Below are 55887 nucleotides of genomic sequence, written 5' to 3'. Positions count from 1 at the left end.
GCCCGTCATCACGGCCTGGTCCACGCCCGGCGTGGCCTTCCTGGCCACCGTCATGCCGCACACGCCGTATGCCGAGGTGATCGGCGCCTACATGGCGTCCGCGCTCGCCTTCATCGTGCTGGGCATGTCCGGCGCCTTCGAGCGCCTCGTGCGGCTGATTCCCGGCGGTATTGCCGCCGGCTTGCTGGCCGGTATCCTGCTGCAGTTTGGCGTGAACGCCTTCGGCGGCGCCAGCGCCGACCCGCTGCTGGTGGTGGTATTGCTGCTGTCGTACGCCGTGCTGCGCCGCTTTACGGCCCGCTACGCCGTGGTCGGCATCATGCTGATCGGCCTGGTCCTGCTGCTGGCGCAGGGGCGCATCGATGCGCAGGGCATCGAGCTGGCCCTGGCCGCGCCCGTGCTGCAGATGCCGCGCTTTTCCGTGGCGTCGCTGCTGGGCGTGGCGCTGCCGCTGTTCCTGATCACGCTGACGGGCCAGTACATGCCGGGCATGCTGGTGCTGCGCAATGACGGTTACCAGCTCAGCGCCAATCCCATCCTGACGGCGACGGGACTCGGCTCGCTGCTCATGGCGCCGTTCGGCGCGCACGCCTTCAACGTGGCCGCCATCACGGCCGCCATCTGCACGGGCAAGGATGCGCATGTGGAGCCGTCGAAACGCTATGTCGCGGGGCTGGCCTGCGGCGTGCTGTATATCCTCGTGGGCATCTTTGGCGTGACCCTGGCCAGCCTGTTCATGGTCTTGCCGCGCAGTTTTATTACGGCGCTGGCGGGCCTGGCCCTGCTCGGTGCCATCGGCAACAGCCTGGCACAGGCGATGGCGGACGTGCGCACGCGCGAGACTGCCCTGATCACGTTTCTTGCCACGGCGGCGAACGTGACCCTGCTGGGCGTGGGCGGCGCCCTGTGGGGGCTGGCGGCGGGCCTGGCGGCGCATGGACTGATGCATGGCTGGCGCAAGGCGGCATAGCGAGACAGGTTGCCCATTTTGCCAGCCGCCGCATACAATTGCTGCGCCCGTGCCCGTTGGCACCGTCCTTTTCCCGATGTGAACGATGGCCGACTTGTCTTCCCTGGCGCCGTATTTGCTGGCGATCACGCCCGCCTTCCTCGTCTGCGCCGCCTTGCTGCTGGCCTTGCCACGTACTGCGCCACGCGCGGTGCCGCTGCTGCGCGTGCTCGTGCACATCCTGTTTTTCGTGCTGGCGCGCGACGCGATGACGGCGCACGGCTACTGGCAGGTGGCGGCGGGCGGCTTGCGCTTCACGGCGCCGCCGCCGGTCTTGCTGGCGCTGGGCGCGCTATCGCTGGGGCTGGTGGCAAGTACTTGCTGGCTGGAAAGTGAGGCGCGCCGCCAGGTCCGCTGGGTCGGCCTGCGGCCAGCCCTGTCCGTATTGCTGGGCGTGGCGGGTGCGTGCGTGATCGTTGCGCTGGCAACGGGCTTGAAAGCCGTGTTCGGCCTGCCGTCGCTGGCGCCCGTGGCGCCGTCCGCGCTGCCCTTGCTGCTGGGTTTTGCGCTGGCGGCCAACTGTTATGAAGAATTGCTGTTCCGCGGCTTGCTGCAGCAGCAATTGCGCGCCTGGCTGCCGGCGTGGCGCGCGGCGCTCGTGTCGGGCCTGCTGTTCGGCCTGTGCCACGCTTTTCTCGCCACCACCGTCACGCAGGTGGGCGCGCCCATCCTCGTCTTTACCGTGATCGAGGGCGTGGTGGCGGGGCTGGTATATTGCCGTGCCGGCTTGCTGGGCGCAGCGCTGGCGCACGGCCTGGCGATTTTTGCGCTGGCGGCCGGCTGGGTGTAAATGTTTATTAATCAATAATGAAAAGCGAGAAAGCGATGCCTGTCAGTTCCTACCTGAATACCCGCCCCGTGCTGGGCGCCAGCGTCTACCTGCATGACACGGCGCAAGTGATCGGCGATGTGCAGATCGGCGACGACTGTTCCATCTGGTGCAACAGCGTGCTGCGCGGCGACGTCAACCGCATCGTCATCGGCGAAGGCAGCAACATCCAGGACTTTTCCATGGGCCATGTGTCGCACAAGAATGCGGCCAAGCCTGATGGTTCACCCTTGACCATCGGCAAGTACGTGACCATAGGCCATTCCGTGATCTTGCACGGCTGCACGATTGGCGACGAATGCCTGATCGGCATGGGCAGCATCGTCATGGATGACGTGGTGGTGGAAAAGCACGTGATGCTGGGCGCGGGCAGCCTGGTGTCACCCGGCAAGGTCCTGGAAAGCGGCCATCTGTACGTGGGCCGCCCCGCCGCCAAGGTGCGCGCGCTGACGCAAGCGGAGATCGCCTACCTGCGCTATTCGGCCGAGCACTATGTGCGCGTCAAGAACAATTACCTGGCCGGTGGCGACGACGCCTGATCGTCGGGGGCGCCGATGCGGCGCAGTTCCGGCCGCGGCGCCAGGTCTTGCGGCAGGCGCAGGGCGGACACCAGGCCCAGGCGCTGTAACTGCAGCAGCGCCCACCAGCCCGGGTCCCATTCGCCCGGCAGCAGGCCCAGCCTGGCCGAGCCGGGATAGGCGTGGTGGTTGTTGTGCCAGCATTCGCCCATGGTCAGCAGCGACGTCAGGCGGATGTTTCTCCCTTGCACGGCGGCCCCGTCGACATGAAAATGCATGCGCCCATGGTTGTGGGCGAAGTAGCCGATCAGCCAGTGGCCGAGCACGCCGGCGCTGACCCTGGCGCAGACGCCCCAGCAGACAAAACCCCAGCCGCCCCAGACGAAGCACAGCACGGCCCACGGCAGTTGCTGCAGCATCCAGGTTGATTCCAGGAAACGATAGAAGCGGTCGCGCGCGATGCGCGGCTCGATGGCGATGTGCGGCGGGTGGTCGAGGTCCAGGCGGCAAAACAGTTGCCACCAGGCATCGCGCCAGAAGCCGGCGCCGTGGCGCAGGTAGGGGTGGCAGTCGGACAGGCGCTGGGCGTAGTCGCGCAGCTCGTGCTGGCGCAGCAGGCCCAGCGGGCCGCTGAGGCCCACCAGCACGCCCAGATACACGAGCAGGTATTCCAGCCATTGCGGGCATTCAAAGCTGTTGTGGATCAGCTTGCGGTGGCTGCCCAGCGAATGGCCGAACAGCAGGACGATGGCCGTGCCGGCCGCAAACAGCAGCAGGCCGCTCCAGCTGAAGAAGAACAGGGCGCCGCTGACGGCGCCGGCCAGCATGAGCGTCAGCCACAGCGATGGCAAAGGCGCATGGCGTACTGAACCATTGAGCACGCTGTCGGCGTGCGTGGCGCGGGCGCGGTGGCTGGCCAGGCCGGCCGTCGGCATCAGGCCTTGGGGGCCGACGACGGTTGCGTGTACTTGTCGAAGTTGGTGATGTAGTCGTTGAAGTTGTCGGTCAGCATGCGCTTGTACTGTTCCGTAAAGAAGGCCACGGCGCCTTCCTTTTCTTGTTGCATTTTTGCTACGTCATTGCTCTTGCTGGCGACGAGGAAGGCGTTGAAGCGGGCGGCCGCGTACAACAGCGAGGTGGCCACTTCATTGCCGCCGCTGTGCATGCATTGTTCATTGGCCAGGGCGATGACCTGGTCGGCGCGTTCCCAGAATTCCGGGCCCGGTGCTGGTTTGGTGGTTGGTGTGGTCATAAAATCCCTCATGAAAGTGCGCGCCAGTCTACACAGCGTGCCGCGGGCTGTCCAGCCGCGCGCCTGTCAGGATGCTTGCCGGATTTGTTCCACGAGCATGGCCAGCGGCTGGCGGATGTCGAGCACGATGCCGGCTTCGTCCGGCAGCAAAGGCTGCAGGGTGGCCAGCTGGCTGTCGAGCAGGCTGGGCGGCATGAAATGGCCGGGCCGCTGCATGCGGCGCGCCAGCAACTCGCGCGGCCCGTCCAGGTGGGCAAAGCGCAGGGCCGGGTCGCCTTCGCGCAGCAGGTCGCGGTAGGCGCGCTTCAGGGCCGAGCAGGAGACGACCAGGCCGCCGCCCTGGGCGCGGGCCGTGGCGATGCGCTCGCGCAAGGCGGCCAGCCAGCCGGCCCGGTCGGCATCGTCAAGCGGGATGCCGGCCGCCATCTTGGCCACGTTTTCCGGGGGATGCACGTCGTCGCCTTCCACGTACGGCACGTGCAAGGCAGCGGCCAGCAGGCTGCCGACGGCGCTCTTGCCGCAGCCGGACACGCCCATCACGACCCAGCGCACGGCGGGCGCCCCCACGTTCACGGTGCCGAGACGATGACGGTGACGCGGCGGTTTTCCGCCTGGCCCGCCTTGGTGGCGTTCGAGGCGACGGGCTTGCTCATGCCCAGGCCCTTGACGACGATATTGCCACGTGGAATGCCGGCCACGCCCATGGCATCGGCCACCACGTTGGCGCGCGCCAGCGACAGCTTGTTGTTCAGCACTTCGGCGCCTTCGTTGTCCGTATGGCCTTCCACGCGCATGTGCGTGATGCCCACTTTCAGCAGGGCGGCGCTGATTTTCTGGATGGCGGCCCGGCTTGGCGCCGTCAGGCTGGAAGCGCCGAAATCGAACAGCAGCTTGTCGGTAAAGCTCAGTTCCCAGCCGTCATCCGTTTGCACGAAGCCTTGCTCCGTCAGGGTGGCGATCTGGTCGGCATTGAACGGCGCTTTCTTTTCAGGCGCGCTCTGGCAGGCGGCCAGCAGGCCCAGCATCAGGATGACGGGGCCGAGAAAGCCGAGGCGTAGTTGCTTGTAGAGGAATTGCATGGTGTAGCTCCTTGCGGTCAGGGGTGAAGGTGTGTCTGCGGTAATCGCGCCACCTGGCGCGTGCCGCGCTGCGCCTGCTTGGCGCGGTACATGGCCTCGTCCGCCGCGCCCACCAGCGACACGGCGTCGATGGCGTGATCGGGGAAGACGGCCACGCCGATGGTCAGCGAACTGACGATACTGTTGCCGGTAGGTAATTCAATGGCCTGCGCCATGGCGGCGATGATGTTGTCGGCGATGTGCATGGCATCGCTGCTGTTGCGCAGGGGCTTGAGCAGGATGGCGAATTCGTCGCCGCCCAGGCGCGCCACCAGGTCGCCTTCGCGCAATTGCTGCTTGATGCGCGCGGCAATCGTCACCAGCACGCGGTCGCCCGAGGCATGGCCGAAGGTATCGTTGATGTACTTGAAACGGTCGCTGTCGAGGAACAGGACGGCAACTTTTCCATTGCCGATCCGCGCTTCGAGGATGGCGCGCTCCAGCTCAGCTTCCATGAAGGCGCGGTTCGACAGGCCCGTCAGGCTGTCGTGGTTGGCGCGGTGCGACAGCGAGGCGTTTTCCATCTGCAGATGGCTTTGCCACGCTTCGAGCTCGTCGAGCAGGGCGTTGAAGTCGTCATTGATCTGGTTGAGCTCGGCGATCCCGGCGGCCGGCACGCGCAACTCGAACGAACGGTCGCGGCGCACGCGGTGGGCCGTTTCGGCCAGGTGGCGCAGCGGCGCCGTGATATCCGTTTCCATGCGGCGCGACAGGCGCACGGCGACGATCAGGCTCAGCGCCAGACACGCCAGCAGGCAGGAAAGACCGCTCAGCAGGAAGGGCAGCAGGCTGCGGCTATGCGGCACCAGCTTGATGCTGCCGATTACATTGTCATCATGCGTGATGGGGAAAGTCAGGGAATCGGGCAGCATCCAGCCCGTCAAGGTGCGTTCGATGACGTAGCGGGTGCCGTGCTCGCCCCGCTCCCAGCGGGCCAGCACCTGGCCATCCTTGCTGTTGACTTGCGCCTGGTCGATATCTTCATTGATGCCGATCAAGGCCATTGCTTCCTTGGCGGCCATGGGGTCGCCGAAGACGACGGCCGCTTCCACCGTATAGCTCATCGAACGGGCCACCAGGCGCAGATTCTGCTCCGAATACACGCGCAGGGCCAGCAGCGCCACGGCCGTCAGGGTCAGGCCGGCCGCCAGCACGGCGACCAGCGACACGCTCAGGTGGGCGCGCCGCAGCACGCTGTCGAGCGTGGGCCGGGGTTTGCCGGCCGCTTTGACGTCGATCCGGCGGCTCATGGCTGCGGTCCCTTGCGACGTGCAATCTGCAAGGCGTTCGGATGCACGCGCAGGCCGCTGCGGGCGATGGCGTCGAGGTTGACGTCAAAGCCGATCTGCGCGTCGGCAAGGCGCAGGCAGAACATGGTGCCCACGGTGCAGCCCGTGCCCGGTTCGGCGACCGACAGGATGGGTTTGCCGATGATCTGCGCCAGCAGGTGTTCGCGTTCGCCGTCGGGCAGGCTGCCCATGTAGACGACGTCGCATTCGCTGGCGGCCAGGCCCGCCGGCTGCAGCTTGACGCGGATGCGCTGGCCCGTGCTGGAGCCGGGCGTATCGACTATGGCCGCGCCGTAGCGGGGCGCGCCGACCATGCAGACGCGCACTTCGGGGCGCGCCATGGGCCAGCGTACATAACTGATGATGCCGAACAGGACCTGGGACACTTCGGCCGGCCGCCTGGCGTCCATTGCCGCGCCCGCTTGCGCCCATGCCGCGGCCGGCACCTGCAGGAGCAAGGCGAACGCCAGCAGCACGGCAGTGAACTGGGCAGGCGGCGCGATGCGCTGCCGGTGGCAGGGGGAAGAGGGCACGGCGTCGAGTGTCTTTATTCAGGTCGGGTAGCTGCTCAAATGGCGATTCTTCAATGCAGACTGTACGGAACTGCATGGAGAAAGTAAATCACAGCGCTACATATAACCTTGCATTATAAACACTAATGTTAAAACTTGCATTCTTTGCCATGAAGATTACTCTTCAACATTGCTAAAAATAGCAGAGATTGTCTCTATTCTTCCAATGTCGCTTCCAGCAAGTCGATTTCACGCAACAGGCGCAAGTGAATGGAGTCGTCCAGTTCGCCTGATATGCGTCGGCGGAACAGTTCGTCGCGCTCGGCGTTGAGGGCTTCCAGGCGCAGGGCCCGCTCGGCCTTGGCCAGTTCCTGCATGCGCGCAGCCTCGTCGTTGCTGCTTTCGCCATACGCGAGGCGGCGCCGGTAGGCTTCGATCAGGCGGTTGGCCGCTTCCGTGACGACTTGCTGCTTGTCATCCTTGTCGATGCCTTCGCACACTTTTTCCAGCCGCGCGATGGCCGCCTCGGCCGCGGCGGCGCGCGCATTGCGTTCTTCCGTCGAGCGGCGCGCGGGCGGCGCGAACACCAGGCCCTTGGTCAGCAGGGGCAGGGTCACGCTGGCCAGCAGCAGCGACAGTAAAATCACGCCCATGGCGAGGAAGATGACGAGGTCGCGCGCGGGGAAACGATTCCCGTCAGGCAAGAACATCGGCAGGGTCAGGATGCCGGCCAGGGTCAGCGCCCCGCGCACGCCCGCGAACGAGGCCACCAGCAGCAGGCGCAGGCTGGGGCGCGCCAGCAGCGCCGCCTCCTTCGGTTCGCCGGCCACCTTCTTGTGGTGCTTGAACAGGGTCAGCTTCATCGAGATGAAGACCCAGATGAAGCGCATGAAGGTCAGTCCCACCGTGATGGCGATGACGAACAGCGGCAGCTTCCAGGCGCTGCCGGCGCCCACTTCGGCGGACGCGGCCGGCAGGCCGGCGACGGTGGCGGGCAGCTGCGCGCCCAGCATGACGAAGATGGCGCCGTTCAGGACCAGTTGCACGGTGTCCCACACGGCCTTGCGCTGGGTGCGCGTGGCCGCCAGCGGACGGCCGATCAGGTCGGCGTAATGCATGGACACGCCCGCCGTGGCGGCGGCCAGGATGCCCGAGCCGTGGATCTGCTCGGCACCGAGGTAGGCGGCAAACGGGATCAGGATGCTGATCAGGATCTGCAGGCCCGGCTCTTCGCCGACCTTGCTTACCAGCCATTTATTCGCCAGGCCCACGCCCCAGGAGATGCCCAGGCCGATGACGATGCCGCCGCCTGCTTCCTGCAGAAAACTGAGCGAGGCGGCGCCGAGGGAAAAGCCGCCCGTCATCATGGCGCCCACGGCAAACGTGAAGCAGACCAGGCCCGAGGCGTCGTTCAGCAGGGACTCGCCTTCGAGGATGTGCATCAGGCGCGGCGGAATCGGGTTGCCGGCCGCGATGGCCGACACGGCCACGGGGTCCGTCGGCGACAGGATGGCGCCCAGCGCGAAGGCGACGGCCAGCGGCACGCTGGGGATCAGCCAGTCGATGAAAAAGCCCATGCCCAGCACGGTAAACAGCACCAGGCCGATGGCCAGCATCAGGATCGAGCGCGCGTCGGAAAAGAAGGCGCCCTTGGGAATGCGCCAGCCGTCGAGAAACAGCAGCGGCGGGATGAAGAGCAAGAAGAAAATGTCGGGATCGAGCGGCACTTGCACGCCAAACACGGCCAATCCCGTGCCGCCGGCGATCTGGATCAGCGGCAGTGGCAGCTTGACCCAGCGCGAGCGGGCAATGAAGCCGCACAGGACGACGGTCAACACGAGGATGAGGATGATGGTAACGGTATGCATTGAGGAGAGCGGCGGGGTGCTGAAACGCTGATTATAAGGCGCAGCCCGCCTGCGGAACCGCCTGCGTGTCATTGCGTACATACAACAAGTCACAATCGCGGTAAGATTGTCACCATCGTTTGCCGCCGCCGTCCCTGCGCGGCGGGCGCGTGCTTAGCCTTTTACCGGATTCCTGTTTTGCTCAAGAAAATTTTCACCGGCCTGCTGTCGTTGCTGGCGATGCTTATCGCCGCCGTGCTCGTCGCGTATCTGTATTACTGGCGCCCCGCGCTGGCGCCCGTCAATCCGCCCGCCGCCGCGGCGTTTTCTGCGCAAGCGGTGGACCGGGGCCGCATCCTGGCCGGCATGGGCAATTGCGCTGCCTGCCACACGGCCAGGGGCGGCGCCGATTACGCGGGCGGCCACGGACTGGCCACGCCGTTCGGCACGATTTACGCGACGAATATCACGCCGGACAAGCAAACGGGCATCGGCCGCTGGTCGCTGGCCGCCTTCCTGCGGGCCATGCGCGAAGGCGTGGGCCGCGATGGCGCCCATTTGTTTCCTGTTTTTCCGTACACCCATTTCAATCTCGTCTCGGACGCGGACCTGACGGCCCTGTACGCCTACTTCATGACGCGCCCGCCCGTGTATGCGGTGACGCCCGCCAACAGCGTGCCGTTCCCCTTGAACCTGCGGCCCTTGCAGGCGGGCTGGAAGTTGCTGTTTTTCAAGCCGGCCAGCTACCGGATTGATCCTGCGCAAGGGCTGGACTGGAACCGGGGCCGCTACCTGGCCGAGGGACTGGCCCATTGCGCCGCCTGCCACACGCCGCGCAATGCGCTGGGCGCCGAGCTTGGCGGTGCGGCGTATCTGGGCGCATCCATCGACCACTGGTATGCGCCGGCCTTGACCAGCGCCAATACGGCGCCCCTGCCCTGGACGCGGGACGAACTGTATGCCTTTTTGCGCACGGGGGCGACGGCCCTGCACGGCGTGGCGGCCGGCCCCATGTCGGCCGTCGTGCATGAAGGCATGGATGCCGCGCCGGACAGCGATATCCGCGCCCTGGCCACGTATTTTGCCGGCGTGGCGGGGGCAGAGCAGCGCAAGGTCGATGCCGATGCCGTGATCAAGGCCGGCATCGTCCGTTCGCAGCGCGTCAGCCTGGTCGACAACGACCGCGGCGCCAGCCTGTACGTGGCCGCCTGCGCGTCGTGCCACTCGAACAGCGATGGAAAGCCCGTGGCCCTGCGTCCGGAACTGAGCCTGAACAGCGCCGTCAGCGCGCCCGATCCCGCCAACCTGATCCAGGTGATTTTGCACGGCATCAGCAAGGACGCGGCCATGCCCGGCGTGCTGATGCCCGGTTTTGCCGCCGCGCTGACGGACAACGATGTGGCCCAGCTGGCCGCCTATCTGCGCCGCAGCCGCAGCCATCAGCCGGCCTGGACGAACCTGGAAGCGGCCGTGGCGCGCGCCCGTGCCACGGCGCTTGGCATGGATGGCGCCGGCAAGTAATTATTGAAAGTTTCTTATGTGCAATTCTTATGTATAACATTACCGTCAATGGCCAGCCTTTCGGCACCGAGGCGGACGCCGAGACACCCCTGCTGTGGGTGCTGCGCGACGAAGTCAACTTAAAAGGCACCAAGTTCGGCTGCGGCATCGGCATGTGCGGCGCCTGCACCGTGCATGTCGATGGCCGCGCCATGCGCTCGTGCATCACGCCGATTGCCGCCGTGGCCGGCTGTGCCATCACCACCATCGAGGGCCTGTCGCCGGACGGCACGCACCCGCTGCAGCAGGCGTGGATCGCCACGCAGGCGCCCCAGTGCGGTTATTGCCAGTCGGGCCAGATCATGCAGGCGGCCACCTTGCTGCGCGACTATCCGCAGCCGACGGACGCGAATATCGATGCCGTCATGAGCGGCAACCTGTGCCGCTGCATGGCGTATGTACGGATCCGCAAGGCAATTAAACTGGCGGCCGGCATGCAGGAGGCGCCTGGTGTTTAAGTTGCCTAAAGAAAATTCTTCCGGCCGTCCCGGTGCGCTGGACCGGCGCGGTTTCCTGATCGCCGCCGCCGGCACGGGTTTGACGCTGGCCTTTTTGCGCGCCGACAGCTCATTGGCCGCCGGCAAGGCGGCATCCGTACCGCCAGAACAAAGCGCCGCGCCCGCGTTCGATCCCAGCATCTGGTTCCAGATTGGCCGCGACGGCATGATCACCGTCAATATCGCCAAGGCGGAAATGGGCCAGCATATCGGCACGGCCCTGGCGCGCATCTTGGCCGAGGAGCTGGAAGCGGACTGGAGCAAGGTGCGCCTGCATTACGTGGATACGGACCCGAAATGGGGGCTGATGGTGACGGGCGGCAGCTGGTCCGTCTGGCAGAATTTCGACCCGCTCAGCCGTGCCGGCGCGGCCGGCCGCCTCGCGCTGGTGGAAGAAGGCGCGCGCCTGCTGCGCGTGCCCGTGTCCGCCTGCCACGCCAGGCTGGGCGTCGTGCATGGACGGGGCCGCTCGATTGCCTATGGCGAGATCGTGCGCCGCGGCAAGCTGGCGCGCCGCTATACGCCGGAGCAGCTGAAGGCCATCGTGCTGAAAACGCCGCAGCAGCGCAGGCTGGTCGGCCAGCAGGTGCCGGCGCTGGACATTCCGGCGAAGACGAATGGCACGGCCGTGTACGGCATCGATGCGCAGGTCGAGGGCATGCTGTATGCGCGCCCGAAGATCCCGCCCACGCGCTACGGTGCCAAGGTGGTCTCCATCGACGACTCGGCGGCAAAAAAAGTGCAGGGCTATCTGCGCAGCGTGGCCTTGCAGGATCCCAGCGGCACGGTGCCCGGCTGGGTCATGGTCTATGCGCAAACGTATGCGGCCGCCTGCCGCGCGGCCGAGCTGGTGCAGGTGAAATGGCGGGCCGGCGCGGCGGCCCATGTGTCGGAGCAGGATATCGTCAGCTATGCGGCCAAGCAGCTGGCCGACGCCAGCCTGGGCGCCCGCGTGGTCGATGATGAGGGCGTGGAGCAAGCGTTCAAGGATGCCAGCCTGAAGCTGGAACGCCACTACACGACGAGTACGGTGCTGCATTTCCAGCTCGAACCCGTCAATGCGCTGGCGCAGGAAATCGACGGCGTCTGGCACGTTCATGCGGGCAATCAATGGCAATCGCTGATCCTGCCCGTGCTGGCGCAAGCACTCAAGGTGCCGGAGAGCAAGGTGATGCTGCACACCTATTTGCTCGGCGGCGGCTTCGGGCGGCGCCTGAACGGCGATTATTGCGTGCCGGCCGCGCTGGCGGCGCAAGCCGTGGGGCGTCCCGTCAAGATGATCTGCACGCGCGCCGACGATGCCCGTTTCGATTCGCCCCGGTCGCCTTCCGTGCAGCACCTGCGCATGGCCTTCGACGAGGCCGGCAAGGTGGCGGCCATGGTGCATGAAGCGAGCGCGGGCTGGCCCACGCAGGCCATGATACCGGCCTTGCTGGCCAAGGATAAGCAAGGTCATCCGTATGATCCGTTCGCCATCGCCGGCGCCGACCACTGGTACACGGTGGGCGCGCAGCGCGTGCGGGCCGTGTCGAACGACCTGGCCAACAGCAGCTTCCGTCCCGGCTGGCTGCGCTCCGTGGGGCCGGGCTGGACGAATTGGGCCGTGGAAAGCTTCATGGACGAGGCGGCGCAGGCGGCCAAGGTCGATCCGCTGGCCTTCCGCCTGTCCTTGCTGCAGGCCACGGGGCGCAATGCGGGCAGCGCGCCGAATGCCGTCGGCGGCGCCGCGCGCCTGGCCCACGTGCTGCGGCGCGCGGCGGAGAAGGCGGGCTGGGGCACGGCCATGCCGCCCGACACGGGCCTGGGCATCGCCGCCACCTTCGGCCAGGAGCGCGACATGCCCACCTGGACGGCGTGCGTTGCCAGGGTGAAAGTGGACCGCAGCACCTGCATGGTAAAGGTGGAAAAGCTGACCATGGTGATCGACGCGGGCACCATCGTCGACCCCGATGGCGCGCTGGCGCAGGCGGAAGGAGGGGCGCTATGGGGCCTGAGCATGGCCATCCATGAAGGCACGGCTTTCCTCAATGGCGAAGTGAAGGATACCAATCTGAATACCTACACGCCCCTGCGCATGGCCGACGTGCCCGAGCTCGACATCGAATTTGTCGCCAGCAAGCAAACGGCGACGGGCATGGGCGAGCCGCCCACGACAGTCGTGGCGCCCGCCATCGGCAACGCCATCTTTGCCGCCGTGGCCTCGCGCGTGCGGCATTTGCCGATCCGTCCGGAAGCCGTGCTGAAGGGGCTGGACCGGCACGGCGCCGTCTGACGGCGGCGCGCGGCAAAATTTGACGTGCGCCGCGCGTGAACGGGCGCAGGCTGGTACACTGAGGCTTGCCGCTCGGGGCGCGCAGGCTGTGCCCGGCCCGGCAAGATCAGCGCAATTGCAGAGTGATTTCAGCGTGATGTCAGCTCGATTCCAGTTCGATAGCGGAGGCAGCCATGCAAGAACAATTTGTCAGCATTACGGCCGATGAACTTCAAATGGACGGCGTGCTTGAAATGCCCGAGCGGCCCGTGGGCATCGTCCTGTTCGCCCACGGCGCGCGCGCCGACAGCGACTACCTGGACGCCTCCAGCCACGCCACTTCGCAAGATTTCTTGCGAGCGGGCATCGCCACCCTGCGCTTCGACCAGGGCGGTGTCGAGCCTGGCGGCGGCAGCAACGGCCATGCGTATTTCGTGCGCAGCGATATCGTGCTGCTGGCGCGCCAGCTGGAAAAAGCCCTGGGCTGGCTGCAGGTCGACCCGACCACGCGGCGCCTGCCCTGCGGCCTGTATGGCTACGGCACCAGCGCGGCCGTGGTGATGCAGCTGGCAGCCTGGCGCAGCGCCGAGATCGCCGCGCTGGCCGTTTGCGATGGCCAGGTGGAAATGGCGGGCAAGGCGGCGCTGGAAAACGTGCGCGTGCCTTCGCTGCTGATCGTGGGCGGGCGCGATCCCGACGTGGCCGGCCTGAACCGCATGGCCTTTGCCGCCTTGCGCTGCGACAAACAATTGGAACAGATCGCCGCGCCTGGCGGCCCCGACACGCGCCACCAGGCGGCCCTGCTGGCCACGGACTGGTATATGCGCCATTTCAACGGGCATACGAGCTCGGCCCAGTAGTTCAATCTGGCAAGGGCGTCAGGCCAGCGCGCGCAGATTCCTCGCATGGAAGCGCACATGCTCTTCCATGAAGGTGGCGATGAAGTAGTAGCCGTGGTCATAGCCGGCCTGGCGGCGCAGCTGCAAGGGCTGGCCGGCGTCGCGGCAGGCCGCCTCGAACACCTCGGGGTACAGTTGTTCCGGTAAAAACTTGTCGGCCAGGCCCTGGTCGATCAAGATGCCGTCAGGAAATAGCGCCGGCTTGCCCTGCAGGCCACGCATCAGCGCGCTTGCGTCATAGGGCTGCCAGCTGGCTTCGTCGCTGCCCAGGTAGCCCGTGAATGCTTTTTTGCCCCATGGACACTGGCTAGGTGCGGCGATGGGGGCGAAGGCGGAGACGGAGCGGAACAGTTCCGGATTGCGCAAGGCCAGCACCAGCGCGCCATGGCCGCCCATCGAGTGGCCAAAGATGCCCGTGCGTTGCGCATCGATAGCCAGTTCCTGCTCCAGCAGCGCGCGCAATTCCAGGATGTAGCTGTACATGCGGTAGTGGCTGTTCCACGGCGCTTCGGTGGCGTCCACGTAAAAGCCGGCGCCCGCGCCGAAATCCCAGGCATCCGTCTCGCCCGCGATGTTGGCGCCGCGGGGGCTGGTGTCGGGGGCGATCAGGATCAGACCTTCCTCGGCGGCCACGCGCTGGGCGCCGCCCTTGATCATGAAAGTTTCTTCCGTGCAAGTTAGTCCCGCCAGGTAAAACAGGGCGGGACGCTTGCTCAGGGCCGTGGCGCCGGGCGCCGTGTCGGGAATGAAGGCCGAAAAACGCATGGGCAAGCCGGTGGCTTGCGCGTCGTGGCGATAAAAACGTTGTACGCCGCCAAAACAGGCGTGTTCACTCAACAGTTCCAGCATGAATTCTCCTCGTCAATCCCACAGTATAGCGAGCGCGGCGTAGCGCCGAGCCGGTATCAGCCCAGCATGGCCGCTATTGCGGGCAAGATGTCCTGTGCCGCCGCTTCCGTCTTGAACGCCAGCAGATGGTCGGCGCGCGTCTTGCCCAGGTTGATGGCAGCCACGGGCTTGCCCGTCTCGGCCGCCATGCGGCACAGGCGAAAGCTCGAATACACCATCACGGACGAGCCCACCACCAGCAGGGCGCTGGCCTCGGCCATCTTGCGCCCGGCTTCGGCGGCCCGCTCCGAGGGCACGCCATCGCCGAAAAACACCACGTCCGGCTGCAGGGTGCCGCCGCAGCGGGGACAGACGGGCAGGTGGAAGGTGGCCAGCCGGGACGGCTCCAGCAGGGCGTCGCCATCGGGCGCCGGCGTGGCCGTGGCGCCCAGCATCTGCGGATTGTCGTGTTCCAGCATGTCCTGGATCAGGCGTCGGGTGTGGCTGGCGCGGCAATCGAGGCACACCACGCCATGTATGCTGCCGTGCAACTCCGTGACGGCGCCGCTGCCTGCCTGCTGATGCAGGCCATCCACGTTTTGCGTGACCAGAGCGCCGATGTGCCGCCGCTGCGCCAGTTGCGCGATGGCCAGGTGGCCCGGATTCGGCGCGGCCCGCGCCAGCGTAGGCCAGCCCACCATGCTGCGTGCCCAGTAGCGGCGGCGCACGGCTTCCTGGCGGCGAAAATCCGGTCCTTGCACGGGGGCATTGCCGCGCCGCACGCCGTCCGCGTCGCGGTAATCGGGGATGCCGGACGCCGTGCTGATGCCGGCGCCTGTCAGCAGCAGCACGTCCGGATGGCGCTGCAGGAATTGCGCCAGCTGATCGAGGACGTGATGCGTGCTGGCGGGCCGCTGGCTGGCTGAAGAAAAGTTTTGCATGATGCGCCATGCTAACCGAAAAGCACGGCATCGTCGCAGGGGCGGGGCTGAGCGCCTATCCCCGCATTCATCGACTGAGCTAGGCTCTTATTCCAGTTTCATGCCGAAGCGCTGCAGCCGCGGCTGCCAATGCTCTTCGACGTTGGCCGAGACGAGGATGCGCTCGGCCTTGCCGATCAGCAATTGCCGTGGGACGAAGCCGAAATAGCGCGAGTCGGCGCTGTTGTCGCGGTTATCGCCGAGCATCAAAAAATGGTCGGCGGGCACCGTCACGGGAGCAAAACTGCGTGCGGCGCCCTTGATCTGCGGCAAGAGCTGGATGCGGTGCTGTTCCGTACTGTTGCGTTCGCTGATGCGCTGCGCCGTCAGCCGGCCCACGTGGGCAATGGTTTCGGGCGCCGTATCGAGTGCCGTGTACTGGGCAGGCTGGCCATTGATGATCAGTTGTTCCTCGCGCATCTCCACGGTATCGCCGGGCAGGGCGATGATGCGCTTGATCAGGCGCGTACCGTCTTTTGGCGAGGAAAAGGTCACGATGTCGCCCCGTTGTGGTTCGCCCAGGCGTTGCAATACGATATCGGTCAGCGGCACTTTCAGGTTGAAGGCGAGGCGGTTGACGAAGACCACGTCCCCTTCCAGCAGGTTGGGGCGCATGGATGCCGACGGTATGGGATTCCAGTCCGCCACGGCCGTGCGGAACACGCCGAACAGCAGGAGAAACATCAAAAAGCCTTTGTTGGCGCGCATCCATGTTTTCATCGTGTCTCGCTTTCGGCCAGTGCCTGTGATCGTTGGGGAACGCGCCAGCGGTACCGGCGCCATGCCACGATGCACGGCGAGGCTGAAGCCGGTCTTAAATCCGGTGAGAAATCAGGGGACTGGGCGCAATGGCGGGAACGCTGTTGCGTGCATACATCACTCGCGTTTCAACATTTCCGTTCCCGCTTCACGGATGCCGGCACGGCGTATGCGTATCGTCGCCGCCGTTTCGCAGGCGCTTGCCGTGCATGTCGTCCCACAGTTCACCCAGCGCCACCAGCAGGCCGCCAGCCACGAGGGGGATCGCCACCAGCCATGGAATGCTGTCGAGCCATGGGCCCAGCACGATGGCCGAGGCCACGGCAATGACGATGGCGCTGCACCAGAAGCGGCGCGGATGCCGCAGGGTCAGCAGGTAGTGCAGGTTGTTCATAAATCCTCCTTGGTGAGCATGCGGAACAGCCGGGCGGCCAGGATGCTGCTGACGGCGATGACGATGCAGCCGTCCAGGAAAAACAGGATCTTGCCCACCAGGTGCATGCCCTGTATCAGGTAGGCGGGCAGTTCCTGCACTTCCGCCCATTGCGTCATGCGCGCCAGCACGATGGCGGCGGCAAAGATGGCGAGCGCCAATGCCAGTACCAGCAGCACATGTTCAAACAGGCGTTGACGCAATTTCATGTCGGACTTTGCAAGGCAGGGAAGATTCCCGTACCTTGACGTTATCAGTCCAATATCGCACTGCTTTGCGCTGCGACAAAGTCGCGCCGGATTGCCGGACAGGCGCATTGCTGTCCGGCAAAGCGGCTATTTGAAGGCCTTGATGACGGCGTCCAGCTTGACTTTCAATGACTTGTCGTGCGCGTGGATGGCCGGCACCTCGCGCTGTACGCCGAGCAACTGGTAGACGGCCGTTTGCGCCGCGCGCACCGAGTATTCCACGGTAAACACGACATCGTCGGCGATTTCCACGAATTGGCTGACAAAGGCCAGGTTGACGCAGCTGGCCGGCACGGGCAGCGGACGGTCGCTTTTCGTGCGTGGCATGAACATGCTGGTGATGTAGGGCATGCGGCAGGGAATGCAGTTGGCCGTGGCCATGATGTCCAGGTCGAAGTTCAGGTGGCCGCACAGTTCGCGCAGGATCTCCTCGCCGCTGCATTCGGACATGGGCTTGGCGACGAAGTTGCCGATGCGGTCGGGGTGCAGCGCGTAGCCCCAGAACACTTGCACGCCAGCGGGCTGGCCGGCGAAATGGGGCTGGTGCGCCAGCACCACCGACATGAACCAGTTGCTGTCCTTGAAGGTGACGAGGCCGCCCGTGCCCGCGCTGTTGCCCGTGAATTGTTCCATCCTGTCAAAGAAGGCGCTGTCCTTCAGCGTGACCGTGTACGACGCCCAGTACGATTCCGGGATGCTGCTGTTGAAGACGGCGGGACGGCCCAGTTCCGGGCGGCCTTCGGCCAGCTTTTCCCACAGGCGCCAGCCATGGCTGTCGTTCTTCGTGCGCTTGGCCGGCGCGCTGTGCATGCTGCCATAGCTGGAAGCATCCGTCATCGAGGCATTCTGGAAGAACACCAGGTCGCCGGCGGCAACGGCAATCACGTCGGCCAGGCCGCGGCGCTGGCAGTGCAGGGCGGTGGCGGTCAGGCGGCCGTCGGTCTCCTGCAGCGTGATATCCGTGACGGCGCAATCCATGACGATGGTCACGCCTTGCTCCTGCAGCCAGGCGACCAGGGGGCGCACCAGCGAATCGTACTGGTTGTAGACGGTGCGCTTGACCCCTGCCAGGGTTTCGATGCGCGAAAACTCCAGCATGAAGCGGTGCAGATAGCGCTTGAACTCGACCGCGCTGTGCCAGGGCTGGAAGGCGAACGTGGTGGCCCACATGTACCAGAAGCTGGTGTCGAAGAATGCGGGCGAGAGCCAGTCCGTGATGGCGCTGCTGCCCAGGGTGTCTTCATCGGCTTCCGTCAGCTTCAGCAGTTCCAGCCTGTCCTGCATGGAAAAGCCCATGCTGCTGACATCGACCTTGAAGCGGTTGCGGTCGACCAGGCGCGCGCGCGAGTGGGGAATGTGCCGTTCGTTGAAGGCGATGGTTTCATCGTAGACGCTCAGGCCCGCATGTTCGAGCGAGGGGATGCTCTTGAACAAGTCCCAGGTGCACTCATAATTGTCGGTGGTCAGCATGCGCCCGCCGCGCAGCGTGTAGCCATCCTCGGCGTTGCCACCGCCGTCGAGGCTGCCCCCGGTCACGGGCGCCGCTTCAAAGATGCTGATATTGCTGCCTTGCATGCCGCCGTCGCGTAGCATGAAGGCCGCCGCGGCCAGCGAGCCGATGCCGCCGCCTACCAGATAGGCTTTTTTGTCTGTATTACTCATGTTTTTCCCCGAATGTGTGCGCAGTCGCGTGCGCGAAAGGCTGGCAAGCGGCACGGCGGAGGCCGTGCCATATTTGCCTATCTTATAACATCGAGGGGCAGCATGGCTGCTCAATAGAGCAATTGCTCGGTTTTACTCGAGCATGGCATGGTCCTTGCGCCGTTCAAAGTACAGCAAGTCCGACCATGCATTCTGGAAAAACATGGCTTGTGCCGACTTGCCATACTGGTGAAAGCCGTTGCGTTGCATGACGGCGATCGAGCCGAGGTTTTGCGGCCGCGCCGTCGCTTCCAGGCGCCACAGTTCGAGTGCGCCGAACGCCTCTTGCAGCAGCAGGGCGACCACGCGCGTGGCGTAGCCGCGTCCGCCGAAGCGTTCGCCGATACGGTAACCGAGCGTTGCCTTGTTGAAATACGGGCGCGTGACGGCCGTCAGGTTGACCCTGCCGATGATTTGCCCGTCCAGCTTGGCCAGGTACTGGTGTGCCGTGTCTTTCTCGCGTTCGCGCTGCGCCTGCTCGACGGCGGCGGCGATGGCTTCCTGGTGGTAGTAGGACGGCGCCCGGGCCGTGACCCAGGATTCAAAATAGGCGCGGTTTTCCAGCTCGAAGGCGAGCAAGCCGGGGAGGTCGGCGCTGGTCGGGGGGGACAGTTGGAGGCGGTCGATGTCTGGCATGGGATGGTGTCGGGTAGCGATGCGCCATTATAATCAGCTCGCGCACTTCGCCGCACACCCGTTTGCATTCATGAAGGAGCAGCATGCTGTCCCATCTCTGCCTCGGCACCAACGATTTCCCCCGCGCCTACGCCTTCTATGCGGTTCTGCTGGGAGAACTCGACCTGATCGAAAAATTTCATGACCCGGCCCGGCCCTGGGCTGGCTGGATGGCGCAGGGCGCGCCGCGTCCCCTGTTCGTGCTGACGGCAGCGCACGACGGCTTGCCGGCGACTGCCGGCAACGGCCAGATGACGGCCTTGCTGGCGGCCAGCCGCGCCCAGGTGGACCGCTGCCACCAGGCCGCGCTGGCGCTGGGCGCCGTGTGCGAGGGGCCGCCCGGCTTGCGGCCGCATTATCATGCCGACTACTATGGCGCCTACTTCCGCGACCTCGATGGCAACAAGCTGTGCGTCTGCTGCCACGCCGAAGAATGATTCAGCGCGGTGCCCAGACGCCGTCCTCCGTCCATCCCAGCTCCAGAAAATCCTGCGCCCGCTCGTCCGCTTCGCCGGCGCAATAGAACTCGTCGAGCTGGGGCGGCGCGATGCGCGTGCCGGCCAGCATGGCGTGGACTTGCCCGCGGTGGTGAATCTGGTGCTGGAACAGATGCGCCAGCAGGCGCTGGCGCGTGTCGATTTGCGGCGTGTCGCGCAATATCGTCACGGGCCGCGCCAGGTCCGCATCGCACAGGCTGCGGCAATGGGCGATCAGGCGCGCATCCGAGGCGCGCTGCGCCGCGTGCAGGGCCGCACTGTCGGCGAATGGCTCGTCCTTTTCAAAAAAGACATAGCAGTCGGGGTGGGGCGCTTCGCCGCGCAGCTCGCGCTCGAGCGCGTCGAGATAAAACCAGTCGCATGTGAGGATGTGGTTCAGGGTGTAGCCGATGGTGGGGAAGAAACTGACGCGCGTGGCCTGGAACTCGGCCTGGGTCAGCTGCCCGCAAGCCTTCAGCAGGCGGTGGTTGGCCCAGGCGTTGTTGTACGCCTGGCTGGTGACGTACTGGGCCAGCATATTGCTCATGATATACCTTGCAAAGCAGGGGGACCTGCGAGAGTGCTACTGTAGCACTTTGCGGCGGCTGAACAACGCCGCTCACGCCAGCCGCACCAGCGCTGCTGTCATCAAGTAAAATCGCGCAGCGGATTGCGCGATAGTGATGCACATAGGGCTGGAAGAAGAAAATGGGTTGGATAGGAAAATTACTGAACGGCGGCGACAAAAACAAGCCGGCTCCCCTCACGGCAGCGGCGGCGCCCGAGATGACACGGCAGCCAGCCACCATCACCGAAATCGATGCCGTCTACTACCGCTGGCTGGCGGCCGCGGGTTCGGCGCAGGCGTCAAAGCAGGCCGAACAGCAGATTCTGGACGAATTGACGCGCCTGGCCAGTGAACCGGTCGCCGGCGCGGCGCTGGTGCCGCGCATTCCGGCCATCATTCCGCAGTTGATGCGTACCCTGCAAGATGAAAACATGAGCGCGGCCCAGCTGTCGCGCCAGCTGTCCCAGGACGTGCTGCTGGTCGCCGAGGTCTACCGCGAAGCGAACCGGCCCTGCTACCATTCGCGCTACAACGCCAGCCCGTCGATCGACAACATGGAAGGCGCCATCATGCTGCTCGGGCAGAACGGCATGCGCATGCTGCTGGCCCGCGTCGCCTTCCGCCCCATCGTCAGCATGCAGAGCGGCGGGCTGACCATCCGCACGGCGCCGCTGATCTGGCGCCAGTCCGAGAAATGCGCGCTGGCGGCCAACCTGGTCGCGCCTGCGCTGCAGGCCAACGCCTTCGACGCCTACCTAGCGGGACTGATGGCCAATGTCGGCCTGGTGGTGGCCTTCCGGCTGATCGACCAGATGCATGCGCCCGACGCCTTTCCGCAATCGGACGCCTTCATTGCCCAGGTGTTCGCGCAAGCGCGCATCTTGTCGGTGCGGATCGCCGAATTGTGGGAGTTCCCCGAGTCCGTCACCCGCGCGATCGGGCAAGCCTGGCAAGCCGATGCCGATCCGCAGGCGCAAGCGCTGGCGCAGGGCGAGCGCTTGAGCAAGCTGCGCATGCTGGTCGATACGGGCCGCCTTCCTGCCGACGACCCCTTCGTGATGACCGGACTCGGCAAGAGTGAGCTGCAGGTGTTCGACAAACTGGCCGACGACGAGGACGAGGACGAGGATTGATGGCCGCAGGCCGCTCTACCTCGGCGCCGGCCATGCCGCTCAGCGCGCAAAATACAGCGCATGCAGATGCTCGAGGTCGACATCAACCGCCGCCTGCGACAGCGCCACCTTACCGCTTTGCATCAGGTAGACGTGATCGGCCACGCCGACGGCGCGCGCCGTGTTCTGCTCCACTAAAATGATGGTGCGCTTGCCGTCATTCAGGCGCGCGAGTATCTCGAACAGCTCGTTGACCACCAGCGGCGCCAGGCCCAGCGACGGCTCGTCGATGATCAGCAGCGACGGATCCGACATCAGGCCCCGCGCCATCGCCAGCATCTGCGCCTCGCCGCCGGAGAGCGACCCGGCCAGCTGCTTGCGCCGCTCGTGCAGGCGCGGGAACATGGCGTAGGCTTGGGCCAGGCGCGCAGGCATGTGGCGGCGGTGCTCCTTCGGAAAGGCGCCCATGATCAGGTTTTCTTCCACGCTCATGTCGCGGAAGGTCATGCGTCCCTCGGGGATCATGGTGACCCTCGCATCGCTCATCTTCCACGTCGGCGTGCCGTTGATGGGCGTGCCGTCGAGCGCGATGCTGCCCGCGCCCACGGGCAGCAGACCCATGATGGCGCGCAGCAAGGTCGTCTTGCCGGCGCCGTTCGGGCCGATGATGGTGGTCAGCTTGCCCTTCTGGATGGACAGCGATACATCCCACAGCACATTGATGGCGCCATAGCCGGCGCGCAGTTGATTTATCTCAAGCATCGTTTCAGGCATCGTTTCAAGCATCGATTCAGGCATGAGCGGCTCCCGTATAGCTTTCGATGACGGCCGGATCGCGGAAGACGCAATCGGGCGTGCCGTCGGCGATCAGCTGGCCAAAATTGAGCACGGCCACGCGCTGGCACAGATTGCTGATGGTCTCGATATCGTGCTCGATCATGACGATGCCCACGCCAAAGGCGGCGTGCAAGTCCTTGAGCATGCCCATGAAGCGGCGCTTGCCGTTTGTTTCCAGGCCGGCCAGCACTTCATCTAACAGCAGCAGTTTCGGATTCGTCGCCAGCGCCTTGGCCACTTCCAGCGCTTTGAGCTCCGTCAGCGCCAGTTCGCTGGCCGCGTCGCGCTGCGCCTTGTCCGCCAGGCTCGTGAAATCGAGGATTTCATCGATCTTGCGCATGTCGATCTTGCCGGTGCCGAAGCGCTGCGCCACGACGAGGTTTTCGCGCACCGTCAATTCATGCATCGGTTGCGGAATCTGGAAGGTGCGGCCCAGCCCCAGGCGCGCGCGCTGGTACATGGGCGTGGCCATGATGTCGCGTCCCTCGAAGCGGATGCCGCCGCCGGTGGGGCGCACCAGGCCGGAAATGGCGTTGAACAGGGTGGTCTTGCCGGCGCCGTTCGCGCCCACGAGGCCGATCACGTCGTGGCTGCCCACCTTTAACGTGACGGCATCGACGGCCGTCAGGCCGCCGAAGCGCACGGATACATTATCGAGTTCAAGCATGTGCTTTCCCCTTCGCTTTGAACATGTTTTTCAGCCATTTTTGCAGCAGCGGCAGCAGGCCGTTCGGGCTGAAGACGATCATCGCCACCAGCAGCACGCCCAGCACCAGCTGGTGGCCGGTGGGAATCAGCGACTTGAAAACCAGCTGGTCGACCAGGTACACCACGACGGCGCCCAGCACGGGGCCGAGTATCGTGCGGTAGCCGCCGAAGATGGCCGCCACGATCGGTAACGTGACCCACAGGCTGTTGAAGGCGTAGTCGGGCTCGAGGAAGTTGATGTAGTGGGCGTTGAAGGCGCCGAACAGGCCCGCCATGAAGGCCGACACGAGCAGCATCGCGCCTTTCAGCAAGGTGCTGTTGACGCCGACGACGCGCGTGGCGTCTTCGCTGTCGTGCATGGCGCGCAGCGCGATGCCGTAATGGCTGGCGCGGATGCGGCCGTAGGCGAACGCACACGCCACCACCAGAGTCAGCACCACCAGGTAGGCGCCCGTCTTGCTGGCCAGATCAAAACCGAAGACGGCGGGCAAGGCCGGGATATTGTTGATGCCGCCGGCGCCGCCCGTCACCGAGCTCCATTCCGTGGCCAGGATGCGGAAGATGTGGGCGTAGGCGAGGATGGCCAGCGCAAAATACGGCCCGCGCAGCCGCAGCACGGGCAGCATGATGACGGCGGCGAGGGCCGCGCCGATGCCGCCCAGCAGCATGGCGGCAAACACGGGCACGCCCAGTTTCACGGTGGCCAGCGCGGAGACATACGCGCCCACGCCGAAGAATGCCGCGTGGCCGAAGCTGACCATGCCGCCCAGGTTGCCCAGCAGGGCCCAGGACATGGCCACGCCGCCGATGATCAGCGCCGCCACCACCATGCTCATCACGTACTGGTTGGCGCTCAGGGCCAGCGGCACGGCGACATACGCGGCCAGCAGCAGGATTGCCGTGGAAATCCAGGTCGAGCGCTTCATCCGCGCCTCCGTTGTGCGCCGAACAGGCCGTTCGGCATGATGAACAGCACCAGCAGGAACAGCACCATGCCCGACAATTCCTGCAGCGCGGAGCTGGCCAGGGTGACGGTCAGCGCTTCGGCCACGCCCAGCAGCACGGCGGCCAGCAGCACGCCCGGTATCGAGCCGATGCCGGCCAGTACCGTGATGATGAAGGCTTTCACTGTCAGCGCGCCGCCGTAGGCCGGCTGGATCACGCCATAGCTGAACAGGGCGACGCCGGCGAAGGCGGCCAGGATGCCGGCGACTAAGAAGGAGACCAGTTCCGTGCGGCCCGGGTCGATGCCCATCAGCTTGGCCGCATCGCGGTTGCTGGACACGGCGCGCACGGCGCGGCCATACCAGCTGGTCGACAGCCAGCGCCACAGGGCCGCCATCAGCACCAGGCTTACGCCGAAGAAAATGACTTCGCTGCGCATGCTGAAAAACGGGCCGATCTCGAAGCCTTCCTGCAGCCAGCTCGACGACGTCGAGCGGATGTCGGCCTTCCAGACCAGCAAAATGAAGTTGGTGAGGATGACGCCGATGCCGTAGGTGAGGATCAGCGAATTGATTTCGCGGTCCTTCTTGATGCGGCTGACGATCAGGTAGACGCCCACGGACGTCAGGCTGACGATCACCAGCGCGATGGGAATGGCGAACATCGGCCCCAGGCCCAGGCCTGACTCCACGCTGTAGGCGATATAGGCGGCCAGCAGCACCAGTTCGCCGTGCGCCAGGTTGATCACTTTCATGGTGCCGAAGACCAGCGCCAGCCCCAGTGCGATCAGGGCGTAGGAGCCGCCCTGCAGCAAGCCCGAATACAGGGCCTGCAAGATTAATTCTGTCATGTCGTCATCCCGTCAGGCGGCCCGGGCGCATCGCGAAGAGGCACCAGGACCGCCGTTCATCGGTGCACGCCCGGCGGGCGCGCGCGTGTGCAGCGGGAGGCTGCTTACCAGGGCAGGGCCGGGTAGTTCAGTTTGCCCGTGGCGTGCTCCTTCGGCCAGACGATCACCACCTTCTTGTCCTGGTGCTGCGCCATGCGGTGCACGAAGTTCAGGTTGTCGCCATTGGCCGCGAACTGTACCCGGCCGATCAGGGTTTCACGGTCCGTCTTGCGCATTTCCTCGGCCACGCCGCCCTTCTTCAGCGTGCCCTTGTCGGCCGCGCGGGCGATCGCCTCGAACAGCAGCATCGACTGCACATAGCCGAACTGGCCCAGGTAGTCCGGCTCCTTCTTGTACAGCTGCTTGTAGGCGTCGCTGAAGGCCTTGCCGTCGGCCGTCTTGAATTCGGTCGGGAAGGGCAGCAGGGCCGTGCCGAAGACGTTCGGCATCAGGTCGGGGAAGTCGGACGCCATCTTCGGCGTGGCCAGCGACCACACGCCCACCATGGCCTTGATCTTCGGTTTCAGCACGCGGGCGGCGCGGATGATGCCCACGTAGTCGTTTTCGTAGCCGACCATGGCCACGACTTCGGATTTATCCTGCAGCTTGATCTTGTTGATGATGGGCTTGAAGTCCGTGATCGCCGGGTCGAACGAGTGCGTCGTCACCTTCACGCCCCTGGCGCTCAGGGCCTTCTCCACGTCCTTGGCCAGGCCCGTGGTGGCGTCCTTGGTCGAATACACGATGGAGACGGATTTGGCGCCCACGTCGGCTAGCAGTCCCAGCATGGCTTTTTCGTAGCCGGCCGTGTTATTGATGCGGAAAAAATTCTTGCGTCCGCTGGCCACCAGGTTGTCGTCCACGCCGCCCGAGGTGATGTAGACCAGGCCCAGTTTATTGGCCGTGTCCGAGGCGGGCGAGATATTGTTCGAGCCGTAGCCGCCCGTGATGGCCACCACGCCCTGGCTGGCGAGTTTTTCCACGGCGGCGATGGCCTTGGCGGGCGCCGATTCGTCGTCGACGGTGATGATCTTGATGGTGTGCTTGCCGTTGGTCTTGTTGAAGACTTCGGCCGCGACCATGATCCCTTCCTGCATGCCGGCGCCGACCCGCGCCAGGTTGCCCGTCAGCGGGATTTCCGCGCCGACCAGGAATTCGTCGGCGCTGGCCTGTGCCATCCAGGCGCTGGCGACCAGCGCTGCCATGGCGATGCGTGTGTAGGTGCGTTTCATCGTGTCTCCTCCGGTGATGTGGCTTGGTTTTATTGTCGGGTCTCTTGAGAGCAAGTGCAATGTTGAATTGACTACTAGTTCTGTGCCATCTGCCGCAATTGCCCCTTCAGGATCTTGCCCGTGGCGGCAGCCGGCAGCGCTTCCATGACGAGGATGGCGGACGGGCACTTGTACGGCGACAGGGTCTGCGCCAGGTAATCGTGCAAGGCCTGCACCGTCACGGGGCGCTGCGGGTCCAGTTCCACATAAGCGATGACGTCCTCGTTGCCGTCGGCCAGGCTGCGGCCGACGACGGCCGACTGCACCACGGAGGGGTGGGCGTTGAGCGCCGTTTCCACTTCCAGCGGATACACATTGAAGCCGGAGCGGATGATCAGTTCCTTGGTGCGGCCGACGATGAACAGGGCGCCGTCAGGCTCCTGGCGGGCCATGTCGCCCGTGTTGAGCCAGCCGCCGTCGCGCATGGTGGCCGCCGTCATGGCCGGTTCGCGGTAATAGCCGGCCATGACGTTCGGTCCGCGTATCCATAATTCCCCGGGCTCGCCCGGCGTCACGTCCTTGCCGGCCACGTCCACCACGCGCACTTGCACGCCCGGAATCGGCGTGCCGACGGAATCGTCAAGGCGCGGCGTTTCCAGGCGCGTCTGGCTGATGGTGGGGGCGCTTTCCGTCATGCCGTAGCCATTGTGCAGTGCGGTGCCCAGCAGCTTTTCCACGTCGCGCTTGAGCGACGGCGCCAGCGGCGATCCGCCCGCATACGCAAAGCGCAGCCGCGTGGCCAGCGGCGTATCGGCGCCGCCCAGGGTTTGCAGCAGCTTGGCATACATGGCGGGCACGCCTTGCACGATGGTCAAGCCGTCGTCTTTCAGTGCGGCCAGCAAGCCGTCGACGGAAAAGCGCGGCACCAGGTATAGCGCGGCGCCCGCATACAGGGTGCCCAGGGCCACCGAGGCCAGGCCGTACACGTGGGAAATCGGCAGCACGCCGTAGGCGCGGTCGGTGCTGCTCAAACCGCGCAGGGTGCTGGAGACGGCGGCGATGAACAGCAGGTTGCGGTGCGTGAGCATCACGCCCTTCGACTGCCCGGTGGTGCCTGTCGTGTAGATCAGCGCGGCCACCTGTTCGTTGCCGGGCACCGTGTCTTCCGCCATGGCCGCCTCGTTCAAGTCGCCCGCCAGCAGCTCGCCCATGCCGTCGACGGTGAAGGGGGCGGCGGCACCCAGGCGTGCGGCATGGGTGGCCGCTTCCGGCGAGGCGCCGGCCAGGAACAGCAGCCGCCGCGCGGAACTGTGCGTGGCGATGGTGTCGATCTCGCGCGCCGACAGCCGCGCATTGACGTTGACGATCCACGCGTCGATGCTGGCGGCGGCAAAAATCAGCGCCACCTGCAGCGCGCAGTTCTCGCCCACCACCATCAGGCGGTCGCCGGCGCGCACGTGCAGCCGGCGCAACAACTGTGCCGCATGTTCCACACTGTGCTGCAGCTGGGCGTAAGTCCAGCTGCGGCCGCCCTCATGCAGCGCGGGCCCATCGGGCGCGCGCGCCGCCCAGTGGGCGGGAATGGCCGACAGGCGCGCCGGCAAGTGGGCCAGCAGGGCGGGAATGTCCATCGCGTCCTCCTTCACTTTTGCGCTGCCTTGATCATGTTGCGGGCGATGACGATCTGCTGGATCTGCGTCGTGCCTTCATAGATGCGGAACAGGCGCACGTCGCGGTAAAAGCGCTCGGCCGCGTATTCGCTGATATAGCCGGCGCCGCCGTGGATCTGCACGGAGCGGTCGGCGACTCTGCCGCACATTTCGGAGGCGAACAGCTTGCAGCACGACGCTTCCGTCGAGATGTCTTCCTTGTTGTCGCGCCGGCGCGCCGCGTCGAGCACCATGCTGCGCGCCGCGTAGATCTCGGCCTTGCTGTCGGCCAGCATGGCCTGGATCAGCTGGAATTCGGCGATGGGCTGGCCGAACTGCTGGCGCTCCATGGCGTAGGCCAGGGCGTCGGCCAGCATGCGCTCGGCCGCGCCCACGCAGACGGCGGCGATGTGCAAGCGACCCTTGTCGAGCACCTTCATGGCTGTTTTAAAACCCACGCCTTCCTTGCCGCCGATGATGTTCGCGGCCGGCACCTTGCAATTTTCGAAGATGACGTCGCAGGTATGCGCGCCTTGCTGGCCCATTTTTTTATCTATTTTGCCCAGCGACAGGCCCGGCGTATCCTTTTCCACGATGAAGGCGGAAATGGCCGAGGCGCCGCGCTTGACGGGATCCGTGCGCGCCATGACCGTAAAAATGCTCGCTTCGGGCGCGTTGGTGATATAGCGCTTGCTGCCGTTGAGGATGTAAAAATCGCCATCGCGCACGGCCGTCGTGCGCAGCGAGGCGGCATCGGACCCCGATCCCGCTTCCGTCAGGGCGAACGAGCCGATGATCTCGCCGGCCGCCAGCTTGGGCAGATAGTATTGTTTTTGCGCTTCCGTGCCGTCGATGACGATGCCTTGCGAGCCGATGCCGTTGTTCGTGCCGATCAGCGAGCGGAAGGCGGGCGAGGTGCGGGCGATCTCGAACGCGACCCGCACTTCCTCTTCCATGCTCAGTTCCAGGCCGCCGTAGGCTTCCGGAATGGACAGGCCGAACAGGCCCAGTTCGCGCATCTGCGCCACGATGGCGGGCGGGATCGTGTCCGTCTCGGCCACCAGCGCCTCGTTCGGCACCAGCACTTCGCGCACGAAACGGGCGATGCTGTCGAGCAGGATGTTCAGGGTTTCTTCGTCGCGTATCATCGGTTTCCTCGGCGCTTTGATGTGATCTGTCGTTGAGAGGGGGCGCGCAGTCTAACCGCGGCCCAGGTTTTTTTCCACTGTCTTGACCAGAGCCACCAGGCGCGGACCCAGGTCGGATTCGAGTTTTTCGCGCGACAGCAGGAAGGCGGGGCCGCCGCAATTGAAGGCCATCACCTGTTCGCCGTCGGCACCCAGCATGGGCACGCCCACGGCATGCACGTCGTTCTGCCATTCGCCGGCGGAGATGCAAAAGCCCCGGTCCTGGTAATCCTTGAAGCCTTGCTCGATGCCGGCTTTGATGCGCGGCCAGCGTTCCGTCTCGTGCACGCGCGCATGGTCCATCAGGTAGTCGCGCTCGGCCTGCGGCAGGATGCACAGCAGGGCTTTGCCCATGGCCGTGGTCATCAGGGGAATGCGCGAACCGACGTCGAGGCGCAGGGTGACGTTGGCGCTGCTGCGGCAGGTTTCCACGTACACCATGCTGAGGCGGTCGCGCGTGCCCAGCGAGACGGACGCCTGCGCATGCTCGGCCAGTTCTTCCATCAGCGGGCGCGCCATCTTGCGCACGTCCAGGTTCGACAGCATGCGGTAGCCGAGGGCCAGCACGCCGGCGCCCAGCTGGTACTTGCCCAGGCTGTCCGAGTAGTTCAGGTAGCCGAGTTTGGTGAGGGTGTAGGTGAGGCGCGAAATCGTCGGTTTCGGGATGGCCGTGCGCTTGGCCATGTCTGCGTTCGACAGATAGACTTCGCCGGGACGGAAGCACCGGAGCACTTCCAGTCCGCGCGCCAGCGCATTGACGAACTGGCGGTCCTTGCCTTCGTCGTCGTCGCTGAAGACGATGATTTCCGGATCTGCTGCGGCCTGAATATTTGTCATATTTGCATTCATTTGCTGACTCCCTGGAAACCAGTTTGCCTAGCGCCATTCCGCGTGTCAATCGTTTTGTGAAACATTCGTTCGCATAGCGAAATGCTGCAATGCATGAAAAAGGCCTGAAATTTGACTTGCACGCACGCTTTTGGTCTTGTCGCTTGAGCATCGCTATATACGTCTGTATATTGCGCTGCTGGGTAACGGCTGTCGCAAGGCGGCCGCTTTTTTGAATATCGTTATATAAGACGATATATAGCGAGAGTGGAAAGATCAAGACGATGTTGAAACAGGTAATGGCAGGCGCGGTGATGCTGGCGCTGGCGCAAATGGCGCAGGCGCAGCAGACAAGCGGCAAGGATGAGGTGGATGGGGCGGCGCCGTTCGTGCTGGGCACGGTGACAGTGGTAGGCCAGCGGGAGCAGGCAGGCCAGATGGAGCAGCAGGTGGCCTCGCAAGTGAGCCGGGCCGAGATGCGCCGCTTTAACCGCGACAACGTGGGCGACGCCTTGAATTTGCTCTCGGGCGTGTCGCTGTCGACCAATTCGCGCAACGAGAAAACCGTCGCCCTACGCGGCTTCGATGCGCGCCAGGTGCCGCTGTACATCGACGGCATTCCCGTCTACGTGCCGTATGACGGCTACGTCGACTTCAACCGATTTACGACGGCCGACCTGGCCGCCATCCAGGTGGCCAAGGGCTACAGCTCCGTGGCGTATGGCGCCAATACCCTGGGCGGCGCCATCAACCTGATCTCGCGCAAGCCGTCCGCGCCGATGGAGGGCGACGTATCCGTCGGTTTCGGCTCCGGCAGCGAGCGCCAGGTGTCGGCGAACGTGGGCACGAACCAGGGTTTGTGGTATCTGCAGGCGGGCGTGTCGTACATCGACAGCGACGGCTTCCCCATGTCGTCCGATTTCCGCCCCACGGCCACGGAAGACGGCGGCATGCGCAACAACGCGTATCGCAAGGACCATAAACTGTCGTTCAAGGTGGGCTACACGCCGGCGGGCGGCGACGAGTATGCCTTCAGCTACTACAAGCAGCATGGCGAAAAGGGGCAGCCGCCATCGACGAATCCCGCCGGCGCCCGCTATTGGCAATGGCCGTACTGGAACAAGGAAAGCGTGTATTTCGTCTCGCAGACGCGCCTGGGCCAGCAGGAACGCCTGAAACTGCGCCTTTACCACGACAGCTACGACAATGAAATCACCTCGTTCACCAATGGCAGCTACAGCACCATCAAGACCAGCGGCCAGGGCAGCGTCAGCGGCGGGCGCAGCATCTACAACGACCGCACGAATGGCGGCGCGGTGGAACTCGAATCGTTCCGCCTGGCCGCGCACAGCCTGCGCTTTGTCGCCAGCTACAAGGCCGACGAGCACCAGGAACTCGACGCCAGGGGCGTGCGCAACACCTGGTACAAGGATGCGCTGTGGACCCTGGGCGCGGAAGACAGCATCGCCCTCAATGCGGCGACGGAACTGTCGCTGGGCGCCTCGCGCAACGCGCTTCGCCCGGACACCGTCTACAGCGCCGGCAATGCCTATACCTTGCCCGGCAATCAGTCGGCCACCGACCTGCAGGCGGGATTGTTCCACAAGACTGGTCTTGACTCGCGCGTGTACGCCACCGTGGCGCGCAAGTCGCGTCTGCCGACCCTGAAGGACCGCTACTCGCAGCGCCTGGGCACGTATATCGAAAACCCGGCCTTGCGCGCGGAAGAGGCGATGAACTATGAGCTTGGGTATCAGGGAAACGTGCAGGGCGCCAGCCTGGAAGCGGCGCTGTTCTACAGCGACGTGAAGGACAAGATTCAGAGCGTGGCGAATGTTTCTGGCGTGCGTGCGCAGATGCAGAACGTGGGCAGGGCGCATATCAGCGGCGTGGAGCTGGGTTTGCGTGGCCGCGCCGGCGCCTGGCTGGAGGTCGGCGGCAATTACACGTACACGGACATGAAAAATGTCAGCGACCGCGCCACGCGCCTGACGGACGTGCCGCGCCACAAGCTGACGGCGCATGCCGTGCTGCACGCGGCGCGCCAGGTCGACGTGGTGGCCATCGCTGAAGCGAACAGCGGACGCTGGGTCTCGAATACGCTGGAATTGGGCGGCTTTGCCACGCTGAACCTGAAGGCCGTGTACCGCCCGTTGCCGGCTTTGACACTGGAAGCGGGCGTGGCGAACCTCGGTGACCGCAATTTTGCGCTGGCCGACGGCTTTCCCGGCGCGGGCCGCACATGGCTGGCCAATGCGCAGTACCAGTTCTGATTTTTTGACTACTCAATGAAAGGACACAGCATGTTGAAGAAAATATTGGCTGGCTTTACCTCGGTGGCGTTGCTGGCCGCGGCGCCCGCGTGGTCTGCCGCTCCTGCTCCCGCGCGCGACAATATGAGCCACGCGCTGGCCGTGACGGGCATGGTGGAAACGCCGTTGAGCCTGAAGGTGGCCGACCTGCGCCAGCTGCCGCCGGCCAACGGCGGGGAAATCGTCGTCACGCGGCACAATGGCGACAAGGCCGAGACCATCACCAGCTACAAGGGCGTGCGCCTGCGCGACATTCTCGACAAGGCGGTGCTCGATGCGCCCGGCCATAACGACGTCAAGAAGCTCGCCGTCATCGCCACGGCCACCGACGGCTATGCGGTGGTGTTTTCCTGGGGCGAGCTGTATAACGCTTCGGCCGGCGAGGGCGTGATCGTCTACTATGAAAAGAACGGCAAGGCGCTCGACGACAACGATGGAGAGATTGCCCTCATCTCGGCGAAGGACATCCGCACGGGCCCGCGCCATGTGAAGTGGCTCAATGGCATTGAGGTGCGCAAGCTGGTGGAGTGATGCGCAGCTGATGGAGGAAAAACGCGCCGTGGAGCCATCCCCGGCGCGTTTTTTTTATGTCGCCAGCGCTTGCCGCATCGCCTGGCCTGCGATGTCAAATAGTCCCCGCGCCGCTGGCGTCAGGCCCAGCATGTGCATCGATGCGTGGATCATGCCGTCGAGCTGCACGCACTGCACCGCCACACCGTCGTCGCGCAAATACCGCGCATAGGCTTCGCCTTCGTCATGCAGCGGATCGTATTCACACACCAGCACCGTCGCCGGCGGCAAGTCCTTCAGCGAGGCCGCCCGCAGGGGCGCCGCGTAAGGCTGCGCGCCGTCGGCCGGCTCGTTCAGGTAGGCAGACCAGCAAAAACGCATCGCTTCCCGGGTCAGCGAATGGCCATCCGCGTAGCGCTGGTAGGAAGGCGTGTCGAAGGCGAAATCGAGCGCCGGGTACAGCAGCAGCTGGTGCGCCAGCGCCGGTCCGGCCTGGTCGCGCGCCATCAGGGCCGCTGCCGCGGCCAGGTTGCCGCCGGCGCTGTCGCCGCCCACGGCCAGGCGTTTCGCATCGATGCCCAGCATCTCCGCCTGGTCGGCGACCCAGCACAGGGCACTGTAAAAGTCGCTTAGCGGCACGGGGAACTTGTGCTCGGGCGCCAGCCGGTAGTCGACGGAGAAAATCACGCAGCCGGTGGCGTTGGCCAGCGCGCGGCATGGATTGTCGTACAGGTCCAGCGAACACAGACACCAGCCGCCGCCGTGCGCGAAGACGATGGCCGGCAAGGGCTGGCCCATGTCCGCGCCGGCCGGCATGTAGGCGCGCACGGTCAGCGCATGTTCGCCGGGCAGCACGTAGTCGGTGACGGACGCCACTTCCTCCAGGGCGCCGTGCAGCTGGCGCAACCCCGTTTCCGTGGCTGCGCGCAGGTCCGCCAGCGAGGCGGGCGGCGGCGCGTCTTTCGTCTGTTCCAGCCAGGCGGCGATCAGCGGGTCCAGGCTCATGCCGCATCTCCTGCCAGGAAGGGCAGCAGATGGGCGATGAACGCTTGCGGCTGTTCTTCCATGATGAAGTGGCCGCATTCGGCGACGATGGCGCCTTTGAGAATATCCGCCTTGCCCTGCATGGTCAGCAGCGGGGCATCATTGGTCGCGTGGTCGGCGCCGATGGCCAGCACGGGCATGGCCAGGCTGCGTTTTGCCCGTTCCAGGTTTTGCCGGATGGTTTCCGGAATCGCCCGGTAGTAGGCGAAACCGGCGCGCAGGGCGCCCGGCGTGGCGTAGGCGTCCGCATACACGTCGACGGCGACCTGGTCGCGGCGGTATGACCAGCGGTCGAAAATGAAGCGGATATATTCGCGCTCCTTGCCTGCAGTGAGCATTTCCGGCAAATCCAGCACCTGGTTGAACATGAAGTGCCACAGGAAGATGTTGTCGGACGGCGCGACAAAAATCGGCGGCGCGGGCGCCAGGCCGGGAATCACGGCTTCCGTCAGCGCCAGTTTCGTCACCGCCTGCGGGAAATCGCTGGCCAGCGCGTAGCCCACCCACATGCCGATGTCATGGCCCACCACGTCGTACTGCGCGTGGCCCAGGGCCAGCATGGCGCGGTGCAGGGTGGCCGCCACGGCGCCGGTGTCATAGCCGCCGGCCGGCCGGCTGGAGTGGCCGCTGCCCGGCGGGTCGATGGCGATGGCCTGATAGCCGCTGGCGGCCAGCGCCGCCATCACATGGCGCCACGCGTACCAGGTCTGCGGCCAGCCGGGAATCAGCAGCACGGGCTTGCCGGTGCCGGGACCAGCGATGACGCAATGCAGGCGCTCGCCGTCGAGGCGGACGTAATCATGTGTAAATTCGTCGGTAAAATCGTTCATTGGGTTTCCTTGTTTAGTTATGCTCGATGCCGAGCAGGGTGTTGATCTGCTGCGCGCTGACGGGGGCGCCGGCGAAGTCGTCGAAGATCTTGTCAGTCACGGGGATGATGTGGGCGTTGATGAAGGCCACGCCTTCGCGCGCCCCTACCTCCTGGTCTTTCAGGCAGCACTCCCATTCCAGCGTGGCCCAGCCGGCGTAGTCGTTCTGCGCCATCTTCGAAAAAATCGCCTTGAAATCGACCTGACCATCGCCCAGCGAGCGGAAGCGCCCGGCGCGGTTTTCCCACGACTGGTAGCCGCCATAGATGCCTTGCCGTCCGGTCGGATTGAATTCCGCATCCTTCACATGGAACATGCGGATGTGGTCCTTGTAGATATCGATGAATTCCAGGTAATTGAGCTGCTGCAGCACGAAGTGGCTGGGATCGAACAGCATCTTGCAGCGCGGATGGCGGCCCACGCGCTCGTAAAACATCTCGAAGCTGATGCCGTCATGCAGGTCTTCGCTCGGGTGGATTTCGTAGCACAGGTTGACACCCTGTTCCTCGCATACGTCGAGGATGGGCAGCCAGCGGCGCGCCAGCTCGTCGAAAGCCGCCTCGATCAGGCCGGGCGGGCGCTGCGGGAACGGGAACAGGTAGGGCCAGGCGAACGAGCCGGAGAACGTGCCCATGTCGGTCAGGCCCAGGCGTTTCGAGGCCATGGCCGCCAGTTTCACTTGCTCGATGGCCCACTCGGTGCGCGCGGCCGGCTGGCCGTGCAGGTGTGCCGGGGCGAAGCTGTCGCACAGCGCGTCGTAGGCCGGGTGCACGGCCACCAGCTGGCCGAGGATGTGCGTCGTCAGTTCGCTGATGACGAGGCCATGGCTGGCCAGCATGGCCACCAGCTCGTCGCAGTATTGCTGGCTGTGGGCAGCCTGCGCCACGTCGAACAGGCGCGCATCCCAGGCGGGAATCTGCAGGGCCTTGAAGCCCATGCCGGCCGCCCACTCGGCAATGGCGGGCAGGGTGTTGAAGGGCGCCGTGTCGGCGGCGAATTGTGCCAGGTGCAGGCTTGGTCCTTGGATGGTTTTCATATCGGCTCCTATTGTTTGTCGATCGACAAAGAATAGGCGAAATTTCCCGTCCGGTCAAGACGCTGATGCAAAATAAATCGGGAACGCGCCGCGGGCGCCAGGCGTTATACTGGCCGCCACTTCGCAAGCAGAGGATCAAGATGGCAGGAAGACCGAGGGAATTTGACCGCGCGCTGGCGCTGGAAAAAGCGCGCGACGCGTTCTGGACGCGCGGCTACGAAGGCGTATCGATGGCCGACCTGGTGGCGGCGCTGGGCATCGCCTCGGCGCGCATCTATGCGGCGTTCGGCTCGAAGGAGCAGTTGTTCCGCGAAGCCGTGGAACTGTATGAAACGGGAGAAGGCGCGTTTGCCGTGCACGCGCTGGCGGCCAGCCTGAGCGTGCGCGACGCGGTGGCGCGCATGCTGGAAGAAGCCGTGCTGCTGTACACGCGCAGCGGCCAGCCGCAAGGCTGCATGGTGGTCACGGCCGCCACGAATACGAGCGCGGACAACGCCGGCATCGCCGACTGGCTGGCGCAGCACCGCCGCGCGCGCACGCAAGCCGTCATCGAGCGCCTGCGCGCGGCGCAGCTGGCTGGGGAATTAAAAGGAGAGGCGGACGTGCAGGCGCTGGGCGACTACTATGCGGCCTTGCTGCACGGTTTGTCGGTGCAGGCGCGCGACGGCATTCCTGCCGAACGGCTGCTGGCGCTGATCACGCCGGCCATGGCGCCGCTGGCGCTGGAAATGCAAAGCTAGACTAGCTTGTCGATAGTCGGTGTCTTCAAGTCTTGACGTCGATCAGGCTGCCCAGGGCCTGGTCGGCCGCCTTGACGACATTCGCCGATAAATTAAAACCAGCCTTGTAGACGAGGTTATCGGTCAGTTCGGAAGCGAGGCCCACGCCGTTCGGCCGGCTTTCGGCTGCCTTGGCCGCATTCGCGTTGGCGCCGCTGACGCTTTCGCCGGCGGCCAGCTTGCGCCCTTCGACGGAGAGGGTGACGCCCGTGCCGGCCGGGCTGGCTTCCTGGAAGTTGGCCGATTGCGGCTGGAAGCCCGGCGTATTCGCATTGGCGACATTGTTGGCGGCCACGTCCAGCGCGCGCTGGTTGGCGGTCAGCCCCGAGGTACCGGTGGTGAGGGCGGATATGGACATGGCGACTCCTTCAGAAGGCTTCCAGTTTACTCCCGCCAGCGGAAAAGTGCTTGGCGCAAGGCAATAATTTTCCTGCCCGTTGTTTTCTCTAAAAAAAGTTATTTAACGTAACTGTTTGATATTGTTCTGTGGCATGGCGCTGCCTAGACTGGCTGGGAATCATTCATGCGCCTGATCAGGAGTCCGCCATTTCCCGCGTCGCCCGCCTGTTGTCGCCGAGTTTGCTGCTCGGCTCGCTCTGCCTTCCCTCGCAAGCCCAGCGCGTGCCATTGCCGCTCGATGCGCGCCTGAACGAGCAGATCATCATGGTGCCTGCCGGTGACGGCATGCATGAAGCATTGGAAACGACGGTATTTCGCCCCGGCGGCCCCGGCCCGTTTCCCCTGTTGCTGATGAATCATGGCAAACAGGCGGGGCCGGCCAGGCAGCAGCAGCGCGAGCGCTTCATCTACATGGCGACCGAATTCGTGCGCCGCGGCTATGCCGTGATGTTGCCCATGCGCACTGGATTTGCCCAATCCACGGGCACTTACCGCGATTTCGGCTGCGACATGCTGGCCAACGCCCGTGGGCAGGCGCGCGACGTGCTCGATGCGCTGGCCTATGCCCGGCGCCAGAGCTGGGTCGACCTCGAGCGCATCGTCGTGGCCGGCCAGTCGTATGGCGGCATGGCGGCGCTGGCGCTGGCTACCCGGACGCTGCCCGGCGTGCGCGGGGTGTTCAATTTCGCCGGGGGCTTGCGCGTCGACATGCCAGGCTGCGACTGGCCGTCGGCCCTGGCCAAGGCCTTCGCCACCTTCGGCGCCTACAGCCGCATCCCCAGCCTGTGGCTGTATGGCGCGAACGACTCCTATTTTGCGCCGGCGCTGGTGCAGCGCCTGTTCCACTCGTTTGCCGGCTCGGGCGGCAGGGGCGAGCTGTTTGCCTACGGACCGTTCAAGCGCGACGCCCACCTGACCCTGGGCAGCCGCGATGGCGTGGCCGTCTGGCTGCCGCCTGCCGAGCGTTTCCTGCAAAAAATCGGCATGCCGGTGCGCCAGGTCTACGCTGTGGCCGATGCGCCGTCTCCGCCCGACACGCATTTCGCGCTGCAGGGCGACATCGCCGCCGTGCCTTACCTGGCCGAGCAGGGGCGCGCCGCCTACCGCACCTTCCTCGGCAAGACTACGCCGCGCGCCTTTGCCGTCTCGGCCAGCGGCGCCTGGGGCTGGGCGGAAGAGGGCGAAAGTCCCGATTTCCGCGCGCTGGCGTCGTGCCAGCGGCGCAGCAGCACCCCCTGCCAGCTATACTCGGTCGATGAGAGCGTCGTGTGGCCGGGCGGCGCTCGCGTCCCCAGCGCAAGCGCCGCCGGCGGCGCCGATTAAGCGGCTGCGCACGATAGTTGTCGCCGAAACGGGGGATGGGCGAATATACTAGGCGAAAAGGGAGGCGTTGCGCTTCCCGTCCGCCCTTATCATCAGCGAGAATTCACCCTTATGGCGTCATCCCCAGAAAACCTCAGCATGGCCGTGTTTTGCGACTTTGAAAACGTCGCGCTCGGCGTGCGAGATGCAAATTACGAAAAATTCGATATCAAACCTATCCTGGAACGCTTGCTGCTCAAGGGCAGCATCGTTGTCAAGAAGGCATATTGCGACTGGGACCGTTATAAAAGTTTTAAGGGCACCATGCATGAGGCGAACTTCGAGCTGATCGAAATCCCCCACGTGCGCCAGTCGGGCAAGAATTCGGCCGACATCCGCCTGGTCGTCGACGCGCTCGACCTGTGCTACACCAAGGCCCATGTGAATACCTTCGTCATCATCAGCGGCGACTCCGATTTCTCGCCGCTGGTATCGAAACTGCGCGAAAACGCCAAGCAGGTGATCGGCGTGGGCGTCAAGCAGTCGACCTCCGACCTGCTCGTGGCGAACTGCGACGAATTCATTTTCTACGATGACCTGGTGCGCGAGAGCCGCCGCACGGCCGCCAAGCGCGACGCGCGCGAAACGCCGGCAGCCAAGCGTTCGCCCGACGAGGAAGTGCGCCGCAAGGAAAAATACGAGTCGCGCAAGACGGAAGCGATCGAGATGGCCGTCGCCACCTTCGACGCGCTGGTCTCCGAGCGCGGCGACAGCGGCAAGATCTGGGCTTCGATGCTGAAAGAGGCGATCAAGCGCCGCAAGCCCGACTTCAGCGAGTCGTATTACGGCTTCCGCACCTTCGGCAACCTGCTGGAAGAAGCGCAGACGCGCGGCCTGCTGGAATTTGGCCGCGATGAGAAATCGGGCGCCTACGTCTACCGCAGCAACGCCCTGGCGGCCGTGCCGGCCGCCGTGAGCGGCGATGTGGCCAGCGAAGCAGTCGTCGCCGGCGAAACGGTCGTGACGGCCGAAGAGGGCAGCCGCGAAGGCGGCAGCCGCCGTGATTCGCGCCGCAATGGCCGTGGCGGCCGCAAGCAGAACGAGCAGCGCCGCGGCGAGTCCGCGCCACAGGCCTTCGTGCCGGTGGCCGAGGCCGAAGCGGCCGTTGCCGTCATCGAGCCGTATCCGGAAGCGCCGCAACCCGAGGTCCTGCATGAAGTGGCCGAAGCGGTGGCGGACGAAGGCAGCGCCAAGCGCGGTTCGCGCCGCAATGGCCGCGGTGGCCGCAAGAATGGCGACGGCGCCCGCGAAGCGCGTGCCGGGGCCCTTGAGGTAGCGCAAGCCGCGCCGGCACCCGAGCCGGCACCCGAGCCGGCACCCGAGCCGGTGCCTGAGCCGGTCCCGGAAGCGGTCGTGGCAGCCGCCGCCGAAGCCAAGCCGAAGGCCAAGCCGCGCACGCCGGCCCGCAAGGCGGCTGCGGCGAAAAAGCCGGCCAAGAAAGCGGCCGACGCCGTGGTTGAAGCGGCGCCCGTGATTGAGGCGGCGCCGGTGGAAGCGGCCGTCGTGGCGGAGGACAAGCCGGCCAAGGCGCCGCGCAAGACGCCGGCGCGCCGTCCCGCGCGCAAGAAGGCGGAAGCGGCTTGATAGCCTGAGCAGGAACAAGCGGGGCGGCAAGCGCATGCGCCCCGGCTTTTCTGGCCTTGCCTTGCGCAAACCGCGCACCCCGTTCCCCCAAGCGTGTACGATGAGCCTGTTTTTAACGAGGCGGGCGGTCAGGCATGTATCACGGTGAACGGTTCAACAGCATTTCCCATACGGTGGGCGCCGCGCTGGCGGCCATCGGCGGCGTCATCCTGATCGTCGTGGCGGCCCGCACGGGCGACCCCTGGAAAATCGTCAGCTGCAGCGTGTATGCGGCCATGCTGCTCACGCTCTACCTCACTTCCACCCTGTACCACAGCGTGCGCGGCAAGGCCAAGGCCGTGCTGCAGCGCCTCGACCACTGCGCCATCTACCTGCTCATCGCGGGCACCTACACGCCGTTCATGCTGGTGACGCTGCGCGGGCCATGGGGCTGGTCGCTGTTCGGCGTCGTCTGGGGCCTCGCGCTGTTCGGCATCGTGCAGGAATATGTGTATGCCAGCGGCGCGCGCATCCTGTCGCTGGTGATTTACGTGGCCATGGGCTGGCTCGTCGTCATCGGCATCAAGCCGCTGCTGGCGGCGCTCGAGTGGAACGGCTTTTTGTGGCTGGTCGCCGGCGGCCTGTGCTACACGGGCGGCATTGTTTTTTATGCCACCGACCACAAGCTGCGCCATGGCCACGGCATCTGGCACCTGTTCGTGCTGGCCGGCAGTAGCTGTCATTTTATCGCCATTTTGTTCTACGTTGCCTGACGTTGTCTGCCGCCTTCACTGTTGCCACGATTCCATTATAATGACGCGATATGTGAAACTCGGGCAACAATGCAGCAATAATAAGGCAACAATGGATATCAATTCGGACGATCTGAAAATCTTCGTCACCGTCATCGACAGCGGCACCCTGAGCGCGGCCGCCGTGCACCTGGGACAAACCACCTCGGGCGTCAGCCGCGCCCTGTCCCGCCTGGAAGACAAGCTGGCCACCTCGCTGCTGACGCGCACCACGCGGCGCATGGAGCTGACGGAAGAAGGGCAGCTGTTCCTGGACAAGGCGCGCGCCATCCTCGCCTCGATGGAAGACGTGGAGGAATCGATCCGCATCCGCCGCCAGAAGCCGGCCGGGCGTCTTTCCGTGGACGCCGCCTCGCCCTTCATGCTCCATTGCGTGGTGCCCCACATGGCGCAATTTCGCGCCATGTACCCGGACATCCGCCTGGAGCTGACCAGCAATGACCAGATCGCCGACCTGCTCGAGCACCGTACCGATATCGCCATCCGCATCGGCGCCCTGGTCGACTCGACCCTGCATGCCCGCCCGCTCAGCGCCAGCCCGCTGCACGTGCTGGCCACGCCCGCCTACCTGGCGCGCCACGGCACGCCCGCCACGCCGGAAGACCTGGCTGCCCACGCGCTGCTGGGCTTTGCGCAATATGAGCCGGGGAATAGCTGGCCGCTGCGCCACGCCGCCGGCAACAGCCTGCAGATCGTGCCCGCGCTGGCCGCCTCCAGCGGCGAGACCCTGCGCCAGCTGGCCCTGCACGACCAGGGCATCGTCTGCCTGTCCGACTTCATGACGCGTGACGACATCGCCGCCGGCCGCCTGGTCAAGGTGCTCGAACCGTTCTATACAGGCTACCGCCAGCAGATCCACGCCGTGTACTACCGCAATACGCAGCTGGCGCAGCGCATCAGCTGCTTCCTCGAATTCCTGCAGCAGAAGCTGTAGGCGGCCCCATGCCTGTTCCGGCGAAGGAGGCAATCATGCAGTGTCCCACCTGCGACGAATACGGCGACCTGGTTCTTGCGAAAGTCAGGAAGACGGGGCAAAAGGTGGTCGTTTGCACCGAATGCGACAACCTGTGGGCCGATCCGGACAGCGCGCCCGATATCGACGCCAGCGAGGGCGTGGCGGAGTTTCTGGCGGCAGCCGGCCTCGCTGACGACTGGGAGGAACTGGCGCTGCTCGCCAGGCTGCCGGCGCGCTAGCCGGCGCGCACGCCGCGTCAGGCCATGGCGTTCACGTCCTTCGTTTCGGCCCGCAGCAGCAGTTCCACCTCGTGCGCCGGCAGCGGATGGCTGAAGTAATAGCCTTGCGCCTCGTCGCAATCGTGACTGCGCAGATAATCGAGCTGTTCCGCCGTTTCCACGCCTTCGGCCACCACGCGCAGCTTCAAATTGTGCGCCAGCGCGATGATGGAGACGACGATGGCCGCGTCGTCCGCATCGCGTGCCACGTCGTTGATGAAGCTGCGGTCGATTTTCAGCACGTCGATGGGGAAGGTGCGCAGGTAGGCGAAGCTGGAATAACCGGTGCCGAAATCGTCGATCGACAGTTGCACCCCCAGCGCCTTCATGTCGTGCAGCTGGCTCACGGCCAGCGCCACGTCGTGCATGAACAGGCTTTCCGTCAATTCCAGCTCCAGGCAGGCCGGCGCCAGGTCCGTTTCGGCCAGCACTGCGGCGATCGAGGCAACCAGGTTCGGCTCGTTGAACTGGCGCGCCGACAGGTTGACGGCCAGGCGCAGATTGCCCAGCCCCTCCCGATGCCAGGCCTTGACCTGGGCGCAGGCCTGGCGCATGACCCAGGCGCCGATCGGCACGATCAGCCCCGTATCCTCGGCCAGCGCGATGAAGCGGTTCGGCGCCACCATGCCAAGGTCCGGATGCTGCCAGCGCAGCAGCGCCTCCACGCCGACGATGCGGCCGCTGGCCAGGTCCAGCTGCGGCTGATAGTGCAGCACGAACTGCTCGCGTTCGAGGGCGTTGCGCAGCGCCGTTTCGATGCGCAGGCGCTCCAGGGTGGCCTGGTTCATGGCCGTGGTGTAGAACTTGATGTTGTTGCGGCCCTGTTTCTTGGCGCAGTACATGGCGATGTCGGCCTGCTCGATCAGGTTCTGCGTCTCGCCATTGAGGGTCACGTCGCCGGGGGCGTCGTAGCGCGACATGTCGTAGACGGCCACGCCGATGCTGCAGGTGACGAAGAATTCCTTGCCGTCGAGCAATACCGGCTGGGCCACGGCATCCATCACGCGCTGCACGATGGCGCCGCTGAGCGCTTCGTCGGCCTGCTCGCACAGGATGGCGACGAATTCGTCGCCCGACAGGCGCGCCACCGTATCGCTTTCGCGCAGGCTGGCCTGCAGGCGCGTGGCGATGGTTTTCAGCAGCAGGTCGCCCGCCTTGTGGCCCAGGCTGTCGTTGACGAACTTGAAACGGTCGAGGTCGATCAACAGCACCCACAGCGCGCGGTTCTTGCGGCGCGACAGGGCCATGGCCTGCGTCAGGCGGTCGCGCAGCAGGGCGCGGTTGGGCAGGCCCGTCAGCACGTCGTGGTGGGCGATATGCTGGATTTGCTGCTCGGCCAGCTTGCGCTCCGTGATTTCCGAGCCCGTGCCCCGGTAGCCGCGAAACTCGCCCAGCTCGTTGAACAGCGGTTCGCCATTGACGCTGAACCAGCGCAGCTGGCCATTGCGGTCGTGCATCGCGTATTCGAGGTTGGAGAACGGCAGGTGCGCTTCCAGGGTGGCGATATGCTGCTTGCCCCAGCGTGAATTGCGCATCTCCGGGTTGTTGTCCCAGCGCCGCATGCCGATGAAGCGTTCCAGCGGCATGTTCGACTTGTCCGTGAAGCCGCTGGTGATGTGGGTGAAGCAGAAATTGACGTCCTGTTCCCAGTACCAGTCCGACGACAGGGCCAGCAGGCGGCGGAAGCGCTTCTCGCTTTCCTGCAGCGCCCGCTCCGTGCGCTGGCGCGCGCGCACGTCGGCGCTGAGCAGTTCATTGCTGCGCTTGAGGTCGGCGGTGCGCTGCTCCACCAGCAGCTGCACGCGGCGCGAACGCTGCGTCAGCGATTGCACGAAGGCGGCCGTCAGCAGACTGAACAGCAAACCCATGATGAGGGTGAACAGCGAGCCCAGGTGGTCGGCGAGGAAGGGGCGCGGATGGGCGTCGACGCGCACATGCCAGGGCCGGCCGGCGGCGGAAAAGGCGCTGTCGTAGCGGCTGTGGTAGGCAAACTGCAGCCAGCGGGGCAGCGATTGCCAGCTGCCGGCCGTGTTTTCGACAGTCGTCTGGCCGTGCCGGAAGATCAGTTGCCGGGGATCGGCGCCCGCGTCCGCGTACACGCTCAGTTCCAGTTGCGGGTCGCCCAGCAGGTCGGCGCCGGCGAGGATTTTCTGTACCAGCTCGCCGGCGCGGATGACGGCCGCCGTGTCGCCGATCAGCGCCGCGCGCCGCTGCTGCACGGTCTGCAGCGGCGCGCCGTGGCGGTACACGGGGCGCAGGATGACGAAGCCGCGCTGCGGCCCCTGCGCCAGGGCCAGCAGGCCGGTGGCCGTGGTCTGGCCGCTGACGATGGCCTGTTCCAGCGCGCCGGCCAGCAAGCCGTCCGGGCGCACGTTCAGGCCAAAGGCGGGGCGGTTGCCCTGCAGCGGTTCGAGATAATCGACGATCAGGTAGTTTGCGTGCTCGGCCACGGGATGGATGGCGCCATCGCGCATTTCCGTCATCGCATAGTCGGGCGCGATGCGCCGCAGCCCGGCCTCGAACGCGGCGCGCTGCGCATGCGGCACGAGACGGTGAAAATTGAAGGCCTGGATGAACGGGTGGCGCTGCAGCAGCGGCGTGGTGAAATCGTGGAATTGCTCGCGCGTGACGGGCACGACGGCCGCAAACAGCTGGTTCGTCGTGGTCAGCACTTCCACCGCATCGTCGAGTCCCTGTTCGATAGCCGCTACTCTGGCGCCGGCGCGCTGCTGCAGGCTCAGGCTCATCTTGTCGTATTCAAGCTGGCTGATGGCGGCGAACAGCACGGCCGTCACGCTGACGCCGCAGGCGAAGGTCAGCGCGGCCGCAGCGGAAATCGACAATGGCAGGCGGCCACGCAACATGGGTTTTCCTATCTCACTTCATGGACACAATTGCTCGGCAGCACCTGCCGGCCCGCGCAGGCCGTAGTTTGTCATAAACCACATCCATCATGCGAATTTTGCACCAGATCGCTGCTAATAAGCAACAATATCTCTGGCCATCGCGGACGACTATCGGTTGCCGCGTGCGCCTGATTGCCGGCGCAAACGCCACAACTGCCATGCCGGCAGCAGCCGGTTCAGGAAGGCCAGCCCTGCGGCGCGGCGCCAGCGCACCAGGCGCACGACGCGCACGGCGCGGCCCGTCCCCGGCTGGTCCGGCCTGGCGGCGAAGAGGATGCAGTTGTTGCCGGCGATGCCGTCGAACTGGCACACGGCGCCGCGGAAGGTCAGCATCAGGCGTTTCAGCATGGCGGGGTAGTGCTCGTCATAGCTGAACAGGTTGGCCACCAGCACGCCGCCGGGCAGCAGGGCGCGCAGGCAGTCCGCGTAGAAGCGCGCGCTGCCCAGGGCCGGCGGCAAGCCCGTTTCGTCGTAGCCGTCGAGCAGCAGCACGTCGGCGCAGCCCGGATGCTGGCGGATGTAGCTGACGGCGTCCGTTTCGATGACGCGCAGGCGCGCGTCGTCGGGCGGCAGCATGAATTGCTCGCGCAGCGCGATCACGTCGGCGCGCAGTTCCAGTACGGTGATGCGGGTGTCGGGCAGGTGGCGGTGGCAGAACTTCGCCAGCGAGCCGCCGCCCAGGCCCACCATCAGGATATGCCGCGGGCGCGGCACGAACAGGGTAAAGCACATCATGGCGCGCGCGTAGCGCAGCAGCAGATGGTCGGGGCGCGACAGCAGCATTTCGCTCTGGATCATGCCCGGCTGGAATTCGAGGCGGCGCCGGTCGCCGCAGGTATGCACCTGGGGCGCGCGCGCGGCGGGGAGTTTGCTATCCGGCATAGGGCGACTTCGCTGAGTGGACGGTGGGAGATGCTTTGTTGCATTCAGAGAAATCTGATAAGCTCCCGTGAGCATACCCGATTAATCCGCACCGAGCGTCCATATATGGCAGAGGCGGGCTGGCCGCTTGCACGCCCGGCGTGCAAGCTGGAGCAGCGCAAGGCAGCCTGTGGCACGCGGCGGCACGGCCGCGCAGTCGGGCACCATGGAGACAAGCATGTTTTTGGATCACCCCATTATCACGGCCACGAATAGTTTCACGGAGCCTGACCGCATCGAGCGGCTGACGCGCGTGTATGGCTACGCGGCGGCGCTGGCCGACCAGGCCGCCAATTTCGGCTTCATCGAGAAAGTGGCGCAAATCCACGATCACAAGGGTACCCTCATCGTTTTCTGGCATGAAGCCCCCAGCGAAGCGGAGAAGCAGTACTTCGTGCAGGCCTGGGCCAGCAAGGTCGGCGACGGCAGCACCAATGTCGAACACGAAATCTGACAGGATGCGCCGCGCCGGCGCGGCGATGGCATAGCCCATGGATATCAAGACCCTGGTACTGGCCCTGGCGCTTGGCAACCTGAGCCTGTGCGCGGCCCTGTTCTTCTTCGAATACGAGCGCAAGAAGTCGCTCAGCATGTCCACCTGGGCGGTGGCCAAGCAATGCCAGGCCGTGGCCTGGTGTCTGCTGTATTTCCGCGGCGTGCTGCCCGATTTTCTCTCCATCTTGCTGGGCAACAGCCTGCTGTTCGCCGGCATGGCGCTGGACGCAGGTGCCCTGTGGCAGGCGGCCGGACGCAGCGGCTGGCGCCGCCATGTGCTGCCGGCGCTGGGCGCGGCGATAGGGCTGTTTGCCGCCTGCTATCTGTTCGAGGTGGCGCCGCTGCTGCGCAGCGCGGGCGGTTCGCTGATCGTGGCCGGCTTCTTCCTGGCCGGCGTGGCCGCGCTGTGCCTGAAGTGGCGCGAGGCGAGCATGCTGCGCCGCTTCCTCGTCGTCAGCATGGGCATCCTGTCGCTGCTGATCGCCGCGCGCGGCGTGCTGGCCGCCAGCGTGCCCGGTTTCGATGCGGAGCTGATGCAGCTGGCCGGCTTCGGCGCGCTGTACCTGATGATGCTGACGAATGCCTTCGGCTACCTGCTGCTGTCGCGTGAAAAACTGGCCGGCGAGCTGGCGCGCCTGGAAGTGCTCGACGCGGCCACGGGCGTGCCGAACCGGCGCGGCTTTTACCAGGCGCTGGCGCCGTGGATGGCGCTGGCGCGCCGGCCCGGCCTGCCGACGGCGCTGGTGGTGCTCAATATCGACCATTTCAAGCGCGTCAACGACAGCTATGGCCATCCGGTGGGCGACGCGGTGCTGAAAACCATCGTCGACACCTGCCGCCAGCAGCTGCGCGACAGCGACCTGATGGGCCGCCTGGGCGGTGCCGAATTCGCCATCCAGCTGCCGCGCACGACGCTGGCCGATGCGCTGATGGTGGCCGAGCGCATCCGCGCCGCCGTCGAGGCGCTGCCCGTCAAGACGGAACGCGCCGTGCTGCAGCTGACGGCCAGCCTGGGCGTGACCACTATCCGCGCCGAGGACAGCACCGTCAGCCTGTTCAAGCGGGCCGACGAGGCGCTGCAGGCGGCCAAGCAGGCAGGCCGCAACCGCGTGGTCGAGGCGCAGGGCGCCAGCACGCTGGACATTTAAGCCGGCTTTACTTCTTGCGCGAGCCCAGCCAGCTCGGTTCCTTGCCGCACTCCTTGGGCAGGAACAGGGCGTCCAGGCCGGGATCGCAGCGCCGGTCCGGCGCCTTCATCGGCTCCACGGTGAGCCATTCGCTCCTGGGCAGTATCTTTTCTTCGCGTGGCGCCACCGGCGGCGCGGGCGGCAGGCTGTCTTGCCACCGTGCCTCTGCGGCAGGCGCGGGCGCGGTGGCCCAGTTGGCGTCAACCTGCGCTGCCTGCGCTGGCGGTGTGTCCGCGTGCGCGGCGGCGCACAGCAGGCTGCCCGCGAAGAAGAACGTGCGCATGGCTGTGCTGTTTATGGAAATCATGGTTAGTCCTTGGTCGGTGCCCGGAAGGCGGACCCTGCATTATGACGGCGGCAGGAAGCAAAAAGACAAGAAAATTGCAACGGCATGTTACCAAAGGGACTATAGTTACTGGTAGCAAGCAGGTGCACTGTGGCAAGGTGATTGAAAGGCGGGTCAGGCGCGGGGCGCCGTCACGCGAGATGTGTATTCCCTAACTTTCATTTAAGCTAAGCAAGTTATGCTATCGGGTGCACGCCAGGACCCTCTTGCCGTCCGCACCGCAGTTCCCCTTTTTTACTCTTGCCAGGCCCATAATGAAAATGCTCAAATCCCTGCCTGTATGGCCGCTTGCCGCCCCGCTTGCCGGCTGGCTGTTCCTGTTCGGTTCCACCTTCAATGTTGGCGGCTTCTATCAGATCCTGCTGGTGGCCGGCCTGATCGGCAGCGTGCTGGCCGCCGTCTACCACGCGGAAGTGGTGGCGCACCGCATCGGCGAACCGTACGGCACCCTGGTGCTGGCGCTGGCCGTGACCCTGATCGAGGTGGCGCTGATCGTCTCGCTGATGCTGGCCGGCGGACCGGAAACGACGGGGCTGGCGCGCGACACGGTGTTTGCCGCCATCATGATCATCCTCAATGGCATCGTCGGCATCTGCCTGCTGCTGGGCGCCGGGCGCCACCGCGAGCAGACCTTCGGCCTGCTGGGCGTGAGCGCGTCGCTGGCCACGCTGGCGGCCATCGCCATCCTGACGCTGGTGCTGCCGAACTACACCTCGAGCGCCGCCGGGCCGTACTACAACTCGAGCCAGTTGATCTTCATCGCCGTCATCTCGCTGGTCCTGTATGGCACTTTCGTGCTGGTGCAGACGGTGCGCCACCGCGATTACTTCCTGCCCAAGGAAGCCGTGGGCGACGAAGAGGTGCATGCGGCGCCGCCCACGCCTACCGTCGCCTGGGTCAGCGCCGGCGCGCTGCTGGTCTGCCTGGGCGCCGTGGTGCTGCTGGCCAAGTCGCTGGCGCCGGCGCTGGAAACGGCGATTGCCGCCATGGGTGCGCCAAAGACCCTGGTCGGCATCGTCATCGCCGCCATCGTGCTGCTGCCCGAAGGCCTGGCCGCCGTGCGCGCGGCCCGCGCCAACCGCCTGCAAACGAGCTTGAACCTGGCGCTGGGGTCCGCGCTGGCCAGCATCGGCCTGACGATACCCGCCGTGGTGGTGGTGTCGCTGGCCACGGGCCTGACGATCACGCTGGGACTCGATATCAAGTCGACAGTGCTGCTGCTATTGTCGCTGATGGTGGCCACCCTGTCGCTGGGCACGGGCCGCACCACGGTCATGCAGGGGACGGTCCACCTGGTGATTTTTGCCGTGTATTTGTTCACGACCATCGTGCCGTAAGCCGCCGCACGACTGCCGTTTTGTCACAATCCTGTCACGCCGCTGTCATACGATGAGAGTAGTGTGGTAGGATTTTTAAATCGTCTAAATGATTTATATAGTTTAGCAACTGATTTTGCCAACTTTTTTCGGTTGGTGCAGCAATGACAAGACAAGAGGCCAGTATGTATGCAGCGGTGGACCTGGGGTCCAACAGTTTTCGTTTACACGTCGGCACGCATGATGGCGACACGATCCGCGTGGTCAAGAGCGTGCGCGACCCGATACGCCTGGCCGCCGGCCTGGATGCCAATGGCGACTTGACCGAGGCGGCCATGCAGGGCGCGCTGGCCTGTTTGCAGCGTTTTCGCGCCACCCTCGCCGGTTTCGAGCTGGAAGCCGTGCGCGTGGTGGCCACATCGGCCATGCGCGTGGCGCGCAACGGCGCCGTTTTCCTGCCGCTGGCCGAGCAAGCCATCGGCTACCCGATCGAGATCATCTCGGGCGAGGAAGAGGGGCGCCTGATTTACATGGGCGTGGCCAATTCACTGGCCATTCCCGGCGAGCGCCGCCTGGTGATGGATATCGGCGGCGGCTCGACGGAGCTGATACTGGGGCGCGGCCAGGATATCGAGCGCGTGGAGTCGTTCAGCCTGGGCACGGTCAAGCAAAGCCTGTCCTTTTTTATCGGCGGGCGCATCGACGCCCCGTCGTTCGAGGCGGCCATCCTGTCGGCGCGCAGCCATTTCGAGGATGCCGCGCCGCCGTACCATCCGCAGCACTGGAAGACCGCCTACGGTTCTTCCGGCACCATCCGCACGATCGCCGACATCATCGCCCGCAACAAGCTTGGCGACGGCTTGCTCACCAGCGCCAGTCTCGATGCGCTGGCGCGGCGCTTCATCGAACTCGGTCACACCAGCCGCATCGACATGCCGGGCCTGCGGCCCGACCGCGCCAGCACCATCGTCGGCGGCCTGGCCATCCTGATCGGCCTGTTCCGTGAACTGGCGATTCCCGCCATGACGCCGATCGAGGCGGGCTTGCGCATGGGCGTGATGTGGGACCTGTATCTGCGCTCGACCAAGCGTGACCGCCGCGAACAGTCGGTGCAGGGCTGCATGGAGAAATTCCATATCGACCAGCAGCGGGCGGGCCGGGTGGCCGAGCAGGCGCTGGCCATGTACGCCCAGCTCAAGCCCACGTCCGAAGCCCTGGTGAAATGCCTGCGCTGGAGCAGCCTGCTGCACGAGGTGGGCCTGGCCGTGTCGCAGACGGGCTACCACAAGCATGCGGCCTACATCGTGGAAAATGCGGATTTGCCCGGTTTTACGACGCGCGAACAGAAGACCATGAGCCGCCTGATCCTGGCGCAGAAGGGCAATCTGCGCAAGATCGGCGAGGTACTGTCCGATCCCGATTTCGCCAAGGCCGTGCTGGCGCTGCGTTTGTCGATTTTGCTCATGCATGCGCGCATCGAGGCCGATTTCAGCGAACTGCGCCTGCGCATGAAGAGCCGCATCGAACTCGATATCAAGCGCGGCTGGGTGGCGCACCATCCCACCGTGTCGTTCTGGATCGAAAAGGAACAGGAATTCTGGGATGAGGTCGGGGTCGACTTCACGATACGCGCCAGCGCGTGAGAGGACGGCAAGATTGCTGAAGTTTGATATACAGCAAGCAAGGTTTTTAAAAACAGTATATATTGTTTATATTATTTGTTAGATTGGAAAATCCATGACCAAAACCGTACCTGCCAAAAAAGCCGACAGCGCGCCCGTATCGATGTTCCCTACGAGCGCTTCGATCAATGCGGCCGCAGCCAAGGCCGCGCCTGCCAGCAAACCTGCCGCCAAGCCTGCCGCCAAGCCTGCCGCCAAGCCGGTGGCAAAGGCCGCCGCCAAGCCAGTGGCGGCCAAAGCCGCCGCAGCGAAGCCTGTTGCCGCCAAGCCTGCCGTAGCCAAGCCTGCCGTAGCCAAGGCGCCGGCCGCCAAGCCGGCGGCCAAGGCCGTGGCTGCCAAGCCAGTCGCGAAAGCCGCCGTCAAGCCAGCCGCGCCGGCCGCTGTCAAGCCAGTCGCCAAGGCGGCCGTCAAGCCAGTTGCCAAGGCGGCCTCCAAGCCGGTCGCGAAAGCTGCGGCCAAACCGGTGGCCAAAGCCGCCGCCAAGCCGGCCGCCGTGAAAAAAGCGCCGGCCGCCAAGGTCGCCGCCGTCAAGGAAAAAGCCCGCAAGCCGAAGCTGGTGCGCGACAGCTTCACCATGCCGGAAGCCGAGTATGAAGTCCTGGGCCAGGTCAAGAAGGCCTGCCTGAAAGCCGGTTTCGAGATCAAGAAAAGCGAATTGCTGCGCATCGGCGTGGCGCTGATCAGCCAGATCGACCTGGCGACCCTGCAAAACGTGCTGGCCGGCCTGCCGCAGCTGAAAACGGGCCGTCCGAAGAAGGATTGAGGTTGACGGCAGGGCGGTCCCGCGTGGACTGCCGCCTGCTTGCCCATTCTGGTTTACCATGGGGGCTGTACTAGTTCCCCATGGTTGCCATGTCAGAAGAAACAGAGATCGAACGCGCCGGCTTCGTCGAGCGCGCCATTGTCCGCCACCGCGCGGGCGATTCCACTGCCGCCATCGACCACGTCGCCGAGGAAATCCCCGTCGCGCTGGTCTTCAACGGCATTTCCCACGTCGTCATGATGGCTACGCCGCGCGACCTCGAAGCGTTCGCGTACGGCTTCGCGCTGACGGAAGGCGTGGTGGCATCGGCTGCCGCCATTTTCGACTGCGAAGTGTTGCTGCGCCCCGATTCCGCCGAAGTGGCGCTGACCATCGCGCAGGAAGATTTCGTGCGCCTGAAGGACCGCCGCCGCGCGCTCACGGGCCGCAGCGGCTGCGGCGTGTGCGGCATCGACAGCATCGATATGCTCGACCTGCATCCGGAAGCGCTGCCGCCGTCCCTGATCCGGGTCGACCTGCCGGCTGCGCTGGCGCGCGCCGCCAGCGGTTTGCGCGAACACCAGGCGCTGATGCGGGAAACGGGCGGCGTGCATGCGGCTGCCTGGTGCACGCCGGACGGAGACATCGTGCGGGTGTGCGAGGATATCGGCCGGCATAACGGACTCGATAAGCTGATCGGCCATCTCGCGCTGCAAGATGCCGACATGCGGCGCGGGTTTGTTTTCCTGTCCAGCCGCGGCAGCTACGAGCTGGCGCGCAAGGCTGCGCGCATGCGGATTCCCCTGCTGGCGACGATTTCCGCCCCCAGTTCGCTGGCCATTTCCATCGCCGTGCAGGCGGGCATGAAGCTGGTGGGCTTCTGCCGCCAGGATGCCTGGGTCGATTACACGCCCGGCATCACGCTCTAAGTTCACTGCGCCGCCGCGCGCCACGCCGCCGGCCCATGCGCCGGTCAGGTCCGCCATGCCGGCATCGGCAAAGCGCGCCATGGCGGTGCCGGCCAGATTGGAAGGGGAGTGTGGTAATTCTGCACGATCCTGCCATGGTATTGACTTGCGTCATGGAAATGACATTCGGCTGTCATTTTCCTGACATATTAGGCAAGTACGCTGGAGTCGTCTTGATCACAGGGGATGAAACCATGCAAAACCTAATTGCGTCAAACGAAGCAAAGTCCCGGCCGGTCCAACTGGTGCTGAGCCAGGCCACTACAGCTGCGGAATTGCGCGAAGTACAGCGTCTGCGCTACAAGGTGTTTATCGAGACCATGGGCCTGACGTCGTTGGCCAATGCCGATGGCCTCGACAGCGATGAATTCGACGAGCACTGCGATCATCTGATCGTGCGCGACGCCGACACCCTGAAAGTGGTGGGAACTTACCGCGTGCTGAGCGCGGCCAAGGCCGCCAAGATTGGCCGCCTGTATTCGGAAAACGAGTTCGACCTGAGCCGCCTGAACAATCTGCGCGGACGCATGGTCGAAGCGGGCCGCGCCTGCATCCATCCCAAGTACCGGGGCGGCAGCGTGATCATGCTGCTGTGGTCCGGGCTGGCCGAATACATGCGCCGCGAACGCTGCGACTACCTGGTGGGCTGCGCCAGCATCAGCCTGGCCGATGGCGGCCACAATGCCGTCGCCGTCTACCAGGCGCTGGCCGAGAAGCACATGGCCCCAAGCGAGTACCGCGTCACGCCGCACCTGCCTTTCCCCATCCACCAGGTGGAAGCGGCGCACAAGCCGCAGGTGCCGCCGCTGATCAAGGGCTATCTGCGTTCGGGCGCGTGGATTTGCGGCGAACCGGCCTGGGACCCCGATTTTGAAAGCGCCGACATGTTCATGATGATGCCTCTGGCGAATCTGGACGAGCGTTATGCGCGCCATTACGGAGTGGTGCCTGGCTGATACCCTGCAGTGACGCCTGCAGCTGGCTGGCCAGCGCCTGCGCGGCGCTGCGCAAGCCGGTTTCCGCGCCGTCCGGCGGCAGCAGGTCGAGCAGGAAGCGCAGGGGCACGGTGATCGCTTCGGGTTCGCCGATGCTGCCGTGGCGCAGCACGGCGTCGCGGTACAGCGCCAGGAAGGCGGCGCGCGCCGGCGCGTCGAAGGGCTGGCCGTCCGGCACCTGCCACAGGGCTGCCAGCAGGGCGGCGCGCACGGGGGCGCCGGCGTCGATGGCGCGGTGTTCGTCCGCGTGGCGCTGGCGCGCATAGGCAACGGCGTCGTGCAGCAAGTCCCCCAGCTGCGGGTGCAGCGCCTGCCAGGCGCTGTCGTCGCCATGGGCCTTGAGCAGCAGCGCGCCCGCCAGTACCTGAAAAATCAGGTGGCAGTCGGCTGCGCCGCTGCGCCGCCGTGCTTCCTCCAGCGCGGCCAGGCAGGCGTCCGTCATGGCGCGCAGTGCCGGCGCGCCGGATTGCCCTTCGCTGCAGGCCAGGCGCGCCTGCAAGGCCCAGTAGCGGCCCAGCAGGGCCAGGCGCTGCGCCGTCGGCGCCAGTGCGATCAGCAGGTCGATATGCTGTTTACCGTCGTGCATCAATTGCCGGCCCAGCGCCGTATCGGGCACGGCCGGCACCTCGATGCCGGCGCCCGCATCGAGGCCGCACAGGGCCGCGCCCTGGCGTATCTCCAGCTCAGCCCAGTGCGCCAGCGCGCGCAGGGACACCCTGCCGTCCGCCGCGCTGTGCGCCGCCCGATAGTGTTCGATGGCGCGCAGGGTATTGTCTAGCCCGCCTAGGCCGGCGCGCGTGGCGGCCATGTTTTCGCGGATGTCGGCGCAACCGAAAAAGCGCGCGCGCACGGCTTCCTCGATGCTGCCCAGCTTTTCCTCGATGGCCGCGCGGCGCGCCGCATCGGCGCCCGCCAGGCGCGCGTGCAGGGTTTCCAGGTCGGCCAGCAGGTGGCCGTGGTAGTGGTAGGCGGGGGCCTGCCATGGCCGGCTTTGCGTATTCGGAAAATGGTAGTGGTCATCACCGTACGCCTGGTAGGCGCCCCAGGTATTCGAGGTGGGGAAGTGCAGGTAGGCCGCCTCGCGCGCCAGGCGCACGGCGTCGCCGAAGAATTCGCCGCTCAGCATGGCGTGATAGAAGCTGTGCGCGAAAATGCTGGCCGCCTGGTCGTCGATGCGCCAGCCGGCCGCGATCACCGCCTGCGCGCCCATTTCAATGAAGGCCGTGGCCAGGCTGGCGGCCAGCTTGGACCATGGCGCGATGGCGTCCGGGCGCATGTCGCCCAGGTGGCAGCAATTGATGAAGACGAATTGCGGCACGCGTTTGAGCTTGCTCACCTGCGCCGCCGTCAGCCGCGTCTTTGGTCCCAGCACCAGGCCCGTATGCGCGATGCCGGGGCCGGCCACCTCGCCGTGACCGGCCAGGTGGATGGCGAAATAACGTTCGTCGAACAGGTGCACCAGCACGCGCTGCGCCTGCGGGCGCAGCAGCTCGCGCACCTGGTAGCCGTACGCGCCGAACATGCGCGTCACGTCCTGCGCCTCGGCTTGCGCGCCGGGCAGCTCGGGCAGGCCTGAATCCGTGTCGCCGATCACCAGCACGCTGTTGCTGGGCGGGCTGGTGGCGGGCGGCTGTTCGCGCAGGCTGGCCAGCTGGCGCACCATGCCGATGCGCGTCGACAGCGGGCTTTCCTCGCTGCCCGCCTCGTCGCGCATGAGTTCCCACGGGTAGATGGCGGCGCTCTGGTCGACGGCCAGGATCAGCCCGCGCATCTCGGGAATGGCCGCCTTCAGGCCATTGGGCAGCATCAGTTCGTACAGCGCGCGCGACAGGCCCGGCTGGTCGGTGGTGTTGTCGGTGGCGTCCATGATCAGGCCATCGACGGCCTGGCGCTGGTTCGGCTCTTCGTCGACGCTGTTGTGGGCGCGGTCCGTCAACAGCGTGAAGCGCAGGGCGCCGGACAGGTCGGCGGCGACGATCTGCACGCGGCGCCAGCCGTTGTCGCCGCTCAGGCTGGGCAGGATGCGACGGTAGCCGCCGGGGCTGTGGCGGATGCGCCGCTCGAACGTGAAGCTGCCCTGGTAGCGCGCCTCGGCCATGATCTGTTCGATGGCCATGGCGGCGGCGATGGCGCGCGCCTCGGACTGTTCATAGATGGCGATATGGCCGATGCGGCAGGCCATGCCCGCGTCTTCCAGGCGCCGGTTGGCGCTGCGCGCGCCGTCGATCAGGGCGCGCGCGCACAGGGCGATGCTCAAGCCGCCATAGCCGGAACCGGACAGCAGGCTGGCCACGCGCAAGCCGTGTTCGCCCATCGGCGGCGTGGCGACATGACCGGCGGCGCGCACCTGCATGCAGACGCACGCGTATTCGAGCAGGCCGCCGGCGAATGCGCGCGCCAGTTCGCCCGGCGTCAGTTCGCCCAGCGCGCCCAGGCCGATGACGATGGCGCCGCCGGGCCGGCGCGCCGCGTCCGGCTGCAGCACCACCAGCGCCGCATCGGGGCGTTGCGGGAAGCGTCCCAGCGCATGGATTTCCTGCAGCCGGCCCGCCAGCAGGCGGTCCAGAAAGCTCATGCTGCCGCGCAGCGATTCGTAGGCATAGCAGCCGCTCATGACGGGAGCGTCGGCCGAAGCCATGCTGCCGTGGATGACGGAAATGCCCAGGCGCGCCGGCGGGCTTTCCGGCGCCAGGGCGGGGCGCGCCGCGCCGACGGCCGCGTCGAGCAGTTCCTGCGGCTGCGGATACAGCGGTGGCACGTCGGCCGGCTGGGGGCGGAAGCGCGGCGGCACGCCG

At 65.5% G+C, this 55887-nt stretch carries 55 protein-coding genes (1 of these 55 only partly in view); 24 read left to right on the top strand and 31 right to left on the bottom strand.

Annotation, left to right across the window (positions count from 1 at the left end):
• The 3 genes from CBW50_RS15460 to CBW50_RS15450 form a co-directional block, all read left to right on the top strand.
• A protein-coding gene (locus CBW50_RS15460) for a benzoate/H(+) symporter BenE family transporter (protein WP_226936460.1) crosses the window boundary here: on the top strand, positions 1–970 show its 3' portion. It extends 167 nt beyond the left edge of the window; only the last 970 of its 1137 coding nucleotides appear in the window; the start codon falls outside the window, past its left edge; it ends in the stop codon at positions 968–970.
• Between the two features lie 85 nt (positions 971–1055).
• Positions 1056–1799: a CPBP family intramembrane glutamic endopeptidase gene (locus CBW50_RS15455; RefSeq protein WP_086146386.1), complete on the top strand. Its 744-nt coding sequence runs from the start codon at positions 1056–1058 to the stop codon at positions 1797–1799.
• 35 nt (positions 1800–1834) lie between these two features.
• Positions 1835–2377: a gamma carbonic anhydrase family protein gene (locus tag CBW50_RS15450; protein ID WP_086146406.1), complete on the top strand. Its 543-nt coding sequence runs from the start codon at positions 1835–1837 to the stop codon at positions 2375–2377.
• Here CBW50_RS15450 and CBW50_RS15445 read toward each other — a convergent pair.
• The 7 genes from CBW50_RS15445 to CBW50_RS15415 all read right to left on the bottom strand — a co-directional run bounded on the left by CBW50_RS15445 (position 2350) and on the right by CBW50_RS15415 (position 8395).
• Positions 2350–3291, bottom strand: coding sequence for an acyl-CoA desaturase (locus CBW50_RS15445; protein WP_139842530.1), 942 nt, complete (start codon positions 3289–3291; stop codon positions 2350–2352). The genes CBW50_RS15450 and CBW50_RS15445 overlap by 28 nt on opposite strands.
• Positions 3291–3608 (bottom strand): DUF3144 domain-containing protein, encoded by a 318-nt coding sequence (locus CBW50_RS15440; protein ID WP_086146384.1) that lies wholly within the window; start codon positions 3606–3608, stop codon positions 3291–3293. The genes CBW50_RS15445 and CBW50_RS15440 overlap by 1 nt, the downstream gene beginning before the upstream one ends.
• Before the next feature lie 66 nt (positions 3609–3674).
• The gene (locus tag CBW50_RS15435; RefSeq protein WP_086146405.1) at positions 3675–4145 is read right to left on the bottom strand and encodes a gluconokinase; all 471 of its coding nucleotides are present in this window, start codon (positions 4143–4145) and stop codon (positions 3675–3677) included.
• 32 nt (positions 4146–4177) lie between these two features.
• Entirely contained in the window at positions 4178–4687 is a 510-nt protein-coding gene (locus tag CBW50_RS15430; protein WP_086146383.1) for an OmpA family protein, read from the bottom strand.
• A 17-nt stretch (positions 4688–4704) separates the two neighbouring features.
• The gene (locus CBW50_RS15425; protein ID WP_086146382.1) at positions 4705–5976 is read right to left on the bottom strand and encodes a diguanylate cyclase; all 1272 of its coding nucleotides are present in this window, start codon (positions 5974–5976) and stop codon (positions 4705–4707) included.
• Positions 5973–6548 (bottom strand): YfiR family protein, encoded by a 576-nt coding sequence (locus CBW50_RS15420; protein ID WP_253251946.1) that lies wholly within the window; start codon positions 6546–6548, stop codon positions 5973–5975. Before CBW50_RS15420 ends, CBW50_RS15425 begins: the two co-directional genes overlap by 4 nt.
• Before the next feature lie 194 nt (positions 6549–6742).
• Positions 6743–8395: a Na+/H+ antiporter gene (locus tag CBW50_RS15415; protein ID WP_086146381.1), complete on the bottom strand. Its 1653-nt coding sequence runs from the start codon at positions 8393–8395 to the stop codon at positions 6743–6745.
• 177 nt (positions 8396–8572) lie between these two features.
• On the opposite strand from CBW50_RS15415, the gene CBW50_RS15410 reads away from it, so the two are divergent.
• The 4 genes from CBW50_RS15410 to CBW50_RS15395 all read left to right on the top strand — a co-directional run bounded on the left by CBW50_RS15410 (position 8573) and on the right by CBW50_RS15395 (position 13542).
• A complete protein-coding gene (locus CBW50_RS15410; protein WP_086146380.1) occupies positions 8573–9895 on the top strand; it encodes a cytochrome c in 1323 nt (440 codons plus the stop codon).
• Positions 9896–9924: 29 nt separating this feature from the next.
• Positions 9925–10392, top strand: coding sequence for a (2Fe-2S)-binding protein (locus tag CBW50_RS15405; protein ID WP_086146379.1), 468 nt, complete (start codon positions 9925–9927; stop codon positions 10390–10392).
• A complete protein-coding gene (locus CBW50_RS15400; RefSeq protein WP_086146378.1) occupies positions 10385–12703 on the top strand; it encodes a xanthine dehydrogenase family protein molybdopterin-binding subunit in 2319 nt (772 codons plus the stop codon). Before CBW50_RS15405 ends, CBW50_RS15400 begins: the two co-directional genes overlap by 8 nt.
• A gap of 173 nt (positions 12704–12876) precedes the next feature.
• The gene (locus CBW50_RS15395) at positions 12877–13542 is read left to right on the top strand and encodes a dienelactone hydrolase family protein (protein WP_086146377.1); all 666 of its coding nucleotides are present in this window, start codon (positions 12877–12879) and stop codon (positions 13540–13542) included.
• Between the two features lie 18 nt (positions 13543–13560).
• On the opposite strand, the gene fghA is transcribed toward CBW50_RS15395, so the two are convergent.
• From fghA to CBW50_RS15360, 7 genes are all read right to left on the bottom strand, one after another.
• On the bottom strand, positions 13561–14430 hold the full coding sequence (gene fghA, locus CBW50_RS15390) for an S-formylglutathione hydrolase (protein WP_301178813.1): 870 nt from the start codon (positions 14428–14430) through the stop codon (positions 13561–13563).
• A gap of 56 nt (positions 14431–14486) precedes the next feature.
• On the bottom strand, positions 14487–15350 hold the full coding sequence (locus tag CBW50_RS15385) for an NAD-dependent protein deacetylase (RefSeq protein ID WP_086146376.1): 864 nt from the start codon (positions 15348–15350) through the stop codon (positions 14487–14489).
• A gap of 87 nt (positions 15351–15437) precedes the next feature.
• Complete coding sequence (lepB, locus tag CBW50_RS15380) at positions 15438–16109, bottom strand: signal peptidase I (protein ID WP_086146375.1); 672 nt, start codon at positions 16107–16109, stop codon at positions 15438–15440.
• A gap of 187 nt (positions 16110–16296) precedes the next feature.
• A complete protein-coding gene (locus tag CBW50_RS15375; protein ID WP_086146374.1) occupies positions 16297–16542 on the bottom strand; it encodes a hypothetical protein in 246 nt (81 codons plus the stop codon).
• Positions 16539–16790, bottom strand: a complete 252-nt coding sequence (locus CBW50_RS15370; RefSeq protein WP_086146373.1) for a hypothetical protein — start codon at positions 16788–16790, stop codon at positions 16539–16541. The genes CBW50_RS15375 and CBW50_RS15370 overlap by 4 nt, the downstream gene beginning before the upstream one ends.
• 126 nt (positions 16791–16916) lie before the next feature.
• Complete coding sequence (locus tag CBW50_RS15365; RefSeq protein ID WP_301178812.1) at positions 16917–18545, bottom strand: oleate hydratase; 1629 nt, start codon at positions 18543–18545, stop codon at positions 16917–16919.
• A 78-nt stretch (positions 18546–18623) separates the two neighbouring features.
• On the bottom strand, positions 18624–19166 hold the full coding sequence (locus CBW50_RS15360) for a GNAT family protein (RefSeq protein ID WP_086146371.1): 543 nt from the start codon (positions 19164–19166) through the stop codon (positions 18624–18626).
• Positions 19167–19249: 83 nt separating this feature from the next.
• On the opposite strand from CBW50_RS15360, the gene CBW50_RS15355 reads away from it, so the two are divergent.
• A complete protein-coding gene (locus CBW50_RS15355) occupies positions 19250–19642 on the top strand; it encodes a VOC family protein (RefSeq protein WP_086146370.1) in 393 nt (130 codons plus the stop codon).
• A gap of 1 nt (position 19643) precedes the next feature.
• Here CBW50_RS15355 and CBW50_RS15350 read toward each other — a convergent pair whose 3' ends face one another.
• Positions 19644–20228 carry a DinB family protein gene (locus CBW50_RS15350; protein WP_086146369.1) on the bottom strand — a complete coding sequence of 195 codons (585 nt, stop codon included), beginning with the start codon at positions 20226–20228 and terminating at the stop codon, positions 19644–19646.
• Between the two features lie 239 nt (positions 20229–20467).
• Here CBW50_RS15350 and CBW50_RS15345 point away from each other — a divergent pair, with 239 nt between their 5' ends.
• Entirely contained in the window at positions 20468–21382 is a 915-nt protein-coding gene (locus tag CBW50_RS15345) for an HDOD domain-containing protein (protein WP_172404775.1), read from the top strand.
• Between the two features lie 39 nt (positions 21383–21421).
• Here CBW50_RS15345 and CBW50_RS15340 read toward each other — a convergent pair whose 3' ends face one another.
• From CBW50_RS15340 to CBW50_RS15305, 8 genes are all read right to left on the bottom strand, one after another.
• Positions 21422–22123, bottom strand: coding sequence for an ABC transporter ATP-binding protein (locus tag CBW50_RS15340; RefSeq protein WP_086146402.1), 702 nt, complete (start codon positions 22121–22123; stop codon positions 21422–21424).
• 28 nt (positions 22124–22151) lie between these two features.
• Positions 22152–22865 carry an ABC transporter ATP-binding protein gene (locus CBW50_RS15335; protein ID WP_086146367.1) on the bottom strand — a complete coding sequence of 238 codons (714 nt, stop codon included), beginning with the start codon at positions 22863–22865 and terminating at the stop codon, positions 22152–22154.
• A complete protein-coding gene (locus CBW50_RS15330; protein ID WP_086146366.1) occupies positions 22858–23832 on the bottom strand; it encodes a branched-chain amino acid ABC transporter permease in 975 nt (324 codons plus the stop codon). Before CBW50_RS15330 ends, CBW50_RS15335 begins: the two co-directional genes overlap by 8 nt.
• Positions 23829–24701: a branched-chain amino acid ABC transporter permease gene (locus tag CBW50_RS15325; protein WP_035817692.1), complete on the bottom strand. Its 873-nt coding sequence runs from the start codon at positions 24699–24701 to the stop codon at positions 23829–23831. The genes CBW50_RS15330 and CBW50_RS15325 overlap by 4 nt, the downstream gene beginning before the upstream one ends.
• A 104-nt stretch (positions 24702–24805) precedes the next feature.
• Positions 24806–25972, bottom strand: a complete 1167-nt coding sequence (locus CBW50_RS15320; RefSeq protein ID WP_086146365.1) for an ABC transporter substrate-binding protein — start codon at positions 25970–25972, stop codon at positions 24806–24808.
• Positions 25973–26046: 74 nt separating this feature from the next.
• Positions 26047–27582 carry a class I adenylate-forming enzyme family protein gene (locus CBW50_RS15315; RefSeq protein ID WP_086146364.1) on the bottom strand — a complete coding sequence of 512 codons (1536 nt, stop codon included), beginning with the start codon at positions 27580–27582 and terminating at the stop codon, positions 26047–26049.
• An 11-nt stretch (positions 27583–27593) separates the two neighbouring features.
• Positions 27594–28748, bottom strand: coding sequence for an acyl-CoA dehydrogenase family protein (locus CBW50_RS15310; RefSeq protein WP_086146363.1), 1155 nt, complete (start codon positions 28746–28748; stop codon positions 27594–27596).
• Between the two features lie 51 nt (positions 28749–28799).
• Positions 28800–29624 (bottom strand): IclR family transcriptional regulator, encoded by an 825-nt coding sequence (locus CBW50_RS15305; RefSeq protein WP_086146362.1) that lies wholly within the window; start codon positions 29622–29624, stop codon positions 28800–28802.
• Between the two features lie 275 nt (positions 29625–29899).
• Between CBW50_RS15305 and CBW50_RS15300 the strand changes: the two genes are divergently transcribed.
• Together CBW50_RS15300 and CBW50_RS15295 are read left to right on the top strand one after the other, a co-directional pair.
• The gene (locus CBW50_RS15300) at positions 29900–31888 is read left to right on the top strand and encodes a TonB-dependent siderophore receptor (RefSeq protein ID WP_086146361.1); all 1989 of its coding nucleotides are present in this window, start codon (positions 29900–29902) and stop codon (positions 31886–31888) included.
• Positions 31889–31918: 30 nt separating this feature from the next.
• A complete protein-coding gene (locus CBW50_RS15295; RefSeq protein WP_086146360.1) occupies positions 31919–32458 on the top strand; it encodes a molybdopterin-dependent oxidoreductase in 540 nt (179 codons plus the stop codon).
• Between the two features lie 54 nt (positions 32459–32512).
• Here CBW50_RS15295 and CBW50_RS15290 read toward each other — a convergent pair whose 3' ends face one another.
• Genes CBW50_RS15290 through CBW50_RS15280 form a run of 3 tightly spaced genes read right to left on the bottom strand, consistent with a single transcriptional unit; the run spans position 32513 to position 35386 of the window.
• Positions 32513–33442 carry an alpha/beta hydrolase gene (locus tag CBW50_RS15290; protein WP_086146359.1) on the bottom strand — a complete coding sequence of 310 codons (930 nt, stop codon included), beginning with the start codon at positions 33440–33442 and terminating at the stop codon, positions 32513–32515.
• Positions 33439–34311, bottom strand: coding sequence for an alpha/beta hydrolase (locus CBW50_RS15285; protein ID WP_086146358.1), 873 nt, complete (start codon positions 34309–34311; stop codon positions 33439–33441). The genes CBW50_RS15290 and CBW50_RS15285 overlap by 4 nt, the downstream gene beginning before the upstream one ends.
• Before the next feature lie 13 nt (positions 34312–34324).
• Positions 34325–35386, bottom strand: a complete 1062-nt coding sequence (locus tag CBW50_RS15280) for a sugar phosphate isomerase/epimerase (protein ID WP_086146357.1) — start codon at positions 35384–35386, stop codon at positions 34325–34327.
• A gap of 140 nt (positions 35387–35526) precedes the next feature.
• On the opposite strand from CBW50_RS15280, the gene CBW50_RS15275 reads away from it, so the two are divergent.
• Complete coding sequence (locus tag CBW50_RS15275) at positions 35527–36126, top strand: TetR/AcrR family transcriptional regulator (RefSeq protein ID WP_086146356.1); 600 nt, start codon at positions 35527–35529, stop codon at positions 36124–36126.
• A gap of 25 nt (positions 36127–36151) precedes the next feature.
• Here the strand turns inward: CBW50_RS15275 and CBW50_RS15270 are convergent, their stop codons facing one another.
• Entirely contained in the window at positions 36152–36523 is a 372-nt protein-coding gene (locus CBW50_RS15270) for a flagellar basal body protein (protein ID WP_086146355.1), read from the bottom strand.
• Between the two features lie 263 nt (positions 36524–36786).
• On the opposite strand from CBW50_RS15270, the gene CBW50_RS15265 reads away from it, so the two are divergent.
• From CBW50_RS15265 to CBW50_RS15245, 5 genes are all read left to right on the top strand, one after another.
• Positions 36787–37887, top strand: a complete 1101-nt coding sequence (locus tag CBW50_RS15265) for a dienelactone hydrolase family protein (protein WP_253251945.1) — start codon at positions 36787–36789, stop codon at positions 37885–37887.
• Between the two features lie 111 nt (positions 37888–37998).
• The gene (locus tag CBW50_RS15260; protein WP_086146354.1) at positions 37999–39510 is read left to right on the top strand and encodes an NYN domain-containing protein; all 1512 of its coding nucleotides are present in this window, start codon (positions 37999–38001) and stop codon (positions 39508–39510) included.
• 134 nt (positions 39511–39644) lie between these two features.
• On the top strand, positions 39645–40262 hold the full coding sequence (locus CBW50_RS15255) for a hemolysin III family protein (RefSeq protein WP_086146353.1): 618 nt from the start codon (positions 39645–39647) through the stop codon (positions 40260–40262).
• Between the two features lie 91 nt (positions 40263–40353).
• Positions 40354–41235, top strand: a complete 882-nt coding sequence (locus tag CBW50_RS15250; protein WP_086146352.1) for a LysR family transcriptional regulator — start codon at positions 40354–40356, stop codon at positions 41233–41235.
• Positions 41236–41270: 35 nt separating this feature from the next.
• Positions 41271–41495, top strand: coding sequence for a hypothetical protein (locus CBW50_RS15245; RefSeq protein WP_086146351.1), 225 nt, complete (start codon positions 41271–41273; stop codon positions 41493–41495).
• A gap of 17 nt (positions 41496–41512) precedes the next feature.
• Here CBW50_RS15245 and CBW50_RS15240 read toward each other — a convergent pair whose 3' ends face one another.
• On the bottom strand, positions 41513–44398 hold the full coding sequence (locus tag CBW50_RS15240) for an EAL domain-containing protein (RefSeq protein ID WP_086146350.1): 2886 nt from the start codon (positions 44396–44398) through the stop codon (positions 41513–41515).
• A 150-nt stretch (positions 44399–44548) separates the two neighbouring features.
• On the bottom strand, positions 44549–45322 hold the full coding sequence (locus tag CBW50_RS15235; RefSeq protein WP_086146349.1) for a transferase spermidine synthase: 774 nt from the start codon (positions 45320–45322) through the stop codon (positions 44549–44551).
• Between the two features lie 217 nt (positions 45323–45539).
• Between CBW50_RS15235 and CBW50_RS15230 the strand changes: the two genes are divergently transcribed.
• Together CBW50_RS15230 and CBW50_RS15225 are read left to right on the top strand one after the other, a co-directional pair.
• Entirely contained in the window at positions 45540–45815 is a 276-nt protein-coding gene (locus CBW50_RS15230) for a hypothetical protein (protein ID WP_076570163.1), read from the top strand.
• 37 nt (positions 45816–45852) lie between these two features.
• On the top strand, positions 45853–47004 hold the full coding sequence (locus CBW50_RS15225; RefSeq protein WP_086146348.1) for a diguanylate cyclase: 1152 nt from the start codon (positions 45853–45855) through the stop codon (positions 47002–47004).
• A gap of 7 nt (positions 47005–47011) precedes the next feature.
• Here the strand turns inward: CBW50_RS15225 and CBW50_RS15220 are convergent, their stop codons facing one another.
• On the bottom strand, positions 47012–47350 hold the full coding sequence (locus CBW50_RS15220; RefSeq protein WP_086146347.1) for a hypothetical protein: 339 nt from the start codon (positions 47348–47350) through the stop codon (positions 47012–47014).
• 293 nt (positions 47351–47643) lie between these two features.
• Here CBW50_RS15220 and CBW50_RS15215 point away from each other — a divergent pair, with 293 nt between their 5' ends.
• The 5 genes from CBW50_RS15215 (at position 47644) to CBW50_RS15195 (ending at position 53053) form a co-directional block, all read left to right on the top strand.
• Entirely contained in the window at positions 47644–48726 is a 1083-nt protein-coding gene (locus CBW50_RS15215) for a calcium:proton antiporter (protein WP_086146346.1), read from the top strand.
• A 164-nt stretch (positions 48727–48890) separates the two neighbouring features.
• Complete coding sequence (locus CBW50_RS15210) at positions 48891–50348, top strand: Ppx/GppA phosphatase family protein (RefSeq protein WP_086146345.1); 1458 nt, start codon at positions 48891–48893, stop codon at positions 50346–50348.
• Positions 50349–50442: 94 nt separating this feature from the next.
• Positions 50443–51150 (top strand): hypothetical protein, encoded by a 708-nt coding sequence (locus CBW50_RS15205; protein WP_086146344.1) that lies wholly within the window; start codon positions 50443–50445, stop codon positions 51148–51150.
• A gap of 89 nt (positions 51151–51239) precedes the next feature.
• Positions 51240–52058: a formate dehydrogenase accessory sulfurtransferase FdhD gene (fdhD, locus tag CBW50_RS15200; protein WP_086146343.1), complete on the top strand. Its 819-nt coding sequence runs from the start codon at positions 51240–51242 to the stop codon at positions 52056–52058.
• A 233-nt stretch (positions 52059–52291) separates the two neighbouring features.
• Positions 52292–53053, top strand: a complete 762-nt coding sequence (locus tag CBW50_RS15195) for a GNAT family N-acetyltransferase (protein WP_086146342.1) — start codon at positions 52292–52294, stop codon at positions 53051–53053.
• On the opposite strand, the gene CBW50_RS15190 is transcribed toward CBW50_RS15195, so the two are convergent.
• A partial coding sequence (locus CBW50_RS15190; RefSeq protein WP_139842529.1) for a CHAT domain-containing protein occupies positions 52986–55887 on the bottom strand: 2902 nt, incomplete at its 5' end. The two genes, CBW50_RS15195 and CBW50_RS15190, sit on opposite strands and share 68 nt — an antisense overlap.

Source organism: Janthinobacterium sp. GW458P (assembly GCF_002127585.1).
Lineage (GTDB): Bacteria > Pseudomonadota > Gammaproteobacteria > Burkholderiales > Burkholderiaceae_D > Janthinobacterium.
Note: the sequence above shows the minus strand (reverse complement) of the source record. Positions and strands in the feature narration are given on the sequence as shown.

What these genes read in the sequence shown, in the direction of transcription:
- CBW50_RS15455 (WP_086146386.1), top strand. Translation starts at nt 1,056, where the DNA reads ATGGCCGACTTGTCTTCCCTGGCGCCGTATTTGCTGGCGATCACGCCC.
- CBW50_RS15450 (WP_086146406.1), top strand. Translation starts at nt 1,835, where the DNA reads ATGCCTGTCAGTTCCTACCTGAATACCCGCCCCGTGCTGGGCGCCAGC.
- CBW50_RS15445 (WP_139842530.1), bottom strand. Translation starts at nt 3,291, where the DNA reads ATGCCGACGGCCGGCCTGGCCAGCCACCGCGCCCGCGCCACGCACGCC.
- CBW50_RS15440 (WP_086146384.1), bottom strand. Translation starts at nt 3,608, where the DNA reads ATGACCACACCAACCACCAAACCAGCACCGGGCCCGGAATTCTGGGAA.
- CBW50_RS15435 (WP_086146405.1), bottom strand. Translation starts at nt 4,145, where the DNA reads ATGGGCGTGTCCGGCTGCGGCAAGAGCGCCGTCGGCAGCCTGCTGGCC.
- CBW50_RS15430 (WP_086146383.1), bottom strand. Translation starts at nt 4,687, where the DNA reads ATGCAATTCCTCTACAAGCAACTACGCCTCGGCTTTCTCGGCCCCGTC.
- CBW50_RS15425 (WP_086146382.1), bottom strand. Translation starts at nt 5,976, where the DNA reads ATGAGCCGCCGGATCGACGTCAAAGCGGCCGGCAAACCCCGGCCCACG.
- CBW50_RS15415 (WP_086146381.1), bottom strand. Translation starts at nt 8,395, where the DNA reads ATGCATACCGTTACCATCATCCTCATCCTCGTGTTGACCGTCGTCCTG.
- CBW50_RS15405 (WP_086146379.1), top strand. Translation starts at nt 9,925, where the DNA reads ATGTATAACATTACCGTCAATGGCCAGCCTTTCGGCACCGAGGCGGAC.
- CBW50_RS15395 (WP_086146377.1), top strand. Translation starts at nt 12,877, where the DNA reads ATGCAAGAACAATTTGTCAGCATTACGGCCGATGAACTTCAAATGGAC.
- fghA (WP_301178813.1), bottom strand. Translation starts at nt 14,430, where the DNA reads ATGCTGGAACTGTTGAGTGAACACGCCTGTTTTGGCGGCGTACAACGT.
- CBW50_RS15385 (WP_086146376.1), bottom strand. Translation starts at nt 15,350, where the DNA reads ATGCAAAACTTTTCTTCAGCCAGCCAGCGGCCCGCCAGCACGCATCAC.
- lepB (WP_086146375.1), bottom strand. Translation starts at nt 16,109, where the DNA reads ATGAAAACATGGATGCGCGCCAACAAAGGCTTTTTGATGTTTCTCCTG.
- CBW50_RS15375 (WP_086146374.1), bottom strand. Translation starts at nt 16,542, where the DNA reads ATGAACAACCTGCACTACCTGCTGACCCTGCGGCATCCGCGCCGCTTC.
- CBW50_RS15370 (WP_086146373.1), bottom strand. Translation starts at nt 16,790, where the DNA reads ATGAAATTGCGTCAACGCCTGTTTGAACATGTGCTGCTGGTACTGGCA.
- CBW50_RS15360 (WP_086146371.1), bottom strand. Translation starts at nt 19,166, where the DNA reads ATGCCAGACATCGACCGCCTCCAACTGTCCCCCCCGACCAGCGCCGAC.
- CBW50_RS15355 (WP_086146370.1), top strand. Translation starts at nt 19,250, where the DNA reads ATGCTGTCCCATCTCTGCCTCGGCACCAACGATTTCCCCCGCGCCTAC.
- CBW50_RS15350 (WP_086146369.1), bottom strand. Translation starts at nt 20,228, where the DNA reads ATGAGCAATATGCTGGCCCAGTACGTCACCAGCCAGGCGTACAACAAC.
- CBW50_RS15345 (WP_172404775.1), top strand. Translation starts at nt 20,468, where the DNA reads ATGACACGGCAGCCAGCCACCATCACCGAAATCGATGCCGTCTACTAC.
- CBW50_RS15340 (WP_086146402.1), bottom strand. Translation starts at nt 22,123, where the DNA reads ATGCTTGAGATAAATCAACTGCGCGCCGGCTATGGCGCCATCAATGTG.
- CBW50_RS15335 (WP_086146367.1), bottom strand. Translation starts at nt 22,865, where the DNA reads ATGCTTGAACTCGATAATGTATCCGTGCGCTTCGGCGGCCTGACGGCC.
- CBW50_RS15330 (WP_086146366.1), bottom strand. Translation starts at nt 23,832, where the DNA reads ATGAAGCGCTCGACCTGGATTTCCACGGCAATCCTGCTGCTGGCCGCG.
- CBW50_RS15325 (WP_035817692.1), bottom strand. Translation starts at nt 24,701, where the DNA reads ATGACAGAATTAATCTTGCAGGCCCTGTATTCGGGCTTGCTGCAGGGC.
- CBW50_RS15320 (WP_086146365.1), bottom strand. Translation starts at nt 25,972, where the DNA reads ATGAAACGCACCTACACACGCATCGCCATGGCAGCGCTGGTCGCCAGC.
- CBW50_RS15315 (WP_086146364.1), bottom strand. Translation starts at nt 27,582, where the DNA reads ATGGACATTCCCGCCCTGCTGGCCCACTTGCCGGCGCGCCTGTCGGCC.
- CBW50_RS15310 (WP_086146363.1), bottom strand. Translation starts at nt 28,748, where the DNA reads ATGATACGCGACGAAGAAACCCTGAACATCCTGCTCGACAGCATCGCC.
- CBW50_RS15305 (WP_086146362.1), bottom strand. Translation starts at nt 29,624, where the DNA reads ATGACAAATATTCAGGCCGCAGCAGATCCGGAAATCATCGTCTTCAGC.
- CBW50_RS15300 (WP_086146361.1), top strand. Translation starts at nt 29,900, where the DNA reads ATGTTGAAACAGGTAATGGCAGGCGCGGTGATGCTGGCGCTGGCGCAA.
- CBW50_RS15295 (WP_086146360.1), top strand. Translation starts at nt 31,919, where the DNA reads ATGTTGAAGAAAATATTGGCTGGCTTTACCTCGGTGGCGTTGCTGGCC.
- CBW50_RS15290 (WP_086146359.1), bottom strand. Translation starts at nt 33,442, where the DNA reads ATGAGCCTGGACCCGCTGATCGCCGCCTGGCTGGAACAGACGAAAGAC.
- CBW50_RS15285 (WP_086146358.1), bottom strand. Translation starts at nt 34,311, where the DNA reads ATGAACGATTTTACCGACGAATTTACACATGATTACGTCCGCCTCGAC.
- CBW50_RS15280 (WP_086146357.1), bottom strand. Translation starts at nt 35,386, where the DNA reads ATGAAAACCATCCAAGGACCAAGCCTGCACCTGGCACAATTCGCCGCC.
- CBW50_RS15275 (WP_086146356.1), top strand. Translation starts at nt 35,527, where the DNA reads ATGGCAGGAAGACCGAGGGAATTTGACCGCGCGCTGGCGCTGGAAAAA.
- CBW50_RS15270 (WP_086146355.1), bottom strand. Translation starts at nt 36,523, where the DNA reads ATGTCCATATCCGCCCTCACCACCGGTACCTCGGGGCTGACCGCCAAC.
- CBW50_RS15260 (WP_086146354.1), top strand. Translation starts at nt 37,999, where the DNA reads ATGGCGTCATCCCCAGAAAACCTCAGCATGGCCGTGTTTTGCGACTTT.
- CBW50_RS15255 (WP_086146353.1), top strand. Translation starts at nt 39,645, where the DNA reads ATGTATCACGGTGAACGGTTCAACAGCATTTCCCATACGGTGGGCGCC.
- CBW50_RS15250 (WP_086146352.1), top strand. Translation starts at nt 40,354, where the DNA reads ATGGATATCAATTCGGACGATCTGAAAATCTTCGTCACCGTCATCGAC.
- CBW50_RS15245 (WP_086146351.1), top strand. Translation starts at nt 41,271, where the DNA reads ATGCAGTGTCCCACCTGCGACGAATACGGCGACCTGGTTCTTGCGAAA.
- CBW50_RS15240 (WP_086146350.1), bottom strand. Translation starts at nt 44,398, where the DNA reads ATGTTGCGTGGCCGCCTGCCATTGTCGATTTCCGCTGCGGCCGCGCTG.
- CBW50_RS15235 (WP_086146349.1), bottom strand. Translation starts at nt 45,322, where the DNA reads ATGCCGGATAGCAAACTCCCCGCCGCGCGCGCGCCCCAGGTGCATACC.
- CBW50_RS15230 (WP_076570163.1), top strand. Translation starts at nt 45,540, where the DNA reads ATGTTTTTGGATCACCCCATTATCACGGCCACGAATAGTTTCACGGAG.
- CBW50_RS15225 (WP_086146348.1), top strand. Translation starts at nt 45,853, where the DNA reads ATGGATATCAAGACCCTGGTACTGGCCCTGGCGCTTGGCAACCTGAGC.
- CBW50_RS15220 (WP_086146347.1), bottom strand. Translation starts at nt 47,350, where the DNA reads ATGATTTCCATAAACAGCACAGCCATGCGCACGTTCTTCTTCGCGGGC.
- CBW50_RS15215 (WP_086146346.1), top strand. Translation starts at nt 47,644, where the DNA reads ATGAAAATGCTCAAATCCCTGCCTGTATGGCCGCTTGCCGCCCCGCTT.
- CBW50_RS15210 (WP_086146345.1), top strand. Translation starts at nt 48,891, where the DNA reads ATGTATGCAGCGGTGGACCTGGGGTCCAACAGTTTTCGTTTACACGTC.
- CBW50_RS15205 (WP_086146344.1), top strand. Translation starts at nt 50,443, where the DNA reads ATGACCAAAACCGTACCTGCCAAAAAAGCCGACAGCGCGCCCGTATCG.
- fdhD (WP_086146343.1), top strand. Translation starts at nt 51,240, where the DNA reads ATGTCAGAAGAAACAGAGATCGAACGCGCCGGCTTCGTCGAGCGCGCC.
- CBW50_RS15195 (WP_086146342.1), top strand. Translation starts at nt 52,292, where the DNA reads ATGCAAAACCTAATTGCGTCAAACGAAGCAAAGTCCCGGCCGGTCCAA.